The sequence below is a fragment of the Arthrobacter sp. zg-Y1219 genome (assembly GCF_030125545.1).
In the GTDB taxonomy this organism is placed as follows: domain Bacteria; phylum Actinomycetota; class Actinomycetes; order Actinomycetales; family Micrococcaceae; genus Arthrobacter_B.
Map to the genome: position 1 here is coordinate 287,940 of NZ_JASKLY010000003.1, position 54,566 is coordinate 342,505.

Sequence of the window (54,566 nt, forward strand, 5' to 3'; positions counted from 1 at the left end):
CACCGCAAGGATCAGGCCGGCGAAGACCAGCACGATCTGGCGGCGGGAATGCGGAGCCGTCCCTCCGCCGTCCGGCGGGGCCGGAGGCGATCCACTCCGGCCCGCGGCCGAGGATCCTGGCGGGGTTCCGGCCGGCCGTGCTCCTGCCCCGGCCCCGGACGGCGCCCCTGATGCCGGCCCGCCCGGCGGCGGCTTGGCGGCGGTGTCGGGACCGGCCAGCAGATAGGACGACGCCGGCGAGCCCAGGTCCGTGGCAGCTCGGGCTCCGGGGTGGGTGGCGACTGCGCCGTGGGGTGTGAAACTGGCGGCCATCGGGGCCTCCTTGGAAGTTTCCGCCGGATGGTGGCGGTCGGGCTGCAACTTCCATTCGACGCCCACCGTCCTGCCGAGTCAACGGTCCGCGGCGCTGCGAGGGTCCGGCGTTGCTCCCCGGTTGGGACAGGCGCAAACTGGCACTACACGCGGACCGGCCATGCTGTCGAAGCCGCACGGGATCACCTTCGGGGACGCCATGAACCATGCAATAAGTGTCATTTTCCGTGCCATACCGCTTCTGATGGGCGCTGTCTGCCTGTCCTTTGGCCTCTACATCCTGGCCGGGCCTGACAACCCCGATCACTTCGTCGCCGGACACGTCAATGTCGGGCTGACCGCCATCTGTTATGCGCTGTTCACTACGGCAGCCACCATCATTAGGCAGCTCATCAACCGCTATGGGCGCGTGTGGGAGATCATCCTGCCGCTCTCCGGCTACGCGGCTGCTGCCGCCGCCGTCATCTGGGGCATTGTTCTGGCCAACCGGGACAACACCCCGGAGAACCTCACGGCGGGCTTCGTTGTGATCGGCGTCGGCTTCATCGCCGCGTGCGTCAGCACCGTCGCGGCCGCGTCCACAAAATTCACGCTCATCCAGTCAGCACAGTTGCTCGAGCCTCAGGGCGGCCCGCCGGAAGGTGCTCACACCCGCGCCGTCGGCGCCGTGCTGCTCGCAGTTCCGGTTGCGGCCGCCGTCGTCGGCTTCTGCCTTGCGATCGGCCTGTTGGTGCGCGGAGACACTCCCGGATTCGTTGCCGGCCACGTCCTGATCGGCCTGTCGGCGATCTGCACCTCGCTGATCGGCCTGATCGCGAGCATCGTGCGCCAGGTGCGCAACGAATTCAGCGACGGCGAACGTTTGGCCTGGCCCTGGCTGGTCGCTGCCGCCGGCACGGTCAATGTGCTGCTCGGACTATTCGTGCTGTTCAGCTCGCACGAGCCCTACCGGCTGGCCCCGGGATGCGTGCTGATCGGCCTCGGGCTGATCTGCTTCAGCATCCTGTCGAAGGTGCTGTTGCTCGCCCTCGTCTGGCGCCGCACGTTTGCCCTGGCCAATCGCATCCCGCTGATGCCCATCGGAACAGCGCTCACCTGCCTGTTCTTCGCCGCGTTCCTCTCTGAAGCCGAAGGCATAGACCCGGCGTTCTTTGTCCCCGCGCACGTGCTGGTTGGGCTCGGAGCCGTCTGCTTCACGCTCTTCTCCATCGTGTCGATCCTCGAAGCGGGAACGTCGGAATAGCAGAGCAGCTGCCGGGTTAGCGCCACGAACGGATCTGCTCCTCAGCCGGCGAATTCCCAGCCGTCGGCCGGCCGCGGGGCAGACAGCCAGTAGCGTGAACCCTCCGGATTGCGGGACACGATGCCCTCGTCCACCAGGTAGCGGCGAACGGCGGCCGGATCATCCGAATACTCCGCGAGGCGTTCGGTGATACCGCGTTCATTCAGCACCGGAGGAGCGTCGGCAGGTGCCGGGGCGGACTCGAAAACATGCCCGGCGATGTAGTGGAGCAGCTCCAGCCGGTCCGCCTGCCGCCGCGGATACGCGGCGATTTTTCCGTCCGCGAGGAACCTCCGGGCCGAGGTCTCGGGCGGCTCCTTGCCGCTGGCCAGCAGCCGGGCAAACACGCCGCCCGCCGGTTGCACGTCGCAGGCACCCGAGGAGACGAGACCGGCCTTTTGCAGGGCCGCCAGTGATTTGCGTTCCTTGGGTTCCAGAGCCTGTCCGTCCAGCGGAGTTCCGCGCTCGGCCGCCGTGATGATCCGGGCATACAGCCGAAGCCGGCGCTCGTCCGCGAGCGCCGCCGCCACGGCCCGCCACTGTTCCGGCGCCGCCGGCTGCTCCTGGTCCATTTGTCTTCCTTTTCCCCCTGCACCCGGCGCTTCGCAGCTCTGCTGCTGTGCCCGCCGGATGACTTGTCCCCGATAGTTCAGGCCCTTAGCGTGTGAGTACAGTACCCCACCGGCAGCGCCGGTGGCAGGCAGAGGAGAGACGGCGATGTCCCTGGAAGCAGCCTTTCCCGTGCGGGGCTTCGCCGGATGGGCCGTGGAGCAGGCTGCCGGTGCCGTCGCGGATCTGTCCCGGCGGCTCGGCGGGAGCAGCGCTCCGGTGGTCGACGCCGACCTGTCCCTGGCCTGGTTCGCCGGCTCCCTCACCCCGCTGGGCTGGTCAATTCCGCCGCCCTGGGATCCGCTGGCCGGAGATTATCCGTGCACTGACGGCTGGATCCGGCTGCACACCAATGCCCCGCATCACCGGCATGCGGCACTGGCGTCCCTGGGGCTTCCGGTCGATCCGGTGCCGAACCGCGCAACGGTGGCCGCCGCCGTCGTCGGCTGGACCGGAGAAGCGCTGGAAACGGCGGTGGTTTCCGCCGGAGGCTGCGCCGCACAAATGCGCAGTGAAGCGGAGTGGGCAGACCATCCCCAGGGACGCGCAGTGGAGCAGGAACCGCTGATCGCCTGGACCGGGCACGGAACGGCGGCACCGCTCAGCCCGCAGGCGGCACCGGAGCGTCCGCTGGCCGGGGTGCGCGTGCTGGACTTGACCCGCATCATTGCCGGTCCGGTGGCCACGCGGTTCCTGGCAGGGCTGGGCGCTGAAGTGCTGCGCATTGATCCGCCGGGGTGGGCAGAACCGGCGGCCGAGGCGGAACTGACAGTGGGCAAGCGGTGCGCCCGGCTGGACCTGACCTCGGCGGCCGGTGCGCGGCGCATCCGCGACCTCGTGGCCGACGCCGACATCCTGGTCTCCGGCTACCGCGCCGGTGCGCTCGCGGGCCTCGGACTGGATTCCGGGCGGCTGCAGCAGCTCCGTCCCGGGCTGGTGGAGATTTCGCTGAACGCCTACGGATGGTCCGGGCCCTGGGCCCAGCGGCGCGGATTCGATTCCCTCGTGCAGATGAGCACCGGGATAGCGCACACCGGCATGGCGCACTTCGCCGCGGACAGCCCCCGGCCGCTGCCGGTGCAGGCACTGGATCATGCCACCGGCTACCTCACCGCCGCCGCCGCCCTGCAGGCCTGGCTGCGCAGGCTGGACGGCGAGGTGGGCTCGGCCCGGCTGTCGCTGGCGCGCACGGCGGCCGAGCTCCGGCATCTCGCCGACAGGCAGGTGCCCGACAGGCAGGTGTCCGACGGAACGCCCGGGGAGATGCCCGACGGCGGGGCGCCCGCCGGCTCCGGGGCGGCGGCCCGGACCGCTGAGTCCGGGCCTCTGCAGCAGCTGGAGGAGGAAACGTTCTGGGGTCCGGCGCTGCGTTTGGTGCCGCCGGTGCGCTTTGCCGGAGCGGGCCCGCAGCCGCACCTGTCCTGGGACGTGCCCGCCGGACCGCTGGGGTCGGCGGACCCGCACTGGCAGCGGGCAGGCCGCAACGGACTGTGAGCGGTCAGCTGCGGGAGAAGGCGTCCAATTTGGCCTGGACTTCGGCGTCGTGCCGCACCTTGAGCTCATATTCGATGAAGGCATCGATCATCGCCCGGTAGGTTGCCTCCACCACGGTGGGGTCTCCGTCCTGGGCCTGGGCGGTGGCGCGGACATGTTCCAGCACTTCCTCCACCCGTTCCGGCGCCTTGACCTGGGCGTCGCTGTCCTTCAGGGGGCCGGCCAGGCGCACGAGACGCTCACGCCGCCAGATCAGCGCCACAATTTCCTCGTCAATCTCGTCTATGGCGGTGCGGATGTCGTCGAGCTGACAGGTTATGGATCGTTGGTGATCAGGGGTTTCCATGCCAATAGACTAGCGGCCCCGCCGGTGCCTCCGTCTTCCGGGACGGTGAAACCTGCTCCGGAATGCCCGGGAATTCCGGCCGGTGCTGTCCCGCCTGAGTTTTGACGGCCACCAGATCCTGCGGCCAAGGTCATAGGAAGGGCCGGCACCAGCAGCGAGCGCACCACCAGGGTGTCCAGCAGGCTGCGCCCGGGCCGTGCGTTGCACGGATCACCGAAGTAAAACAGGAACTTATTACCCCGTCAGTGGCAGGATCAGAGGGTGAAGCCTTCTCTTTCCGTGATAACCGTTGGCGTACGGGATCTCGAAGTAACCTACGCGTTCTATTCCTCCCGGCTGGGCTGGAAAGCAGCCCAGTATGTGCCCGAAGAAGTGATCTTCTATCAGGTGGGCCCGGGACTGTTGTTGGCCTTCTTCCGCCGCGACCATTTGGCGGCCGAAGCGGGTCCCATGGGCGAGGCGGGCAACGCCCCGATCACGCTGGGACACAACGTGGAATCCGTGGCAGAGGTGGAGGCCGTGCTGGCCGAGGCCGCAGCGGCCGGCGGGTCCATCCTGGCGCCGGGCACCCAGATGAGCTGGGGCGGCTACTCGGGCTACTTCACCGATCCCGACGGCTACCGCTGGGAGGTCTGCCACAACCCCGGGCTGAGCATCGACGAGAACGGCAACGTGACCATCGAAGTGATCTGACCGCGCGTGGCAGGTCCGGCCTGGAACAGTCGGGTGGACGCCCGGCTTAGAACAGGGCCGGCTCGGGAGCCGGCTCCGGTTCCGGAGGAGCCAGCAGGTGCGGCCCGTCGTTTCGGACGCTGCCCACGGCCGGCCCCACTTCGGCCACCGTCCATTGCGCAGCAGCTGCGTGTGCCTCGGCAGTGACACGGTGCACCAGGGCCGCCGAGTCGGACGCCGCGGGATCCAGCCAGGCTGCCATGGCCCGGCGGTTCAGCGGCACGGGCATCCGGTCATGCAACTCCCCCAGCTCGACCAGGACCGCCGGCTGCCCGGACCCTCGGGCTTCAGCCGGGTCCGGGGCCGCGGCGGTGAGGATCGACGTCGACAGCAGCCAGCTCCCCGGCGCCCCCGGAGCTTTCGCCGGGTCCCGCCACCACTCGTACAGGCCGGCGAAAAAGGTCAGCGCGCCGTCGGCCCGGGAGACATACGAGGGCCGCTTGGTCCGGCCGGGACCGGCTTTCCATTCGTAGTAGCCCTGGACCGGAACGGCGCAACGGCGTGCGACGACGGCGTCACGGAAGGTCGGCTTCTCCAGCACCGTTTCGGTGCGGGCATTAAACGCACGCGTTCCGACGGAGGCATCCCGCGCCCAGCCCGGCACCAGTCCCCAGCGCGCCACATGAATCTGGCGCACCGGGCGCCTGCCTTCCGATCCATCTTCCGCCGGAGCGCCGACATACCGTTCCAGCACCACCGGTACGTCCGACGTCGGCGCGACGTTCCAGGATTGGCGCAGCTGAAGGTTCGCGTCGGCTTCCGCCTCGGCTTCCTCCACCAGCTCCGCCGTCGTCTTCGCCATCACATAACGTCCGCACATGGTTCCAGTCTGCCTTGTTGCCTGACGTGCTGCTCGGCTTGTGGCTTGGCTCATGGCTGCCGTCCGCTGCGCGCTGCGCACGTCAGGGACGCAGCAGGGTCTTGATGGTGCGCCGTTCGTCCATGGCTGCATAGCCTTCGGCGGCCTGCTCCAGCGGCAGTTCCAGGGTGAAGGCCTTGGCTCCTTGACCGGGCCGATGGAAGCTCCCGTCCACGATAAGAGCCGGCGCCGAAGCCCGCAGTGCCCTGCTGGACTTTCCCGGCCGCAGCGTGCGAGTCCTGTGCGGTTTGGGTTGGTGGGTCGGTTGGCTTGCCCCGACGAGAGTGCAGATCTGGTGGGTTTGGCCTCACGAGAGTGCAGGTCTGGTGACCTGGGCGCGCTGAAACCCGCCATACCTGCGCACTCGACGGGCCAGACCGCGCTGACACCCGCCATATCTGCGCACTCGGCAAGTGCTTCCCTGCCGTGCCGGGATTCTGCTGCCGTTTTGGGATTCTGCTGCCGTTTTGGGATTCTGCTGCCGTTTTGGGATTCTGCTGCCGTTTTTGGGTTATTGTGGCGCGGCCCCGCGGGCGCCGAAACCCCCAAAAGGCGGGGGGGCTTTGGGGCGGCGGGGCCGCCCCCCCGCCGCCACCAGAATCCCAAAACGGTCGGAGGCGCCCCAAAGCGGACGATTTCGACCTGCCTTACCCAGAGCAGACGACCAGCTTTCACCGACCACACCGGCCAGCACCGGATACCCGGCGTGCCCGAAGCACGGCAATTGCACCGGCGCCGCCGCGGGAATTGAACCGGTGCCGCTACGGTTGTACCGGACAGTCCCTGTTATTCAGCCCGCAATTTGTCAGTACGAAGAGGAGCCTTTCATGGCAGCAACAGCAGAAGCCTTCACCCCCGACGCCGGTTCCATCACTATGTTCTCCACCACGTGGTGCGGCTACTGCCGACGGCTGAAGTCCCAGCTGGACGCCGCCGGAATCGGCTACACCGAGGTCAACATCGAAGACGTGGACGGCACCGCCGAGCTCGTCGCCCAGATCAACGGCGGCAACCAGACCGTTCCCACCGTCATCTTCCCGGACGGTTCCTCGGCCACCAATCCCTCCGCAGCAGAGGTCAAGTCCCGCCTGGGCGTCTAACCCAGACACCCGGTCCTTCCCCCGTACATCAGTCAACTTCACGCCCGGCCGTCCTGCTTCATAGGATGGAACGCGGAACGCCGGACATCGGCATCCGCCCGGACATTCGAGAGGCAGCACACCCATATGGTTCACAAGGTTCAGGCAGTAGTCGTCAAGGAAAAGAACGCCCCGGTCTCGCTCGAGACCATCCTGGTGCCGGATCCCGGCCCCGGCGAGGCGCTCGTGGACATCCTCACCTGCGGTGTCTGCCACACCGACCTGCACTACAAGCAGGGCGCCATCAATGACGACTATCCGTTCCTGCTCGGTCATGAGGCCACCGGCGTCGTGTCCGCCGTCGGCCCCGACGTCACCGAGGTGGCCCCGGGCGACCGCGTGGTCCTGAACTGGCGCGCCGTCTGCGGCGAGTGCCGCGCCTGCCGCAAGGGTGAGCCGCAGTACTGCTTCAACACGCACAATGCCACCCAGAAGATGACCCTGGAGGACGGCACGGAACTGACTGCCGCCCTCGGCATCGGCGCCTTCGCCGAGAAGACCCTGGTTGCCGCCGGCCAGTGCACCAAGGTGGACGACGACGTCGATGCCGCCGCCGTGGGCCTGCTCGGCTGCGGCATCATGGCCGGCATCGGTGCCGCCATCAACACCGGCGAGGTGCAGCGCGGAGAGTCAGTGGCCGTCATCGGCTGCGGCGGCGTGGGCATCGCAGCCGTCGCCGGAGCACAGCTGGCCGGAGCCACCACCATCATCGCGGTGGACATCGACTCCAAGAAGCTGGGACTGGCCAAGGCCCAGGGCGCCACGCACGCGATCAACTCCAAGGACGAGGACCCGGTCGAGGCCATCCGCGCCCTCACCGGAGGCAACGGCGCCGACGTCGTAATTGACGCCGTCGGCCGTCCCGAAACCTACAAGCAGGCCTTCTACGCCCGCGACCTCGCCGGCCGCGTGGTCCTGGTGGGCGTGCCGAATCCGGAGATGAAGATCGAACTTCCGCTCGCTGACGTCTTTGGCCGCGGCGGATCGCTGAAGTCCTCCTGGTACGGCGACTGCCTGCCCTCGCGCGACTTCCCGATGCTCGTGGAGCAGTACAAGCTCGGACGCCTGGACCTGGACGCGTTTGTGTCCGAGCGCATCGGCCTGGGCGACATCGAAGAAGCCTTCACGAAGATGCACGACGGCAAGGTCCTGCGCTCGGTCGTGGTGCTGTAATGAGCGTGCACATCGACAACGTCATCACCTCGGGAACCTTCTCGCTCGACGGCGGCACCTGGGACGTGGACAACAACGTCTGGATCGTCGGCGACGACGCGCAGGTCATCATCATCGACCCGGCCCACGACGTGGACGCCATTGCGGCTGCCGTCGGCGACCGGGAGGTCATGGGCATCCTGCTCACGCACGGCCATGACGACCACATCCGCGCCGTGGACGATGCCCGTGAACTGTTCAGCGCCCCGGTGTTCCTGCACAGCGCGGACCGGATGCTCTGGGATGCGGTGTTCCCGGACGAGGAACCCGACGCCGAGATTGAAGACGGCGACATCTTCGAGGTGGCCGGCATCACCCTGCAGGCGCTGCACACTCCGGGGCACTCCCCCGGTTCCGTGTGCTTCCTCCTGGCCGCCGGTGCGCCCGGTGACGGCGCCCCGGTGGTGTTCAGCGGAGACACCCTGTTTGCCGGCGGTCCCGGTGCCACGGGGCGGTCCTACAGCGACTTCCCGACCATCATCAAGTCCATCCGCGAACGGCTCCTGACCCTGCCGTCGGAAACCCGCGTCCTGACCGGGCACGGGGACTCCACGACCATCGGCGCGGAAGCCCCGCAGCTGGAAGAGTGGATCGCCCGCGGGCACTAACCGCCTGCAGCACCCCGGGTGCCGGTGTTCCCGCTCAGGGAATGCCGGCACCCGGGGTGCATTTTTGTAAGGTGTCCGGTTTTGATCAGTCGTCTTCGATCACGGAGAGGATGTTGCCGGCCGGGTCCCGGAACCAGGCAATCGTGGGTCCGGCCTGCCGGAAAATTCCGTCAGCGTCCACGCCGTCAAAATGGACAAAATCCACGCCCCGGCCGGACAGCTCCCGCACCGCCTCGTCGACATCCGCAACCGGAAAATTCAGGACGGTGTAGGTCGCCGGGGAATGGTTGTCCTTGGGATAAACGAGGATGTTCCGGCTTCCCTCCGGATGCAGGAACAGCATGCCGTCCTCCTCGGACACCGGGATGCCCAGCACCTGCCCGTAAAAGTTCCGGGCGGCGGGAATGTCGTTGACTGAAAATCCGCTGAAGGCACTGCTGTGTTCAAGCATGGTTTCGCCTTTCCGAGGTTCATTTTCCGGCTCCGCCTCTCCGGGGCGTGCCTGCCGATAGCCACGATGGTAGGCCTGCCGGCCCGGGTCTGACAGTGCTCCCGGGCCCCCGCGCAACGCCGGCTCGCCCGGCACCTCGTCTCAGAATCTCTGCGGCGGTTAGGCTGTGGATATGACTGCATGGAGCCGTTACCTGTTCGGGGTCTCGATCATCTTCGGGGTGGGCACGATGATGCTCGCGGAGAAGCTGCCGGAATGGTGGGGGCCGGTGTCGGTCCTCGTCATGGTCCTGGCTGCTTCTGCGTTCCTAACCTGCTCCATTCTGGAGTACCGACGCGGTCGCTCGGAAGCCGGCACTTTGGAGCAGCGGCTCTCCCCGTAGATCCCCTCTTAGGGTCGAGACATGTACCCGGTGTGGTCGCATAGGCTGACTGAATGCAAACTGAAGCGGAGCCGGGGCACCTCGGAATGTCCAGAGTATGCCCACTATGAGAGAGATCGACCAGGAAGTTGATTACGTCCGGTTCGAGCATGTTGCGACGGACGAAATTTGGGCTGAGATCGCGAGTCTCTTTGTCTCGAGCTTCGCGGCCCCTCCCTACAATGAATCGCCAGATGACCTGCAAAGCATTGAGCAATGGGGCCCCGACAAACTTGCTGGTCCTGGTGGGCGACTTGTCGCGGCGAGACACGATGGACACGTGATCGGCTTTGCGTTATCGCAGAGGCTTGACCAGGACAGCTCCTGGCTGCGACGGCTATACGCAATGCTGCCAACGCCAGACGCGGTAATTTCTCCGTCGAGAACCGTTATTGTCCAGGAACTCGCTGTCGACGATAGCTATCGAGGCCGTGGGATAGCCAAACAGTGCATCCGTGAACTCCTCTCGAACCGAACCGAACAGGATGCCGTCCTGGGTGTTTTCGGCCAAGCATCCCAGGTCCGGGAAATTTACGGACACTGGGGTTTTTCGGAGCTCGGTACCTCTCCCATTTACGGCGGAACCGTGACCCTGCATGCCCTGCATCACAAACTTCCCTGGACGGCCTAGTCATTCAGCCGCAACCCGTCCCCGCAAAAGGCCGCTTGGCTTGTCGAGGACGCTCCTCCGGACAGCGGCCACACCCCCTGGTGTAGCGTGGGCAGCTCAGTGGCCAGCAGCTTCGCCGCACGTCAGCTGAGAACGACGGCGATGGAGGGCAGGAAGCAGCTCGGCCAAACGTCGGGGGAAGGTCCGGTTGGACTGTACGGAGTTTCTCCCCAAGCGAGGGGGAACCATGGCACGGATGACACGAGGCAAAACAACATCAGCCGCCACACTGGTGCTGGCAGGCGCGCTGTTGATGACAGGCTGCTCATCAGCTGAATCAGCGGCAGATGAACCGACGGCAACGGCAGCGTCGAAGACGCCGCGCCCCACCCACATCCCCACCCCGACACCCACGGCGAAAGTCCAGCCATCCGATGGTGCCATCTACAGTGAAGTTGTCCTCGGCTCCCTGGAAAACCAGACCGGCAGCGGCAGTTTGGAAAACATTGCCACTGCCGCCCCACGCCTGAAAATCGTTACCTCCTGCGTCGGAACCGGCGACCTCCGCGTCGAAGTCCCGGGCGCCGCGGCTTTTTCCTTCCCCTGCGAGACCGCCGGTATCGATGGCAGCGTAGCCAACGCCTTCCCGGTTACTCAGGTCGCTCAACCTTTCCGGGTGCTCGTCACCGCGAACAATGACCAGACCTGGGGCATGACGGTTCTTGAGGAGCCCGCAATCGGAAACACAGGGCCTTGATTCCGGCCCGGGGCCGCCAGACACTGGAGTCATGGCACTGCAGATCAGTTCCGCATTCTGGAAGTTCATCCCGCAGCTGCGTTTCGAACCCACGCCGCGGCGCATCCGGGCCCAGCTCGGCGACAACACGGTAGTCGATTCCGGCAACGCGTTCCTGGTGTACGAGCCTCGGCGGGTCACCCCGATCTATGCCGTACCCGCGCAGGACATCGCCGCGGACCTGACTGCTGCCCTTCCCGGGGCCGATGATCCGCTGGCCGGCGTACCGCCGGGAGCCCCGATGGATCCGCGCTATCCTTTCGCCGCGCATACGACGCCGGGGCAGCCCCTGGACCTGTGGGCGGGAGCGCACGAGCTGCCCGGCGCCGCGTTCCGGGCCGCCGATCCGGATCTGGCCGGCCACGTCCTGCTGGACTTCTATGCCTTTGACCGGTGGCTGGAAGAGGACCAGGTGATTGAGGGACATCCCCGCGATCCGTTCCACCGGGTGGACGCCCGGGCCTCGTCGCGGGCAGTGCGCGTGCATCTGGGCGGGCAGCTGCTGGCGGAAACCCGGGAACCGCTGTTCGTTTACGAGACCATGCTTCCGGTGCGCACCTATTATCCGCGGGACGACGTGGACTGGGACGCCCTGAGCGCGTCACTGAAACACACCGTCTGCCCGTACAAGGGCACCGCTTCCTATTGGTCGGTCACGGGCCAGCCACAGGGCGCGGACCTGGCCTGGTCCTATGAGAAGGTGCTGCCCGACTCCGCGCAACTGAAGGACCGGGTGTCGTTTTTCGACGAACGAACTGACGTTTACGTGGACGACACCAAACAGGAAATCGATTCCTTCTTCCGGTTCTGAGACGGCTGCTTCATTCCAGCCCCTCAAACACATCACCCAGTACCGCTGCCCCGGGCTGCCGCTGTGGCCAGGCGATGACCAGCGGCTCCACGGAGACGGAACGGGACCAGGCGGCATCCTCTTCCGAGTCCGGGGGTACCCCGGGGGAAACCACGTGCCGCTGGGTCCGGTGCTCCATCAGCCCCGCCACGATCCGGTGCGCCACGCTGCCCACGTCCACTTCCATGCCAATCAGCTCGTCCGGAACCGGATGAATGTCATAGACCCTGTCCTCGTCCCAGGGTTCCAGCCCGCGCCGGACCCGGGCGCGGTTCCAGCGCTCCCAGGTGGAGCGGCGGACGCCGCCGTGCAGCAGGCGCTGCAGCCCCGGCCCGCCGTCGCCGCACAGACGAAAAAACGCGGCATCGGTGGCCGCGCCGACTGCGATGTGGTCCGGATGCCCGGTGAGCCCGTCGGGTCCGAAGGTGGCGACGACGTCGGGCCGCTCCTGCGCCAGGATGCCGCCGATCCGCTCCACCAGTTCCCCGAAGGGAACCCGGCCGACCGCGCCGTCGTCGTAGTCCAGCCATTCGTGGCGGTCCGGCGGCCTGCCGTGGGCCGTCCACGCGGCGTCCATCTCACGCCGACGGATCAGCCCGAGCGGTTCGTTCACCGGCGGATAGGCGGGATCGATCTGCCCGGCGCCGCCGTCGGTCGCGTGGACCAGGATGAAGCGGAACTCCGGATCGTGTTCGTGCAGCGCCACGGTTCCGGCCAGTCCGTACGCGTCGTCATCGGGGTGGGCGACGACGAGGGCCAGGATGTGCGATCCATCCATTCCGGCACCTCCCGGGGAGAGCTGAGGGGTTTTCCGCCACCGGTCCCAGCCTAGGACCTCCGGCGCTACGGTTGGGATGCGATGGAGCTTTTCAATGCCGAGGGATACGAATTTGCGCGGCAGGTGCTGCAGCGCGGCATCGCCGCCGTCTACCTGCTCGCCTTCATCTCGGCCGCCAACCAGTTCCCGGCGCTGCTGGGTGAGCACGGCCTGCTGCCCGCCCCACGGTACCTGGCCCGGATCAAGGGCACCGCCGGACGGGGCATTCCCACCCTCTTCCGCCGGCATTACTCGGACCGGTTCCTGCTTGCCGTTGCCTGGTCCGGCGCCGCCGTCGCCGCCCTGCTGGTCGCCGGCCCTCCCCAGGCCGGTCCGCCCTGGCTGCCGATGGCGGCCTTTCTGCTGATCTGGTTCCTGTATCTGTCGATTGTGAACATCGGCCAGACGTTTTACGCCTTCGGCTGGGAGTCGCTGCTGCTTGAGGCCGGCTTCCTGGCGGCATTCCTGGGCTCCACCGAGACGGCTCCCCCGGTGACCGTGCTCTTCCTCTTCCGCTGGCTGGTGTTCCGACTGGAATTCGGTGCGGGGCTGATCAAGATGCGCGGCGACCGCGTCTGGCGGGATCTCACGGCCCTGTACTACCACCACGAGACCCAGCCGATGCCCAACCCGGCCAGCTGGTACTTCCACCACCTGCCGAAACCGCTGCACAGGGCCGAAGTGCTCGGGAACCATTTTGCCCAGCTGGTGGTGCCGTTCTTCCTGTTCTTCCCGCAGCCGGTCGCCGGGATTGCCGCTGCGGTGGTGATTTTCACGCAGTGCTGGCTGGTGCTCTCCGGAAATTTCGCCTGGCTGAACGTCCTGACCATTTTGATCACATTCAGCGCGGTCGCCGATTCAACTGTGCAGGTGCTGCCCTGGGCCGGCTTTGCAGCGCCGGATCCCGCGGCTACGCCGGTGTGGTTCGCCGTCGTCGTGCTGGCGGTGACGGCACTGATGCTCTACTGGGCCTGGGAGCCGCTGCGGAACCTGTTCAGCAGCAACCAGCTGATGAACGCAAGTTTCAACCGCTGGCATCTGTCCAATGCCTACGGTGCGTTCGGCAGCATCACCCGGTCGCGGAACGAAGTGGTGCTCGAAGGGACGCTGGATGAGCCTGGCCCGGACGCCCGCTGGCTGGAATACGGGTTCAAGGGCAAGCCCGGAAATCCGTCCCGGCGGCCGCGCCAATTCGCGCCGTACCATCTGCGGCTGGACTGGCTGATGTGGTTCCTGGCTTTGGGTGCCGCGGGCGGTTCCTGGTTTCCGGTGCTGCTGCAGAAACTGCTCGAGGGCGACCGCAGGGTCCTGGCCCTGCTGCGCACCGATCCCTTCGACGGAACCCCGCCGCGGTGGATTCGGGCCCGGGTGTACCGGTACCGGTTTTCCACTCCCGCGGAACGCCGGGCCGACGGCGTGTGGTGGGTGCGGGAGCCCGCCGGCTTCCTCACGGACCCGGTCGGCCTGATCGGGCCGTCATCTGATGCGCCGTCATCTGATGCGCCGTGACGGCTTCCGCGCCGGGAGTTTGAAATGGCAGACTGGCCACCAGATCGTGCCGGCGGGACCGGATCACTTCCCGAAACGAGGAGCAACTGACCATGACCCCTGTCGGGAGCCTGCGGTCCCCCTACCCGTCCACCGATTTCGATTCCGTGCAGTCCGTAGACCGCCTCCCCGTGGTGTTCATCCACGGGCTGTGGCTGCATGCCAGCAGCTGGGATCCGTGGCTGGAGCTCTTCCGGGAGCGCGGCTACGAGCCGGTGGCCCCCGGCTGGCCGGGCGAGCCCGAGGCCCTGCCGGCCGCCAACGCGTTTCCCGACCCGATGGCCGGAACCGGAATGCGGGAGGCCCTCACCCACTTTGAGGATGTCATCAGCGGGCTGCCCCGGCCTCCGGTGCTGGTGGGGCACGCCTTCGGCGGGTTGCTGGCGCAGCAGCTGCTCGCCCGGGGATCGGCCGCCGGTGCCGCAGCCATCGCGCCGGCCCAGTTCCGAGGGGTCCGGCGGCTGTCGCCGGGCCAGCTGAGAACCGCGTTGCCGGTGCTGTGGAACCCGCTGAACCGGTACCGCATTCTCCGCCAGTCCCCGCAGCACTTCCGCAAAACCTTCGCCAACGCGGTCTCCGAACGTGAGTCCAATGACCTGCATGCCACCTGCGTGATGCCGGCGCCGGGCCGGCCACTGTTCCAGGCAGCGGCGGCCAACCTCAATCCGCGCACCCCGGTGAGGGTCGACACGGCAGCGGTCCGGGGTCCGCTGCTCCTCGCCGGCGCCGGCGCCGACCGGGTGGTGCCGGCATCGGTGGTCCGGGCGGCCGCGCGGCGCTACCGCTCGGCGGCGTCGCCCACGGAGTACGTGGAGATTGAGGGCAGCGGGCATTCCCTGGTGGTTGACCACGGCTGGCGGATTGTGGCCGAAACGGTGCTGGGCTTCCTGGCCCGGCACGGCCTGACACCGGAGGCGGCGGACCGTTAGCGCCGGGCCGGCCACGCGGACGCCCGTTTAGCTGTTGACGTCCTGCTTGGGAATCACCAGGTGCGTGGCGTGGTCATAGAGGAAGGTCAGCGGTCCGCCGTCGTGCACCACGTCGAGGTTAGCCCCGTCCCGGTGCCCGTCCCTGCCGTAGTTCTCGTCCCAGGAACCGTTCAGTGCCACCTTGAACTCATAGTGGCCGGCGGGAAGTTCTGCCGTGAGCTTCCACAGTTCATCGCTGCGGTCGAAGATAAGCTGCAGCTCGCTTCCAGCCGGGTCCCAGTCCGCTCCGCCCAGGGCTTTGCCCAGGGTTCCGGCGACGACGACGGCGTCCGGCTGTGGGAAGGTGGGCCCGGGCTGCTCTCCGTCCTCGTGGGCACGCGCGCCGTGCTGCTCCTGCGGAATCTCAGGCACCACCACAGCCGCCTCCAGCGCCTCTTCGACGACGGCCTCGGCAGCCGCTGCGGAAGTGTTGGCAACCGGCGGAGCCGTGCCGTCCATGGCGCCGAGCAGGTCGGCGGTTTCCGGGAAATCCTCCAGCGCCTGGCGTCCGGCGGGCGTAATGCTCCAGCCGGCCCTGCCTTCCTTCGTGATCCACCCGGCCTTGACCAGCTTGGTGGTGGCGTTGGACAGCGCGCGTTCTCCACGGGCGGCCCCGCTGGCAAGGGTCTCGGACTCCCGGCCCTCCAGCGGCACCCGGGTCATGGCCGCGGCGAGGACTTCGCCGCGGCTGATGCGCCGCTGGGCGGCGGGATCCTCCGCGGCAAGGACCTCCAGAACGGCCTTCAGCCGCAGGGCGGTGTTTTCAATGGTGTTTTCAATGGTGGTCTTGGCCAATGGTCTTCCTTCGTCCGGCGGTGTGCAGAGCCATCACCAAGCTTACTGATCGACAGCTGAGCTCACCGATCGACGCGCAGGCTGAGGCAGCCGGACTGTATTTTGCCCAGTGGCGCCGCTGCAGTCCAGGGAAGCTGCCAGAGCGTCGAAATCCGCGGAGGCAAGCGGCGCGTAGGCGCCATAGGCCTCAATCAGTGCCGCTTCGACTGTGTCCAGGGAAACACTGCCGGCTCCGGAAATGCTGTTTTTTCGGGAAACACTGCCGGCGTCTTCCGCGGCGCCGGCCGTTTCCGGGTTCCAGTCCAGCCCCAGGGCGGAGTAACAGCTGGTCAGGACCCGGCGCAGCGGTTCGGCGTCCTGCACCACCAGCACCGACGAAAAAAGCCAAGCGCCGGAAACCACCCGCTGGGCGGTGCCCACGAGTTTGAGCTTCCGGCCGGAGTCAGCGGTGCCGTGGACAGTGAACTCCCCCGGACAGTACTCGCCGGGAATTTCCCCCACCGCGGCGTTGACGCCAACCCGGCGCAGGGCCGAGGCAAACAGCTCGCCGAAGGCCGCGAACCGCGCCCGCGAACCCGCCACGGCATCGGTTCCGGGTTCCACATGGTCCACGACCAGGCACCCCTGATGGTAGGCCGCAGCCCGTCCGCCGGCCTTGCGGACCAGCGGCGCAAAGCCCTGCTGCCGGCAGGCCTCCGCGGCGGCGTCGAACCCGGGAAGCCGGGCATCGCGCTGGCCCAGGGCCACCGTGGGCTGCGGGCGGTACAGCCGCAGCGTGGGTCCCAGCGTTCCCGTGCGGGCGGCAGCCAGCATGGCCAGCGCAAAGTCCAGGTCTTCTGCGGCACCCAGGGTGCGGGTTTGGCGTACGACGGCGAGGGGAACCTGGCCGGCGCTGCCGGCGGATGGTCCGCCGGCTGATGCGCGGGGGGCTTCCTGCGGCATCGCGTGCCCTAGGCCTGCGGGCCGAGCCGGCGGACCGTCAGGATCTGCTCGCTGCGGCCGAAGGGGCCTTCGACGTCGTGCAGCACTGAGGAGGTCAGGCCGATTCCGTCGGTGCCGAACGTGACCCGGGTGTCCAGTCCAAGCCATTCGCCCCGGGGCTCGCGGTGGAGGTGGACCTGCAGGTCGACGTTGGGGAACATGTAGCTGTCACCGCCGGGAGGTACCCGTGCCGCAACGCCGTTGGCGACGTCCACGAGACCCACCAGCCGGACGAGGTCGTTGGCCGGAGCGCCTTCCACCATGTCGTACGGGGTCCGCACCCAGACCTGCCCGCGGCCCGGGCGAAGCCCCTCGACCGCGCGGAAGTCCAGCGAGCCGATGAAATCCCCCGGCCACTGCGTCATTCCCCGGGGCTCCGCCAAGCCGTCCGGGCCGGGCATCCGGGTGTCCTCCAGGGCCGCCACTTCCGCCGTGGCCCCCCGGGCCAGCCGCCAGGCCGTGGCCCGCACCGCGGTCCGCCCGCCGGCGATCAGCTCGGCCTCGAGGAGTTCGATGGTGCGGCCCGGGCGCAGGATCTTGGTTCGCACATCGAAAACTCCGCGGGGGATGACCCCGAAAATGTCATAGCTAATTCTGGCCAGGCGCATGTCCTGGCGGGGGCTGCAGTTCTGCAGCGCATGGGCGAGGACACCCGAGACCGGAGCCATGTGCTGCTCATGCTCATTCCACGCACCCTGGGTGTGGATGCTGGATTCAAAACTCTCCTCGCCCAGGGCGCGGTAATACGACTCGGCCACAGAGGTGCCCTCCTTGGAGTTTCCAGGTTTTGGATCTCAGGCTACAGCAGGCCTCTCCGGAACCGTCCGCGGGGCTGCCGACTGGCCGCCGCCGGGCTGCCGGTTGGCTGCCGCCGGACTGCCGAATCGGTCCTAGGCGCGGGCCGGGACAAGATTGGCGAACGGCAATCTGCCGTGCACCCGGCCGAATTCCGCGTGGAACTCGGCGTGGGCAGCATTGACCGTTTCCGCCGGCAACTCCCGCCAGGCCACGAGGAGGTCCTCGGCGTCCGCCAGCTGCCAGATCAACCGGCCGTCCCAGTGTCCCGGCGGCTTTCCGTTGCCAAAGTCCACAAATTCGGAGATCTGGCGGCGGAGCCCGCGGTTGCCCTTGCTGCCGGGGCTGGCCTTGCCGATGAACAGGACGTCCGCGTCGGCGACCCACTCGGCTTCCAGCGCAGCCCGCGGCAGGGACGGTTTCTTCTTCTTGAACGTTCCGGCCGTGCTTTGCGCGAGGAACCGCGGCTCGAAGCCCTCGGGCCGCAACACGGCGAAGATTCCCTGGCGCTGCGGAATTCGGTTGATGTCGAGGTCCGAGATGGGCCGGAATCCGGTGAACCCGTCGTTTATGAGTGATTTCTTGTTCAACGGCATGGATTCCTTGGGTCTTGGCGGCGGGATGGTTGCTGGGCTGTCTCCCGTGGGTGCATTTCGCACCTTCGATGCTACCCGGCCGAGCGTTGCGGCCTTCCATCTGCTGCCGGCTCTGCTGCCCGGCCGGAAGCCCGTCCCCGGGGATTGCCCATCTAGCCGCAGGCTCCGAAACCGCGCAGAATGGGTCCTGCGATCTGCGCTTTCGTGCGCCTCCGGCCGGTGAACCGGCGTGGAGGGCTGGCCGCCGTCTCCTACTCCGAGCGAGGACTTCCATGCAGTACACCCACTTGGGCCGTTCCGGCCTCAGCGTCTCCCGCCTGTGCCTGGGCACCATGAATTTCGGACCCAAAAACGACGAGGCCGACGCGCACGCGATCATGGACTCCGCGCGCGCGTCGGGCCTCAGTTTTTTTGACACCGCCAATGTGTACGGCTGGGGGGAGAACAAGGGCTGGACCGAGGAGATTGTCGGCCGGTGGTTCGCCAGGGGCGGCGGACGGCGGGAGGACACCGTGCTGGCCACCAAGCTGTACGGCTCGATGAGCGAGCGCCCCAACGACACCTTCCTGTCCGCCCTGAACATCCGCCGGGCGCTGGATGCGAGCCTTCAGCGGCTGCAAACTGACTACATCGATCTCTACCAGTTCCACCACATCGACCGGAACACACCGTGGGACGAGATCTGGCAGGCCATGGAAGTGGCGGTGCAGCAGGGCAAAATCATCTACAACGGCAGCTCGAACTTTGCCGGCTGGCACATTGCCCGCGCCCAGGAGGCGGCGCAGCGCCGCAACTTCAACGGCCTGGTCAGTGAGCAGTCCATTTATAACCTGATCAGCCGCACCGTCGAGCTGGAGGTTATTCCCGCCGCGCAACAGTACGGGCTGGGACTGCTGCCCTGGTCGCCGCTGGAGGGCGGTCTGCTGGGAGGTGTGCTGAAGAAGGCGGAGCAGGGCGGACGGCGCACCGAGGGCCGCGCCAAGCAGGCTTTGGAGACGCACCGGGATGCATTGCAGCAGTATGAGGACTTCGCCGATGAGCTGGGCCTGGCCCCGGGCATCCTCGCCCTGGCCTGGCTGCTGCACCAGCCGGCGGTCACCGCACCAATCGTGGGTCCGCGGATCCAGGCGCAGCTCGACGACGCCCTGACGGCGCTGGGGACCGAGCTGGACTCCGGGATCCTCACCCGGCTCGACACCATTTTTCCGGGCCACCGCACCGCGCCGGAGGACTATGCCTGGTAGCCCGCCGGGAGCCCCGCGAGGTCCGGCTCAGTCTTCGGCCGGAAGGACCAGCTGGGGGCCGTTGTTGCGGACAGAGTTCACCTCGGAGGACACCACGCGAGGGGTCAGCACCGGCTCAGGCATGGCGTCCAGCAGCTGTTGGACTTCGGCCGTCTCCGTCAGGCGCGGGTCCAGCCAGTCGGTGTACAAGTCCGGCGGAACGATCAGCGGCGTACGGTCATGGATGTGTCCCAGTGCATCGCTGGCCTCGGTGGTGATGATGGTGAAGCTGACCAGCCATTTGTGTTCATGGTCCTCGGGCAGCGACGGATCGGGCCAGAACTCGTAGAGTCCGGCAAACGCCAGCGGATCCTGCGCCGGCGAATACAGGTACGTGGGAATTTTGGCGGAGCCGGATTTTTCCCATTCGTAGTAGCCGTCCGCCGGAACCAGTGCCCGGCGCTTCACCGCAGCCTTCCGGAATGCCGGCTTCTCCAGCACGGTCTCCCGGCGGGCGTTGATCATCCGTGCACCGATTTTGGCATCCTTGGCCCATACCGGCACCAAACCCCACTTTGCCGTGGCCACCCGGCGGACCGTGTCCCCGCCGCCGTCTTCATGCCCGCCGCCGTGGCCGGCGTCGTCGTCGGCGGGGCGGTGACGGGCGCGCTCGGTGACAATGCGCACGTTGTCGGTGGGGGCCACGTTCCAGGACGGCGCGAGGTCCTCCCCCACCGCCTGGTCAGCATTGAAGGCTGCCACCAGGTCCGATGTTGCCTTGGCCATTACGTAACGTCCACACATCCTCCCATTGTGCCTGCCGGAACGGATTACGCCAGGACATCCGTTGATTCGAATATATGTTCTACTTTTAAGCATGGACCAGGACGCGGCGACACGGCTCGCTGCCCGCTATGCCCGGCGTGCGGAGCCGCTTGAACTTACCCCGGAAGAGCTGGACTTTGAGCACCACCCCGCCACCACTTCGGTGCCGGGGATTCCCGTCTGGGCCTGGATCCGGTTTCCCAGCGCCGCTGAGCGGGTAAAGGGCGAAGCCTGCACCTGGAACGCCAAAGCCGTGCAGGTACTGTGGACCGACGCCGGGATCCGGCGGGCCACCTGGGTCTGGGCATCGGCCGTGAGCAGGCGCTCCAACGGGGCCCGGAAAACCGGACTCGGCGAGCGGACAGGCGATCCTTCCGCCCAGCCTGCTGCCGGAGCGGACGCCGGGCCCGGCCGGCAGGCTCCGTAACGCGTCACGAACTGAAGCTGCGCCGTCCCCGGGACAGAATCGGAATTGTGCTGCAGACTGGGCCTGCGGAGAAAACCTCCAAGCCGCGCCGGCGCCGCTGCTGCGGCTCTTACGTATAGTCAGGGAGCGCACGTGGATATTCTTCTCATCGGCGGAACCGGAGTTATCAGTGCGGCCGTCGCCGAGCAGGCGTGCGAGCTGGGACACCGGGTCACGCTGCTGAACCGCGGGACCTCCGCCACCCGTCCTGTGCCCGCCGGCGTGGAAGTCCTGCACGCCGACATCCGTGATGCGCGGGCCTCGTCAAAGGTCCTGCGGGGCCGCGAGTTCGACGCCGTCGCCGACTTCATCTCGTTTGTTCCCGAACAGCTGGCCGCCGGAATGAAGCTGTTCCGCGGCCGCACCGGCCAGTACGTGTTCATCAGTTCGGCCTCGGCCTATCAAAAGCCGCCTGCCCGGCTGCCGATTCTGGAATCCACTCCCCTGCGCAACCCGTTCTGGCAGTACTCCCGTGACAAAATTGCCTGCGAAGACCTCCTGGTCTCCGCCTACCGGGACGAGGGTTTTCCGGGAACCGTGGTCCGGCCGTCCCACACCTATGACCGCACCATGATTCCCGTGATGGGCGGCTGGACGGACCTGCACCGGATGCGGGCCGGGCTTCCGGTGCTGGTGCACGGGGACGGCACCTCGCTGTGGACGCTGACGCACAGCCGCGATTTCGCGAGGGCCTTCACCGGGCTGCTCGGCCGCGCCGCAGCGGTGGGTGAGAGTTACACCATTACCTCGGATGAGTTCCTGCCCTGGAACGAGGTGTACCGCGTATTGGCAGCAGCCGCGGGCGTGCCCGAACCGCAGCTGGTCCACGTCGCCTCCGAGACCATTGCCGCCCACGACCCGGGCCGCGGACCTGGCCTGCTGGGCGACAAGTCCCACTCCGTCATTTTCGACAACTCAAAGATCAAGTCGCTGGTGCCCGGCTACTCCGCCCGCATCCCTTTCGCGCAGGGTGCGGCCGAAATCCTCAGCTGGTACGACGCCCATCCCGGGGAGCAGCGGATCGACCAGAGCTTCATGGCGCTCTCGGACAGGCTAGCCGCTGCAGCCGCCGGCTAAGCCGCCCAACGTTTCATGAAGGCCGCCATCGCATCCCTGGCCACCTTTCCGCCGGGCCGGTACTCCGCTTTGCCGTTCCCCATGCCCCAGCCGGTGGAGACTCCGCTGGCGGCCAGCCAGGAGATCTGCGTATAGAACTGGTTGGACGTGGCGACGTCGACAAAGGGAGACTTCTTCGGCGCCGTGTACTTCGGTGAACCGGCCAACCGGTAGAGGAAGGCAGCCATTGCGTCACGGCTCACCGGGTCGTGGGGGCGGAACACCACACCGTTCTTCTGCTTCCAGCCCGTGGATATCTTTTTGGCAGCAAGCCAGGAGATTTCCTTGTAGTACGGGTTGGAGGTGGAAACGTCGACAAAGGGCGACTTTTTCGGCGGAGTGTACGCCGGCGACCCCTTCAGCCGGTACATAAAGGCGGCCATTGCCTCCCGGCTGATGGACTGGAGCGGCCGATAGGTCCTGGTGCCGTTTCCCTCTGCCCAGCCGGTGGAAATTCCCTTGTTATACATCCAGTTCATGTCGGCAAGGAACTGCTGTCCGCCCACCAAGTCTGCGAACGGGGAAACCACTGCCGGTTTGGCGGTTTTCGGGTAGCCGGCCAGATTGGACACCACCAGGTGCCAGCCCTTGTACGGCCCGCTTGTCGGCACCACGTAGCCGATACCAGCGTGCGTTTCCCGGGAATCCAGCATGGCCGCACGGTGCGCCGGAGAATTCATCCACCAGTCCACCACCTGTCCAGCGGAAAAATTGAAGGCGATGATCTCACCGTACCAATTGGCGCCCTTGGGAATCAGCGAACTGCCGGCGTCCGCCCGGTGAATTCCGGCCCAGTCGAAGTTCGGATCGGCCGTGGCCACCCTCAGGTGATTCGCCCACCCCTGGGACACATCGGCAATTCCCTGGTTCCAGGTCAGGGCAGGCACTCCGGAAGCCCTGCGCTTGGCGTTCATCAGATCAAACACCTGGCCGGCAAACTTGTCGCTCCGCACCGAGTCGACGGTCGCATCAGGAGCCGACGCATCAGGTGCAGTTGCCGCTCCGGGTTCCATGCCCTCCGGCAGCACTACGGAGCCGGTGCCCAGGGCAGCATCCTCCGCGGCCGCTTTCACTGCCGCTTCGGCAGCCTCCGGGGAAAGCGCTGCGGGGTCGGGCCGAGGGGTGTCAGGCATCACCGGGGGAGTCTCGGGGATCTCCTCAACCGTGGAAACAGCCGGTATCCCCGCGCGCGGATCAGCTGCCGCAGCTGCTCCCGGAATGGAGAGGGAAGCAAGGATAAGGACGCAGGTGGCACGGACGGCAACAGTCCGGCATGCAGTGTTTTTCTTCATGATTGCACGTAGCTTAACCGTATTGGAGCGAATACTCGCTTAGTAACCTGCACCGGGGGCCTAAAAGTCTTTCCGTGCCGCATTTTGTAACCTTTCGACAATTTACGGCTGAGGATTCTGGTCCGGCCTGACCCGCTCCGCACCGCCTGCTAAGCCGAATGACTGCGGCTGTTTCGATGTTCTAGGAGCAGCCGCGCTCCATTAATAATGTGGTTCTCCACCGAACTGCCTGATCCTCGGCCGGTTATTCCAATTCCCGTCCCAGCTTCAGTGGAATCCGAAGTTCAATATTCATGCCCTAAATCGTCGAGGCGTCCGGGACACCGCCTGACCGATTCGGCGTTCATTGCGCCACGCCCGCTGCAGGGCTTTTCGACGGAGGTAACGCACCCGCGGGCGTGTTACCGCCGTCGAATGTTCCGGATTAGGGGAACTTGGTGTCAAAGCGGTGCAGGAATGCCGCCATCGCGTCACGCTTAATGGGCTCAAGCGGACGGAAGGTTCCGTCCGTCCAACCGGTCGAAATTCCCTGGGCTGCGAGCCAGCTGATTTCCTTGTAGTACATATTGCTGACCGGGACATCCTTGAACCGGGAGACCTTCGGCGCCGTGTATTTGGGGCTTCCCGCCAAACGGTACAGGAATGCCGCCATCGCATCACGGTTGATGGCGGATCCCGGCTGATAGGTGTTCCCGTTCCACCCGGTGGCCACTCCGCTCGCCGCCAACCAATGGATTTCCTTATAGAACTGGTTGTTCGTGGCAACATCCCTGAAGCGTGAAACCTTCGGTGCCACATAGGCGGGCTTTTCGGAGACGCGGTACAGGAAGGCAGCCATCGCATCGCGGTTCACATTGTCCAGCGGCCGGTAGGTGCCATCCGGGTACCCGGTGGTGATGCCTTTACCCTTCGCCCAGGCAATGTCCTTGGCAAATTCGCTGTTCGCTGCCACGTCCCGGTACGGCCCCGGGGCCGGAGCGGGAGCCGGGGCGGGCGCCGGTGCCGGAGCCGCGCTGTTGCGGGCGAACGCTGTCAGTCCGGCAGCGTTGCCGTTCCAGACGTTCGAGTCGCCAACAAATGGTCCCGTGCTGCTGTACTGCCACAAGCTGTAAACGTTCCAGCTCGCAGGAAGCGCACCGGCGCCGACGTGGTTGTAGCTGGCGATGTGCAGCGGGTTGTCCCGGAAGGCAGCACTGTTGCCGGTGCAGGTCACCCACCAGTCGGTGGTCGTATAGATCATCGGGGCGCGGCCGGTGCGTGCCTTGACCGTGTTGGAGAAGTCCCGGATCCAGTTGACCATCTGGCTGGCGCTCATGTTGAAGCAGGTGTTGCCCAGGGACGCGTACGGGTTGTACTCGATGTCCAAGAGCGGCGGAAGCGTCATTCCGTCGGCGGACCAGCCGCCGCCGTTGTCCACGAAGTAGTTCGCCTGCACCGCACCGGAAGAGACGTTGGGCAGGGCGAAGTGGTAAGCGCCCCGAACCATGCCCGTACCGTAGGCCCCGCTGTACTGCTGGTTGAAGTTCGGGTTCTTGTACGTGGTTCCCTCGGTGGCCTTGGCGTAGGCAAACCGTGATCCCTGTGCCCAGGCGTGGTTCCAATCGACATTTCCCTGGTGGCTGGACACGTCCATGCCCTGGATGCCCGCCGGCCGCCAGTTTCCCGCCATCGGGTCCGCTGCCGCCTCCGGAGAAGCATCGGGTTCCGCGGCAGCGGTTTCTCCGCCCTCGGGCACAGACTGGGCGTCGGGCGCAACCGTTTCACCCGTCGCGGGAAGCGTGCCGGCTTCGCCAGGCGCCGGTACTTGCGCATCGCCGGAGGCATTGAGCCGGTGCAGGCCCTGCCCCATCGACGCACCGCCCTCGCCGATGATCCGGGCCTGTTCAGCCTCGCTGATGCCGTCGGTGAGATTGTCGGTTCCCGTGGCGGGGACAGCGGCCTGTGCCGGACCTGCCAGACAGGTGATAGACAGCAAAGCTGCCAGCGCTACTGATGTGAGACCAGTGGAAAGCGTCGTGGTTTTCATATATTCCTGGATGACGTCGTGGATTCCTGCGTTTCCGCAGGATGTTAGGAGCCCCATTGGCTTTTCGCACCGCTTTATGCGGGACGAACGGCTTCGGGACCTAACGGCGAACACGGAATAGAGGGTTCCGTGCGCTTCTTACACCGTAAGCCACTACATTTCACAGCATCAGCCCGGCCAGCCAACTCGAGTATTTTGCAGGTAAATCGTTATATACCTGTTTTAGCTGACGCCGGGTCCAAATGCAATGAAAAGCAAGCATAAATTCGTACCTGCGGCTTGCAAGGATCCGCAATGTCCCGTAGTTGCAGGAGCGCCGCAGCCGGAATCCCCAGCCTCTGTACAAGAACTGCCGCCGTTGTTTGGATGGCGGGGCGGGGTTATGGCTTTGCAGGTCCTCACATTGGGAATCCCGACAATCCGGATCCGGACATTCTGGATCCACTGTGGATATCGGCCCGGTCAGTAATCCCGTTCCCAGAGACGAGGATGACTGCGTGCTCAGTATGCTTGCCGGACGCCCGCGGACCTTCGGCGCCAGTGGTCCGCCCCATAATGACGCAGCCGACTATTCTGGGGAGATACCGGGTCATTCTTGCCCGGATCCCTTGGAAATTGGAGCGTCATGGCAACTGAAGTATTGGTAATTATCGGCATGGGCGGAATGGGCCAGGCGGTTCTTCGCCGGTCGGGTGCGGGCCGCAAGGTGCTGCTGGCCGACTTCAACGAGTCACTCCTGGAAACCACGGCCGCAACCGCACTGGGTGACGGGTACGACGTCGTGTCCCAGGCCGTCGATGTCTCCTCCCGCGATTCGGTGGCGGCACTGGCTGCCACCGCCGCGGAACTGGGACATGTGACCCAGGTGGTGCACACCGCCGGCGTTTCCCCGGTGCAGGCTCCGGTGCAGGCGATCTGGAACGTCGACCTGATCGGCGCCGCTCTGGTGCTGGAGGAATTCGAGAAGGTCATTGCCCCGGGTGGTGCCGGAGTCTTCATTTCCAGCATGTCCGCCTACATGTCGGGCGGCCGCATTCCCGCCGATGTCCTCGCCAGCCTGGCCACCGTTCCGGTGGATGATCTGCACCTGATTCCGTTCGTTGCCGGGATCGACAACCCGGGTTACGCCTATCTCGTGGCCAAGCGCGCCAACCAGCTTCGTGTCCAGTCCGCCAGCCTGCGCTGGGGCGCCCGCGGTGCCCGCGTGAACAGCATCAGCCCCGGCGTGATCTCCACTCCGATGGGACAACAGGAGCTCGCCGGTGAATCCGGCGCACACATGCGCGGCATGATCGAAGGATCCGGCACCGGCCGGGTGGGCACCCCCGGTGACATCGCCAACGCCGCGGCGTTCCTGCTCGGGCACGATGCCAGCTTCATCACCGGCGTGGACCTGTTGGTCGACGGCGGCGCTGTGGCAGGCGTGGACACCAACCAGCGGAGCCGCGTGGCCGACTAACTGACCCGGTGGCGGCGCAGCGGCGGGCTAAGCCCCGGCCGCTGCTCCGCCTCCGCTGCGGCCGCCCGTCGTCGTCGTCGTGTTAGCGTCCTCGCATGACCCAGCCCATGCCCGCCGAGAACACCTTTGACCATCTGCGGGACCTGGACGGCGAGCATGCGGGCTACATCCATATGACGGCCGACGGCGGGTTCGTGCCGTTTGATCTGCTGCACCGCCGGCGGGCCGAACCCACGGAGCTGGATCTGGCCGAAAGCCTGCTGGACGAGCTCGGGCTGCGGATGTTGGTCGAGACCTGGTGGTTGGACATCGACGGACAGCAGGTTCGGGTGCTCATCCAGGAAGTGCGCCGGGACCGGGTGCTCGTGGCGCCGGCAGTAGCCGGGGCGATCGCGAAATCCGCTGACATGACCCTGGCGATCGAGATCCCGCTGCCGACCGACCGGTTGCATCAGGGATCATCGCCGCCGGTCCCGTAAGTGCAGAAATACCAAACCTTGCGGGCTGTCATTGCCGGGGCGTCGGCGATGTGGTCGAATCGGGGCAGTGCACTGCGCTTTCTGCCCGCCCCGGGAGGGGGGCTCCAATGAATGGAGACAGCCGTGGACCCGAGCCCGTATTTGGTCCTCCTGCGGGGCATCAACGTCGGCGGTAGGAACAAGGTCCCGATGAAGGCGTTGAAGGGGCATCTCGAGGACTTGGGCTACGAACAGGTGTCCACCTACATTGCCAGTGGCAACGTGCTGCTCACTTCGGCCGATACTCCCGAGGTGCTCGGGCCCCGGATCGAAGCGGCCCTCATCGACAACTTCGCCCTCGACGACGAGCTCATCAAGGTTCTGGTCCTCAGTCCCGGGCAGCTGCGGGCCGTCGTTGAGCAGAAACCCGAGGGGTTCGGTGAGCAGCCAACCAGATACCACTCCGACGCCATCTTCCTGATGGGCATCGATGCCGGAGAGGCCATGACCGCCTTCAACCCGCGGGAAGGCGTCGACGCCGTCTGGCCCGGTGACGGCGTCATCTATTCCCAGCGTCTGAGCGCCGAGCGGACCAAGAGCAGACTCAGTGCCATCACGGCTTCCCCCTTCTACAAGTCGATGACCATCCGCAGCTGGAACACCACGACGAAACTGCGGGGCATGCTTCCGGAGTAACCGGCTGCGGCAAGTGTGGGAAGTGTCTTTCTAGGAGTGCCCGTTTCCGGCAAACTGACCCTTGAGACGCTTGTTCTCCGCGATCCGCTCACGAAGGCCCGCAACAACCTTGGCCAGGAAATCGTCTACGTCGGCCTGCGAATAGCCTTCGCGGAGTCTTGTTGCAGTGAACTTCTGGCTCGTTAGTTGTTCAGGAGTAATAATCGGGTCGCCAACAGAAACGGGTCCGCGCCGAGGATTGCCCCTGGTAAGCCCGAGACTCTCGTTTTCTTCCTGAAGTCGCCGGAGTTCTTGAACTACCCGGTCAAGCAGATCATCAACCTGATCCTGGTCGTAGCCTTCCTTGAATTTGGTAGGCCTGAACCGCGTGAGAACAACCTCTTCAGCGGTGATGGTCCACTTTTTGGCGGACTCGGCGGTCGTGCCCTCCTCGCCGGCCGCCCTCTTGGGCTTGAAGGCTTTGAGCAGCACGAAGACCAGCAGGGCCACTGCAATAAAAGATATCCACAGAGTCACATAGCCGCCGTTTTCGGTGCCGCCGTCAGCCAAGAGTGACAGTCTTTCGAAAACCATGGATTGTCCAACTTTCGTAAGTGCCAGAATGCTTCGAAGTGTTCGCTGTAAGAGCTGAAACGGTGGTTACTGCTTTCAGGGATCTCAATGTAGCTCAACACCCGCACCGGTTGCTGGATCCGGCGGGTCCTCCCCCACCAGCCATCCACCGGCTCCGGTCCAGGGAACCCCGCAGGGTTTCGCTTCCTGCCTTAAATGCGGCTGCCGCCGCCACGGACCCGAAGGCCCGCGACGGCGGCAAAAGAAGAAAACTCAGCGGGAAGTTAGAAGTCCCAGTCGTCGTCTTCCGTGTTCACGGCCTTGCCGATCACGTAGGAGGAACCGGACCCGGAGAAGAAGTCGTGGTTCTCGTCAGCGTTCGGGGAGAGCGCGGACAGGATCGCCGGGTTCACGTCCGTCAGGGCTGACGGGAACATGGCCTCGTAGCCCAGGTTCATCAGCGCCTTGTTGGCGTTGTAGTGCAGGAACTTCTTGACGTCCTCAGCCAGGCCGACGCCGTCGTACAGGTCGTGGGTGTACTGGACTTCGTTTTCGTACAGCTCGAAAAGCAGCTCGTACGTGTAGTCCTTCATTTCCTGCTTGCGTTCCTCGGAAGCGCCTTCCAGGCCCTTCTGGAACTTGTAGCCGATGTAGTAGCCGTGCACGGCCTCGTCACGGATGATCAGGCGGATCAGGTCGGCCGTGTTTGTCAGCTTGGCCCGGGAGGACCAGTACATCGGCAGGTAGAAGCCCGAATAGAAGAGGAAGGACTCCAGCAGGGTGGAGGCCACCTTGCGCTTCAGGGGATCGTCGCCGCGGTAGTAATCGGTGACGATGTGGGCTTTCTTCTGCAGGTTCTCGTTCTCGGTGGACCAGCGGAAAGCCTCGTCGATCTCCTTGGTGGAGGCCAGCGTGGAGAAGATCGAGGAGTAGCTCTTGGCGTGCACCGATTCCATGAACGCGATGTTCGTGTAGACGGCTTCCTCGTGCGGGGTGATCGCATCGGGGATCAGCGAGACGGCGCCGACCGTGGCCTGCACGGTGTCCAGCAGCGTCAGGCCGGTGAACACGCGCATGGTCAGCTGCTGCTCGTCCGGAGTGAGCGTGTTCCAGGACTGGACGTCGTTGGACAGCGGCACCTTTTCCGGCAGCCAGAAGTTGTTGACCAGGCGGTTCCAGACTTCTACGTCCTTGTCGTCCTGGATCTTGTTCCAGTTGATCGCCTCAACGTGGCTGAGCAGCTTCAGCTTCTCGGTCATAAGTAATTCCTTGTCTTGAAAGGGTGCGAGGAGTTATGCAGAAACGACATATTGAAACGTCACAACATGCAGCTGACGCAACCTTCCACCTCAGTGCCCTCGAGCGCGAGCTGGCGCAGGCGGATGTAGTAGATGGTCTTGATGCCCTTGCGCCATGCGTAGATCTGCGCCCGGTTGATGTCGCGCGTGGTGGCGGTGTCCTTGAAGAACAGCGTCAGGGACAGGCCCTGGTCCACGTGCTGGGTGGCAGCGGCGTAGGTGTCGATGATCTTCTCGTAGCCGATTTCGTAGGCATCCTTGTAGTACTCAAGGTTGTCGTTCGTCAGGTACGGCGCCGGGTAGTACACGCGGCCGAGCTTGCCTTCCTTGCGGATCTCGATCTTCGCGGCCACCGGGTGAATCGAGGAGGTGGAGTTGTTGATGTAGGAGATCGAGCCGGTCGGCGGCACCGCCTGCAGGTTCTGGTTGTAGATGCCGTGCTCCATGACGGAAGCCTTCAGCGCCGCCCAGTCAGCCTGGGTGGGGATGTGGATGCCGTCGAACAGCTCGCGGACGCGCTGCGTCTGGGGAACCCATTCCTGATTGACGTACTTGTCGAAGAACTCTCCGGTGGCGTACTTGGACCGGTCGAAGCCGGCGAACCTGCGGCCGGTTTCAATCGAGAGCAGGTTCGACGCACGCACTGCGTGGTAGACCACCGAATAGAAGTAGATGTTCGTGAAGTCGATGCCTTCTTCGGAGCCGTAGTGCACCCGCTCCCGCGCCAGGTAGCCGTGCAGGTTCATCTGGCCCAGGCCGATGGCGTGCGAAGCGTCATTGCCCTTGGCGATGGAGGGCACGGAACCGATGTGGCTCATGTCCGACACCGCGGTCAGCGCGCGGATCGAGGTCTCGATGGTCCGGCCGAAGTCCGGGGAGTCCATCGTCTTGGCGATGTTCAGCGAACCCAGGTTGCAGGAGATGTCCTTGCCGGTTTCGGCGTAGGAGAGGTCATCGTTGTACGTGGTGGGCTCGGAGACCTGAAGGATCTCGGAGCACAGGTTGGACATGATGATCTTGCCCTCGATCGGGTTTTCCCGGTTCACCGTGTCCTCGAACATGATGTACGGGTAGCCGGACTCGAACTGGATCTCGGCGAGGGTCTGGAAGAACTCGCGGGCCTTGATCTTGGTCTTCTTGATCCGCGCGTCGTCCACCATCTCGTAGTACTTCTCGGTGACCGAGATGTCGGAGAACGGCATGCCGTAGACCTTTTCGACGTCGTACGGGGAGAACAGGTACATGTCCTCGTCGCGCTTGGCCAGTTCAAAGGTGATGTCGGGAACGACGACGCCGAGGGAGAGGGTCTTGATGCGGATCTTCTCGTCGGCGTTTTCGCGCTTGGTGTCCAGGAACCGGTTGATGTCCGGGTGGTGGGCGTGCAGGTACACGGCACCGGCACCCTGGCGGGCACCGAGCTGGTTGGCGTAGGAGAAGGAATCCTCAAGAAGCTTCATCACCGGGATGACGCCGGAGGACTGGTTCTCGATCTGCTTGATCGGCGCGCCGACCTCGCGGATGTTCGTCAGCGCAAAGGCAACGCCGCCGCCGCGCTTGGACAGCTGCAGCGCGGAGTTGATGGAACGGCCGATCGACTCCATGTTGTCTTCGATGCGCAGCAGGAAGCAGGAAACGAGCTCGCCGCGCTGGGCCTTGCCGGCGTTCAGGAAGGTGGGGGTGGCCGGCTGGAAGCGGCCGCCGATGATTTCATCCACCATCTGCATGGCCAGCTTCTCGTCGCCGCGGGCCAGGTGCAGGGCAACCATGCACACACGGTCTTCGTAGCGCTCCAGGTACCGCTTGCCGTCAAAGGTCTTCAGCGTGTACGAGGTGTAGAACTTGAACGCGCCGAGGAAGGTCTCGAAGCGGAACTTCTTCTTGTAGGCGCGCTGGTACAGCTCGCGGATGAAGTCCATGGAGTACTGGTCGAGTGTTTCACTCTCGTAGTACTCGTTCTTGACGAGGTATTCCAGCTTCTCTTCCAGGTCATGGAAGAACACGGTGTTGTTGTTGACGTGCTGGAGGAAGTACTGGCGCGCAGCAGCGCGGTCGGCGTCGAACTGGATCTCTCCGTTCTTGCCGTACAGGTTCAGCATGGCGTTGAGCTCGTGGTAGCCCAGGTCCTTGTAGGCCTCCGGCAGCTCCTTGGAGTCCGTCATGCCGGCTTCTGCGACTGATGCGTCCAAAACTCTTCCAATCCTTTGTTAACTTTGGCGACGTCGTCGGACGTGCCCATGAGTTCAAATCTGTATAAAACGGGGACTTTGCATTTCACGGCGATAATGTCTGCCGCGAGGCAGTAGGAGTCCCCGAAGTTGGTGTTGCCGGCGCCGATCACTCCCCGGAGCAGGGAACGGTTGTGCTCGATGTTCAGGAACTTGATGACCTGTTTGGGGACGGCGCCGCGTGCTGCCGCGCCGGGCTGTTCCGCGGTCCCGCCGTAAGTGGGCAGCAACAGTACGTACGGACGCTGGGCCAGCAGTGTGGGTTCGGAGGTATGCAGCGGGATCTTTCCCGCCGGCGTGTCCAGTTTTTCGACAAACCGGCCGGTGTACCCCGATGCCGATGAAAAGAAAATCAGGGGCGCGTCGGTGACGGGCTGCGCGTCTGCTGCGGATTCCGGATCCGGGGTTATCCCGGAGCGGTGTGCTATCCCCAGTGGCATGGTTCCTGCGCTCCTGACGGTGCGGTATTACGGGTGTGGTGCGGTGCTGCGGAAACCTGTTTAGGCGACCGAGGACACCGAAGCCTGCGCAAGCGCGTCGATCTTGTCCGGGCGGAAACCGGACCAGGAATCCTGCTCGGTGACGACGACGGGAGCCTGCATGTAACCCAGCGCGCGGACCCGTTCCAGGGCCTCTGCATCCTGGGACATATCCACGATCTGGTACGTGATGCCCTTCTTGTCCAGCGCCCGGTAAGTAGCGTTGCACTGAACGCAGGAGGGTTTGGTGTAAACCGTAACGGTCATGGTTGGTCTCCCCTTGTGAAGCCTTGAAGTCTGTCCCTTGATACTACATCCAGACACTACATCTAGTGCACAGCCGCAACGGGAACCCCAAGATGATGTATTACAAGTATGTCATTCGGAGATGCCCTCGTCCACAGTTAATGCACAGGGCAGGCCGAAAAATTCCGTGGATTCCCGCAGGTCGAGCCGAGTTCTCCACAGGCTGTGCAGAACGAACACACACCCCGTGAAGGGTCGGCAAGGCCACAATTTCGGAGGCGTGTCGCGAATGCTGGGCGTGTCGCCGCCGCCGGCTGCGCATCGGGTCCGCGCAGACCCGCGGCCCGCCCGCCGCCGTCCTCCAAACCGCCTCCGGAGCACAACCGGATAAAGTGGTCGACGGCGGAATATGAATCCGCCGCGGAAGGCGGCACCAGTGATAAACCCGATCCACCTCAAGACCCTCCTGGAGGTCATCCGGGCAGGCTCCTTCGCGGCCGCGGCCCTCCGGCTGGGCTACACGGCTTCGGCGGTCTCCCAGCAGATGTCAGCCCTGGAGCGGGCCACCGGCGCCCATCTGTTTGAACGCTCCGCCCGCACAGCCGCGCCCACGGAAGCCGCCGTCGTCATGGCCCGGCACGCCGCCAAGGTCCTCACCGACATGGACGCCCTGATGGCGGCCACCGCCCGGGTTGAGGCCGGCACCAGCCAGGAGCTGCGCCTGGGCATCTTTCCCAGCTTGGCCACCTTCGCCCTCCCCCGGCTGGTCGGCTCCCCGGGCTGGCAGGACCTGGGCATCAATCTGAAGATCTCCGTCGCGGAACCGGGCCAGACCATCCAGGGACTGCGCACCGGCGGTGAGCTCGACGTCGCCCTTATCTACCAGGTGGGACAGGGCGGACTGGCCTGGCCGTCCACGATCAGCCGCCAATGGCTGGGCGACGACGACTTCCGGGTTGTCCTCCCCCGATCCTGGGGCATCCGGGAGGCATCGCGGATTTCCGCCGAACAGCTCTCGGACATGCCCTGGATCATGCACCACCCGGGCACTCCGGATGCGCTGGTCATCGAACGGCTGTTCGCCGGCTGCAACCTCCACCCCCGGGTTGCTGCGTACTGTGACGACTTCAATGCGAGCCTGGAAATGGCCTCCGCCGGTGTCGGGGCCGCGCTGGTTCCGGAATTGGCCATGCTCAACCGGCACGACGGCGTCGTCCTCCTGGATGTGCCGGAGATCCGGTTGGCCCGCAGCATTTTCGCCCTGGTCATCAACGAACGGGAGAACCCGCAGGTCCGGCTCTTCCTCGACCAGCTGGCCGAGGTTTTGCGGACCCAGAGCATCGCGCCCCGGACCGCTGCCGTCCCCTGAGCCGGCGGCTCCCTGTGCCGGCCGCTGCGGCACCGCGGCGGCGGTGTGACCGTGGCTACCATAATCGCGTCCGGCCGCACGCTGCGGTAATACTGGGATGATGCCTACTACGACGGATAATCTCTTTCGCAAGACCGGAAGGCTGCTGCGCCCGTCCCTGTCGTCCGTCGCCGGCCAGGTCAGGGGCATGCTGCACTACACGCGCATTCAGTTGGCCGTCAAAGCTGCCCTGGCCGTCGGTATCGCGTGGACGCTGGCCCCCCTCGTGCCCGGCGTCGCTGCCCAGTATCCGTATTACGCACCGCTGGGTGCGCTGGTCAGCATGTATCCGACGGTGTTCGGCTCGGCGAAGGCCGGGTTCCAGACCCTGGTCGGGCTGGTGGTCGGAATGGCACTGGCCCTCATCGCCCTGCTGTTCGGCGGCCCCTCGGTGTGGACCATTGCGCTGATTGTTGGGGTGGGCGTGCTGCTTGCAGGCATCCCCAAGCTCGGTGCGGGGCGGGAGTACCTGCCCATGGCGGCCCTCTTTGTGCTGGTGATGGGCGGAGACGACCCGGACGGTTATTCCACGGGCTACGCGGTGCAAATGCTTGTGGGAGTGGCGGTGGGACTGACCGTGAACGCCGCCATCTTCCCTCCGCTGCACCTCAGCGGCGCAGTCAACGGCTTGAAGTCCCTGCGGCTGTCCCTGGCCCGCCAGCTCAAGGAGATGGGCGCCGCCATCTCCGAAACCTGGCCGCCCGAGCACGAGGCATGGTCCAACCGCCGGACCGAGCTCATCGCATTCAGCAAGGAGGTGCGGGAGTCGGTCCAGCTGGCCGAGACCAGCCACCGCGGCAATCCCCGCCGCCGCCGCCACGGGCGCGACCTCAGCGCGGATTACGAGGCCCTGCGGGCCATGGAACGGGTGACGCTGTATGTGGAGGACATGACCGAGGTCCTCGCCACCGCCATCTGGACCAGTCCGGAAGACATGCCGGTTCCGGCCGAGCTGGCAGAACCGCTCTCCGAGGCCATGACGGCCTGCGGAGAGGCGGTGGAAACCTGGGATGCGGACAGCGAGGAACACACTCAGGCGCGGGACGCCGTCCGGCGGCTGCAGATCGAGATGAACACTGCCGCTTCCCCGGACAGCCCGGTGGACGTGACCGCTTCGCTAGCCATGAGCATGCGCCGGATCCTGCGCACGATCCGGGCGGAAGAGGAGCACCAGTAACTAGCCGGCGGCGGGCAGAATGCCCAGTTCCGTAAGCTGCCGCGCCATCCCCGCGCCGTCGGGCGCATAGATCCACGGAATGTCCGACGGCGCCTCCCCCGCCCGTGAAGTGGAGCGGCCGCCGGCGAGGACGGCCTCACCGGCCGAGAGCTGCCGGATGGCGACGGCCCGCACGTTTTCCGGATGCTGCTTGGCGAAGGCCGCGTAGATGGCTTCGTCGTGCTGCCCGTTGTCGCCGATCAGCAGCCACTTGATGTGCGGAAATTCCTTCGCCAGGCGCTCCAGCTGCGTCTTCTTGTGCTCGGGGCCGCTGCGGAACCAGCGGTCCCGGGTGGGCCCCCAGTCAGTCAGCAGCAGCGGCCCGGCCGGATAGAGGTTGCGGGTGATGAAGCGGGTCAGCGTCGCCGCCACGTTCCAGGCGCCGGTGGACAGGTACAGGACGGGGCTGCCGGGATTCTCCCGGGCCAGGCGGTCCATCATCACGGCCATGCCGGGTGTCGGCGTCCGGGCATGCTCATCCAGCACGAAGGTGTTCCAAGCGGCCAGGAAGGGACGCGGCAGCGCGGTCACCATGACGGTGTCGTCTATGTCTGAGACCACCCCCACGGTAGCAGCGGGATCCACGATGTACACGGGAGCGACGGCGGCCTCGGAGTCTTCCGAGCGGAGCGTGACGGAAGTCCAGCCGGGAGCCAGCTGCGCGGGGATGACCACGTCGACAACACCGCCGCGGTCCGCCGTCACCGAATAGCTGTCGTCACCAATCTCCACGGTCACTTTTGCACTGTTGATGGGCGGGCTCATGAAGTTGCGCCACCCGCGGATGCCGTCCCGGATGACCTGGGCGCCGGCGGAGTTCCCACCGGACACGGCCTGGCCGGGCTTTGCGAGGATCACCCGGCCCAGCACCCGGACCCATTCAGTGGTGCCGTAGCCGGTGAAGGGCAGCATGGTCTGCACTTCACCGCGTTTCCGGGCCCGGCCCTCCCGGTACGTGTGCAGGGAATCTTCAAGCCGCATGCCGATGTGGCTGGCCTGTTCCTTGACGGGTCGGGTCTGGGCGGACGGTGAGTCTGAAGGTGTCGGCAACATGTCTCCAGTGTGTCAGATACACCCGCCGGGACAGCAAAAAGCCGGCAGCACCGTCGGAACGGTGCTGCCGGCTTCTTGCGGCGGTGCTGCTTACAGGCGGTACTGCTTACAGGCGGCGCTGGGCAGTCATGGGGCAGTCGAACGGATCCCGGGCCGAGAGGCCAACCTCGTTGAGGTAACGGACCACAATGCCGTAGGACTGCGTCAGCGTGGTTTCCGTGTAGGGAATCTTGTGCTCGGCACAGTAGTCCTTGACGATCTCCGAGGCGCGGGCCAGGTGCGGCCGGGGCATATTCGGGAACAAATGGTGCTCAATCTGGTAGTTGAGTCCTCCCATGAGCGTGTTCATGCCTGTGCCCTTGATGTTCCGCGAGGTCAGGACCTGGCGGGAGAGGAAGTCCACCTTGGAGTCCTTGGGGATGATCGGCATGCCCTTGTGGTTCGGGGCGAAGGAAGCACCCATGTACACGCCGAAGACGGCGAGCTGGACGCCGATGAAGGCGAAGGCCATTCCGACCGGCAGGAAGAAGAACACCGCTGCGACGTACAGGCCCAGGCGCAGGAACACCATGGACAGCTCGGTGAAGCGGCCCTTGACCTGCTTGTTGGCGAACAGGTGCTTGATGGACGTGGCGTGCAGGTTGATCCCCTCGAGCGTCAGCAGCGGGAAGAACAGCCAGCCCTGGCGGCGGGCAAACCAAGCCATGAAGCCCTTTTGCCGTGCGGCCTGCTCCGGCAGGAACGAGATGGTGTCCATGTCGATGTCCGGATCCTTGCCCACCGTGTTGGGGTTGGCGTGGTGCCGGCTGTGCTTGTTCATCCACCACTGGTAGCTGATGCCGACGACGGCGTTGGCCACGAAGCGTCCGGCGCGGTCGTTCGCGGGTCCGGACTCGAACACCTGGCGGTGCGCGGCCTCATGGGCAATGAACGCCATCTGTGTCAGCAGCACGCCCAGCGCAGCGGCGATCAGCAGTTGGAACCAGCTCTCGCCAATAAGGAAGAACCCGGTTCCGGCGGCAACAAGGCCGGCACAGAGAAAAACAAACGTCGTGATGTAGAAGGAGCGGCGCCGCTTCAGCAGCCCTTCCTCACGAACAGCCTTCAGCAGCCCTGAATAGGTGCTGACGACGGAATTGGTGCGGGTCTTCGGTGCAGCTGGTTGTGCAGTTGTGCTCATGCGGCCCTCGGGGGTTTCTTCGACTTCCCAGCCGACGGTATACGAGCAATGCTGCTCTGCAGATACCCCAGCCTAACCCGGTTGTCTGGAAAAACCATGTGACAGCCCTCCCGCATGCCAGGGCTCCGGCTCTCCCACCGACGTGCTTCCACGTGATCTGCGGCTGATCTGCGGCAAAAGAAGCTACTATCCGGTGCATGTCCCGGCATCCGGAAAACCGGCGGGAAGCACCTAGACGAAGGACCGGCGATGACCCGTTCACGCGGCACGCAGCCAGCCGCTGCCCTTGACCTCAGCGGCCCGCCCGTTCGCGGACTTCCTCTCGGTGCGGGACCGGCTGGACCCGGACCGGATCTTCAGCAACGACTATTTGGACAGGGTGCTGGCGTAACGGCAGGGCGCGCCGCACTGCGCTGTTGGGCCGTCAATCGATAGATTGGGCTCCCATCAACTCGAAGGAATACCGTGACTCCGCCCGCCCGTGACCAGACCGCTGCCCTGCCCCGTGCTCTTCCCCGTTACCGGTATTTGAGTTTCCTTCCGTTTGCCGCGGTTTCGGCGGTCCACATCAGCGCCCGTGCCCTCGGTGCCGATGAGATCGCGGAGCCGACCAAGCTTGCGCTGATGCCCCTGCTGGCCGCCGCTGCATTGTGGGGCGGCCGCGGCTTCCTGCGGGGCACGCCTGCTCTGTTGCTGCTTGCGGCCCTGCTCTTTTCCTGGCTGGGCGACGGTGCCGGCACGTTCTTCCCCTTCGCCCCGGAGCTGCCGGTCATGCTCGGTTCGTTTGGCCTCGCGCATCTCTGCTACATCTGGCTGCTGGGCCGATACACCCCTGTCGGTCCGTTTCCCGGGTGGAGCCTGGCCTATGCGGCGTGGTGGCTGCTGATGCTGCTGGTGCTGTGGCCGACGCTGGGCGGATTGACTCTCGCCGTGGCCGCCTACGGTCTGGTGCTCGCCGGGACCGCGGCAACGGCAGCGCGGTGCCGTCCAATGGTGGCGGTCGGCGGGCTGCTGTTCCTTGCATCCGACACAGTCCTGGCCCTGCGCATTTTCATGCCCGACGCAATGCCGGAGTGGTCCAATCCCCTCGTCATGCTGACCTACTGCGCCGGGCAGGGACTCCTTGTCGCCGGGGTGCTCCGCGGCGCGGTTCCGCGCGGCCCGGCCACCGGCCGCTGACGCCCGCTTATTCGAGGTCTGTCTCGGAGGCTGCGCTGCAGGCGGCACGACCGTGGTGGTGACAATGATGGTATTTGTGGCCGGAGATGAGGTGTTTTCCATATCCATGCGTGCGGCGAAAGCACTATCCCTCCCCGGGTGGAGAATACGAGACCTGACTACGAGGAGTCACTCGTTCCGTTCCAGCCGTCCATAAAGGCCTGCCTGAACGTCCTCGGCCTCTCGTTGGGCTGCTTCATCGGCGGCTGAATGCGGGCGTGTACGGCACCCTGTGGCGCGCCAGACTCCAAAGGAAGTGATGCACGCAGCGGCGGAAGCAGGGCCTCTTCGCGTTTGATAAGCTCGATCGCTGCGGCCACCGGCGTGCTGTGGGTCAGGCTTGCAGAGATTCGATCAAACTCCGCCAGCCCGTAGTCTCCCAGTGGGAAGCTCACAAAAATCTGGTGGTGCATGCCGCCCTCGTGCTTTGTCTCGCCACGGGTCAAAATGAGCTCCGCGCCGCCGCCCGTCACTGTCGCCTTCCCCTTGCTGCCGATAAGGGCATTGACGTGCTCAAGCAAGATTTCAGGGGCTTCGGGATGCAACTCTCGCACCAGCTTGTTCAGAAGGATCCGGTTCTCGTTCACCTTGAAAACGTAGACCTTCCACCAGACACTGACCTCGTTCATGAAAGGCGCTCCCTCTGCAGCTCAACAAGTGCTTCGGCCTCGTAGGCCAGGCGAGTAACTTCACGGACACGATAGTCAACGTCCACTTGGGTGCTTGCGGCCGTCACTTCCGTTGCCGGCTGGATGCCGTAGGCCCCGCCAAGCTGGGCGAGCCGTTCAAAGCTCGCCCGCTCAACTGACTTGATGCGCTCCTGGTTGGCCTGCTCCAGCTTCACCAGTTCCAGGGACTTCATGGCGTCGTTCAGCCGGGTTATGGCCTTGTCGATGCGGGCCAGATTGCCGGAGGTCTTCTTTGCCTGGGCCGAGACTCTTTCTTCGGAGGGCGCCAACCTCTTGCGGATGGCCTCGACCCCTTGCCGCAGGCGCTCTGCGGTGCCGGCCAGCTCGGCAACCTGACGTGACTCTGCAGGATTCGCCTCCCCCGCCGTCAGGAAGTGATCCCGGCGCCGGACAAACCTGGATTCGACGTCTAGCAGATGCAGGACCTGTCCGTTAATCCTCGACGCTTCAGCTCTTGCGACTGCATCCTCTGCCGCCGCTGCCGTACGGACTTCTTCAAGATGCTTCAGCGCCAGATGGGGGTTCGAGCGTGCTTCCTCCCGCTTACGGAACTCTTCACGCTCTGCCTCAACGCGCCTTTTGGCTTCCTGGCGATCCCAGTCATCCTGAATGCGTTGTTCCCGTTCGCGCTCCCGGGCATCACCATCTGACATCAGGTCGTCAAGGCCCATGACTGCTCCCCCATCTCTCGTTCCTGCTGAACAGTACCAACTTACGTCCCGCCTATTGACGTTCGCTCGGGCCGCCGCAGATCAGGCAGAAGTCATGGTTCGCGTCCCCCTCGTCGTCATAAATGCAGTGGTCATTGGGTGACTTGGGGCATGTCCATCCGCCCAGGACCAGCTCTGAGGGGTTTAGGTCGAGGAGCTTTCCGAGCTCGACGCAGACGGCTTCGTCAGCGGCTTCGATGCGGGACTTGAGGTCCTCCGGTGAAGCGACAAGGTCATCATCAACCCGATGAAGAACTCAGGCCGGTCATCGCGCCGTCATTGTGCCGCAGATCCTTCCAGGGCACGAATCAGGGACGGCGCATCATAGGGCCCGTAATGCCGCACGGAACCGATAAAGAAGGTGGGAGTCGACTGCAGGTCCATGAATTCCGCGTCCAGCGCGTCATCTTCGACCCGGTTCGCCACGGGGCCTGACTGCAGATCGCTGCGGAACAATTCGCCGTCGAGCCCCAGTTCCAGGGCGTAGGTTATGAGGTCGTCGGATTCCAGCTGAGCCTGCCGGCGGAACAACAGCCGGCCGTACTCCCTGAAGGATCCCTGCCGGTCCGCAGCCTCGCTGGCGCGTGCCGCCTCCACGGCATGGGGATGCACGCGGGTCAGCGGCAGGTGCCGCCAGACGTAGACCAGCCGCGGACCAAAATGCTCCAGCACCTCGTCAATGGAGCCAGTGGCCCGTGAGCAGAACGGACATTCAAAGTCCCCGTACTCCACCAGCTGGAGCGGTGCATCCGGATTGCCGCGGAAGTGGTCGCGGGCCGGGTCGAAGCCGCGGACCAGGAACCGCCCGACTGTCGACGCCGGTTGCAGCCGGTCGACCAGCCGGAACCACGCCCAGGCGAGCAGGAAGGCCAGAACCGAAGCCGAGAGAACCCCCACCCGGGCTTCGGCCTGGAGCCGTTCATCCTCGACGGCGAGATCCACGATGAACAGGGAAATGGTGAATCCGATGCCGCACAGGGCCGCTCCCCCGCCCACCCGGGCCAGAGTCAGCCCGGGCGCCAGCTGGCCCGCACCGGTCCGGCGCAGCAGCGCAGTGGCAGCAGTGATGCCCAGCGTTTTGCCGACCACCAGCGCGATGATGATTCCCCAGGTCAGCCGGGACTGCCAGGCGGCCGCGAGCGTGGCACCGTCCAGCAGCACGCCGGCGTTGGCCAGGGCAAAAAGCGGCAGGATCAGGAAGGAAACGTACGGGGCGTAGGTGCCCTGGAGCCGTTCGTTGATCGAAATGGACTCCTTCAGGCTCCGGGCAGTCGCGGCTGCATACTCCGGCGTCGGCGACTGCCGGAACGCCCGGGCCAGCTCTTCGGTGCGTTCCACCTGCGGGCGGCGCGGCGGAAAGACCGGGATCATCAGCGCGATGGCAACACCGGCCAGGGTGGCGTGCACCCCGGAGGCGTAGGTGGCGGCCCACGTCAGGAGGCTGAGCACCGTGTAAGCGGGGCCGCGGCCGGTGGGAAGGAACCGGACCAGGGCCACCAGCACCAGCAGGACGACAGCCGTCAGCAGGGGCAGCAGCTCCAATCCGGAGGTGTAGAACACAGCGATGGCTGCCAGCGCGCCGATGTCATCCACCACGGCCAGGGTCAACAGGAACACCCGAAGCCTGCCCGGAAAGCGGGGGCCGACGACAGCCAGTGCCCCCACCAGGAACGCCGTGTCGGTGGAGATCACCGCACCCCACACCGCCGCGTTTTCCCCGGAAGGATTCAGCGCCAGGAAGATCCCCGCTGGCACCAGCAGTCCCGCCAGCGCCGCCGCCACCGGCACCACGGCACGCGAGCGGTCAGTCAGCTCACCGACCGCGAACTCCCGTTTCACCTCCAGTCCGACGGTGAAAAAGAAGAACGCCATCAACGCATCGTTCACGATGTCGTGAAGGGTCATCTCGAGGTCCAGCCCGCCCACCCGCAGATCGACGGCGGTGTCCCAGAACTCGCCGTAGGTCGCCCCGAACGGCAGGTTTGCCCAGAGCAGCGCAAGCACGGTGAAGGCCAGCAAAAGTGCCGCGGAGATCTTTTCCATGTCAGCGCGCGCAGGGCCGGCAGCGAACCCAAATCGGAACCGGCCGGCGGGGTTGGAGCAGTTCAGCCATTCCTGCATTCTGAGGCAGTGCCAGCGCTGCTGGCTAGGGGGAACGGGCCGGCACAGCAAAACACCGGCCCCCGCAAGGGGAACCGGTGTTTCTCATCAATTCATTGGTGGAGCTGAGGGGATTCGAACCCCTGACCCCCTGCATGCCATGCAGGTGCGCTACCAGCTGCGCCACAGCCCCAATTCAGTTGTTTTCCATCATTCATCATCAGTGCTCCCGGAAGAATTCCGGAAGGAAAAGATGAACATAAACCCTGCCTGCGCAGGAGCTTATTGGTGGAGCTGAGGGGATTCGAACCCCTGACCCCCTGCATGCCATGCAGGTGCGCTACCAGCTGCGCCACAGCCCCAATAAACTGTTTCAACTATGCCCGAATCGGCGGATTTTGTATCCCCCGGGCCGAAGCAACTCCTCTACTTTAGTACAGAAATAACCGAGTGCAAAATCGAACTACACGGGTGGAATTCGAGCGGGCCGGAGGATGCCCCCGGCCCGGACCCATCCCTCCAGCGGACTCATCCTTCCAGCGGGCCGCTGGGGAGGGCGTCCAACCCCACATTGTGCTGTGCCAGATTCCAGCGGGCACCGCCGGCCGCTGCATCGCGCTCTTCGAGGATCGACCAGTGGGTATTCGAGACTCCGCTGATGACGGTCCACGATTCCGTGGGCAGGCCCAGCAGGGCGCAGATTCCGGCCCGGATGGCCCCGCCGTGGCTGACCGCCACCAGCGTGGCGCCGGGTTCCATGGCGTCGGCGGCCTCCGTGACGGCCTGCGCCACGCGGCGGCCGACGTCCACACGGCTTTCACCGCCGCCGGCCCGCACATCGCCGTCGCCGGCCGCCCAGCCGGCCTGCTCCTGCGGGAACCGGGCGGCGATGTCAGCGAAATACAGTCCCTCCCATGACCCGGCAAAGGTTTCCCGCAGGCGCGGATCGGTGCTGATCGGTTTCCCGGTGGCCTCCGCCAGTGCCCGGCCGGTGGCCAGGGCCCGGCTGAGGTCCGAGGAGACAATCACATCCGGGTGCAGATGACGCAGCACCGCGGCCGCCGCCACTGCCTGGTGCGCCCCGGACGGATCCAGGGCGATGTCCTGCTGGCCCTGGAACCTTCCGGCGCGGTTCCACTCCGTGCGTCCGTGCCGCCAGAAGACAACACGTTTGCCGGTACGGGCCGGATCCCAGCCAGCGGACATAGTCACAGGCGGCAGGTGCTACTCGGCGTCGGGGGTTGCGGGAGCTGCATCTTTGATCTGCAGGTCGATTGCCGGGCAATCTTTCCACAGGCGTTCCAGGGCGTAGAAGACGCGGTCTTCCTCGTGCTGAACGTGCACCACAACATTGGCGTAGTCGAGCAGGACCCAACGGCCCTCGCTGCGGCCTTCGCGGCGGACCGGCTTGAGGCCCTTCTTCGCCAGCTCCTCCTCGATGCCGTCCACGATGGAGTTGACCTGGCGCTCGTTGGAAGCCGAGGCGATCAGGAACACGTCGGTGATGGCGAGGCGTTCGCTGACGTCAATGGCAACGATGTCGTTTGCCAGCTTGCCGGACGCTGCCTGGGCGGCCACCCGTGCAATGTCGATGGATGATTCGGTGGCGCTCAAAGTGTCTCCTTGTTTAACATCAGCTGCCTTAGCCGCCGACGATTATTGCTACTGAGATGGCCAGGGCAATCACGCCCAGACCACCAATTCCCAACGATACAAAACGCAGTCGCCGGGTACGGCCGAGTCCGGCCGTCATTACGTCCAACGGGTCAAGCCCGAAAGCGCTTCGTGCACCGACGGGCTTGACGCCCTCGGCAGGATCCAGGGGCGCGATGGCCAGGGCATCCGCCCGGGCCAGGATGCGCGAGGGCCGTACGTCGGTGGACCCCGACGGCCGGCGTACCTCAAAGCGTTTGTCGCCGGCGCGGGGAGTTCCCTGCGCCGGTGCGGGGACCTCACGGCCGGCTTGCTTCAAGGTGTTTGAGGTGACGATGGGTATATGGGAGGTGGGCGGACGCCGCATGACAGGGCGGTCAGTGCCTGGTACCCGGTCGAACTCCAAGGGTGTGACCATCGCCAGGTTGTGCGCGGTGGACGGGTCGTTGGACAAGGGCTTGCGCTGCTCGTTTTCCGGCGACAGCCGCTGCATGCTCTGAGTGCGCCGGTTCAGCACCGCGGCACGCTCTGCCAGCGCCTTTTGCTGGGCCAGCAGCTCCAGATCGACGGCCTGCGGGTCCTCTGCCTGGATGGCCTCCATGGCTGCCACCTGGTTGCGGGCCTGCTCGTGCAGCGTTTCCCGGGCCACGAGGGCCTGTTCGACGGTCATGCCGGCAACATCGGAATTCGGATCTTCAACCGTTTCAGCGCCCTTTGCCACGGCAACGACGGGGAGGCCGCGGGCCGGACTTTCCTCCGCACGACGACGCCGGTCACGGCGCCCGCCTTCCCGCACCGGGTGCAGGCTGGCGGGAGGCGCATCCACCGCAGGAGCGCCGGTCGGAGCCGGGTCCTCCGGCGCAGTGCCTCCGCCCGCGGCGCCGGCGGCACGCTGCTGCTGGAGCCTCAGCTGGCGGCGGGTGGGCGGATTCGCGGCGTCGTCGGAACGCGCCTGCTTGTCCGTCAGAGCCTTGTATGCGCTCATGGCCTCGCGGTCCCCGGCCCGCTGCTGGGATTCCCGCTCGCGGGGCCCGGCAGCGGCGTCCGCCGGCACGTCATCCGCGCGGCGGCTGCGGCGCGCTGCGTCTGCGGACTCTGGACCGTTTGTCATTTCCTACCCATCCGGTTTCGTTTGGTTATGCTACGGGTTCTTGCGTGGGGGCTGGGGACTGCTGTGCGTGCTGAAGTTCAGCTTCATAGAGCCCGTGCTTGGCGATGTACTGGACGACGCCGTCCGGCACGAGATACCAGACCGGTTCCCCGTCGGCCACCCGCTCCCGGCAATCAGTGGAGGAGATGGCCATGGCCGGTACCTCCAGCAGGCTGACATCATCGCGGCCCATGTTTTCCAGGACATGTCCGGGACGGGTGACCCCCACAAAGTGGGCCAGCGACCACAGCTCCTGAATGTCTTTCCAGGAGAGGATCTGTGCCATGGCATCGGCGCCGGTGATGAAGAACAGTTCCGCTTCCGGACGTGCTGCCCGCAGGTCACGGAGGGTGTCGATGGTGTAGGTCGGACCCGGGCGGTCAATATCGACGCGGCTGACGGTGAACCGGGGGTTAGACGCCGTCGCAATCACCGTCATCAGGTAACGGTGCTCCGGCGGGCTGACCTCCCGGGCCGACTTGTGCCAGGGCTCCCCCGTCGGCACGAAAACCACCTCGTCCAGGTCGAAGACCGAAGCCACCTCACTGGCGGCCACAAGGTGGCCGTGGTGAATGGGGTCGAAGGTTCCGCCCATCACGCCCAGGCGCAGCGGCCGGGCGTGCGGCTGAGGCTGTGCCGCCGACAAGTTGGTTTCTCCTGATTCCACGGAGGAATCAGCCCTCGATGCCCTGGCCGTGGTCGTGCTTATTGGGGAACTGGCGCTGCGGGTCGACATACTCCGGCGTCGCCTCGTGGCGGTGGCCCAGGCTCTGGAAGGAGACGGTGGCAAGCATCAGGGCCAGCAGGGCACCCATGATGATGACGGCGTACATGATCGGAGGCATCGGAATCGACACGTGTGCCTCGGCCGTCTCACTGGCAGCAAGTACAGCACTGGAAAGCTGGATCAGCATGGATCTCCCCTAGAGAGCTATGAGTTATTAACCCGCCGGCATGGCTGACGGAGTCGTGGTTTCCTTCAAGTCTACGCGTAAGCGCAGAGGGGCTGAACCCGCGCACCCGGGAGTGCCGCGGACCCATCCCCGTGGCCGCCTCAGATGCGGATCTGCCCGTCACCCTGAACGATCCATTTGGTGGTGGTCAGCTCCCGCAGCCCCATGGGGCCGCGGGCGTGCATCTTCTGGGTGGAGATTCCCACCTCGGCCCCCAGCCCCAGCTCGCCGCCGTCGGTAAACCGGGTGGACGCGTTCACGATGACGGCTGCCGAGTCGATCTCGGCGATGAAGCGTTCCGCATTGGCCAGGTCGTTGGTGATGATCGCCTCGGTGTGCCCGGTGGTCCAGCGGCGGATGTGGTCCAGCGCCTCGTCCAAGTCATCGACCATCGCCACGGCCAGGTCCAGGTCCATGTACTCGCGTCCCCAGTCCTCGTCCCCGGCGGCCTGCGCCTCGACTCCGGCGGGAAGGGCGGCCAGCACCCGCTCATCGGCGTGCAGGCGTACCCCGGCCGCGGCCAAGGCGGCCAGGACGTCGGCGGTGGCCTCCGCGTCGCGGTGCACCAGCAGGGTTTCCACCGTGTTGCAGACGCTGGGCCGCTGGGTCTTGGCATTCAGGAGGATGTCCACCGCCATCTCCACCGGCGCGCTGCTGTCCAGATAGATATGGACGTTGCCTTCGCCTGTTTCGATCACCGGAACGGCGGCATTGGCCACCACTGTCTGGATCAGGTCCCGGCCGCCGCGCGGAATGAGGACATCCACCTTGCCGCGGGCCTTCATCAGCGCGTTGGCGCCGGCGCGGCCGTACGCGTCCACCCCCTGCACGGCGTCGGCGGGCAGCCCGACGGCGTCCAGGGAATCCCGGATGATGTCCACCAGGACGGCATTGGTCTGCGCCGCGGCACTGCCGCCGCGCAGGAGCACGGCGTTGCCGCTTTTCAGGGCGAGACCGGCAATATCGACAGTGACGTTGGGCCGGGCTTCATAGATGGCTGCCACCACGCCCATGGGCACGTGCACCTGGCGCAGGCGCAGGCCGTTGGGCAGGGTCTGGCCGCGAGCAACGGAGCCCACCGGATCGGGCAGGCCGGCCAGCATTTCCAGCGCTGCTGCCAGCGCGTCAATCCGTTCCGGTGTCAGGGTGAGGCGGTCCAGCAGCGCCGCGGAGGTTCCTTTCTCCCGGCCCGCGGCAGTGTCTTTGGCGTTGGCCGTCAGGATCAGGTCCCGCTTGGCCACGATGTTCCTGCCGATTTCCAGCAGTCCGCGGTCCTTCCATGCCCGGTTGGCGCGGGCCAGGATCCGGGAAGCGGTCCGGGCGCGGTCGGCGGCGGTGTGCACACCGGCTTCGGCTTCCGCCGCCGCGGTGTCGGCCGGGGCGGCTGATGTGTCGGTAACTGATGTCTTCACGGCGCTCATGCTCCCAGTGTATTGAGGGTCTGCGGGGTTGCAACGGAGGAACCCGCAGCGGCAGCGGACGCGGCGGAGGCCTGCCCGCCGTCCTGCAGGACCACCAGGTCGTTGACGTGCACCACTGCCCGTTCATAGGCGCGGCCCAGTTCCTTGGACAGCTCACGGGTGGACCGGCCGAGCATCTGCGGCAGTTCGTCCGACCCGTAGTTGGTCAGCCCGTGGGCAATGACAGCTCCGTTGGTGCCGGCAACGGCGACCGGATCCCCGGGCTCGAAATGGCCCTCCACGGACACGATGCCCGCCGGCAGCAGTGAGCGGCGGCGGTCCGCAACCGCCCTGGCAGCGCCGTCGTCGACCACGAGTGTGCCTTGGAGCCGGGCCACGTGCGCCAGCCACAGCAGGCGCATGGACTGGCGGCGGCCGCGGCCGGTGAACCAGGTTCCCACGTCCTCCCCCGCCAATGCTGCGGCGGCGTTCGCCGTGGACGTCACCAGGGCGGGGATGCCGGATTCGGCGGCGATGGTGGCGGCCTCGACCTTGGTGGCCATGCCCCCGGTGCCCACGCCGGCCCGGCCCACCTTGCCGATGCGCACGTCCTCGAGGTCCTTCTGTCCGGTCACTTCCGGGATGCGGACGGCGCCCTCCGAGGGCGGACCGTCGTACAGGGCGTCGACGTCGGAGAGCAGGATCAGCGCGTCGGCCTTCACCAGGTGCGCCACCAGCGCGGCCAGGCGGTCGTTGTCGCCGAAGCGGATTTCGTGGCTGGCCACCGTGTCGTTTTCGTTCACGATGGGCACGACGCCGAAGTTCAGCAGCCGCTCCATGGCCCGGTGGGCGTTGGCGTGGTGGGTGCGGCGCATCAGGTCTTCGATGGTGAGCAGGACCTGGCTGACCGTGACGCCGTGTTTGCCGAAGGCTTCGGTGTACCTGGCCATCAGGAGGCCCTGCCCCACTGAGGCTGCGGCCTGCTGGGAGGAAAGCTGGGTGGGGCGCTTGGACAGCCCCAGGGGTGCCAGGCCGGCGGAAATCGCGCCGGAGGACACCAGGATAATTTCGGTGCCCTGCGCGTGGCGGGCGGCGAGGACATCCGACAGGCCGGTCAGGGCCTCGTCGGAGATGCCTCCGGCCACTGAGGTTAGGGAAGAGGATCCCACTTTGACGACGATCCGCTGTGCGCGGGCAAGGCCGGAGCGTGAGCGGAGCGCCCGCTTGGGCGCGGGGACAGGGCGGGGGGATGCTGTGTTTTTTTCAGTCATGTCCCCACCACCCTATGCGTATCCCCGCACCCGGGCGGGTTGTGTTAAGCCGCTATTCGCCGTCTTTGGGTGCTGCCGGCGGATTGTGCTTATAGTTCACGGATTCAGTCCAGATTCCGGCCCGACGTTCCGTTTCCAGCTCTGCGCGGGCTGCGGCGCGGGCGTCCCGGCGCTTCTGGTGGTCCTCGCGCTTTTCCTCACGGGTGGGGCGGGAGAAGTCTTCGATCCGGATATCCGAGCCGCGCGGCGAAGCGGCCAGCAGTTCGGCGCCGCCGATCATGGTCGGCTCCCAGTCGAAGACGACGCCGTCGCCCTCACCGATCACCACGGCGTCACCGGCATGGGCACCGGCCTTGAAGAGCTTGTCTTCAATGCCGAGCTTGGCCAGGCGGTCGGCCAGGTAGCCCACGGCCTCGTCGTTGGTGAAGTCGGTCTGGGCAACCCAGCGCACCGGCTTGTCGCCCAGGACGCGGAACAGCGGTTCCATGTTGCGCTCTTCGCGGCGAATGGTGAAGCCGCCCTTGTGGTCGGCGTTGCGGACGCGCAGCGTCGGGGTCTTGACCCGCGGCGGTGCGGCCTTCACTGCGGTGCGGGCATCGCGGACAATCTCGGCCATGGCGTATCCCAGGGCCTTCAGTCCTTCGTGGCTGGACGCGGAAACCTCGAAGACGCGGTAGCCGCGCTTCTCCAGCTCCGGGCGGACAAATTCGGCCATGTCACGGCCGTCGGGGACGTCCACCTTGTTCAGGGCCACCAGGCGCGGCCGCTTGTTCAGCGGCACCACGTCGCCGTCAGTGCCGGCGAAGCTCATGTCAACGGTGTACTTGTCGAGCTCTTTTTCAATGATGTCGAGGTCACCCAGCGGATCGCGCTCGGTCTCCAGGGCGGCGCAGTCCAGCACGTGCACCAGGGCGGCGCAGCGCTCCACATGGCGCAGGAAGTTGTGGCCCAGGCCCTTGCCCTCGGAGGCGCCTTCGATGAGGCCCGGAACGTCGGCAACGGTGAAGCGGACGTCGCCGGCTTCCACCACGCCCAGGTTCGGGATCAGGGTGGTGAAGGGGTAATCGGCGATCTTCGGCCGGGCCGCGGACATGGCGGCGATCAGCGAGGACTTGCCGGCGGACGGGAAGCCCACCAGGGCAATGTCGGCGATGGATTTGAGTTCCAGGACGATGTCCCGCTCGTCCCCGGGCACGCCCAGCAGGGCAAAGCCGGGAGCCTTGCGCTTCTGGGATGACAGCGAGGAGTTACCCAGGCCGCCCTGGCCGCCGGCGGCCGCAATGTACTCGGCTCCTTCGCCGACGAGGTCGGCAAGAACTTCGCCGTCCTTGTTCTTGACCACGGTGCCGTCCGGAACCGGCAGGATCAGCGTTTCGCCGGTCTTGCCGTTGCGCCAGTCGCCCATGCCGTTGCCGCCGTTGGTGGCGTGGCGGTGCGGGACGTGGTGGTAGTCGAGCAGGGTGGTTGCGCTGGAGTCAACGCGGAGGATGACGTCGCCGCCGTCGCCGCCGTTGCCGCCGTCGGGACCGCCCAGGGGCTTGAACTTCTCACGCTTTACGGACACGCAACCATGGCCGCCTGTACCGCCCGAAACATGCAGTACTACACGGTCTACAAAGCTGGCCATGGTTCTCCTTCAGGGAATTTTTTGTTCATGCCGATTCTACTCGGCTTAAAAGACGACGGGGCGGGCCATCAAGGCCCGCCCCGTCGGAAAAGCTATTTGCCGGTGATTACTCGGCGGCTGCAGCAGCCACGATGTTCACGACGCGGCGGCCGCGACGGCTGCCGAATTCAACTGCGCCCGCTTCGAGAGCGAACAGGGTGTCGTCGCCTCCGCGGCCAACGCCCTCACCCGGATGGAAGTGGGTGCCACGCTGGCGGACGATGATTTCGCCTGCCTTGACAACCTGGCCGCCGAAACGCTTTACGCCGAGGTACTGGGCGTTGGAGTCGCGACCGTTGCGAGTGGAACTCGCACCTTTCTTATGTGCCATTTTCTACTGCCTGCCTTTGCTAACTGATTATGAAACTCAGGGGGCGGGATGCTTCCCGCGTTCCCGGCTCCTGATGGAGCCGGCACGAGAATCAGGAGTTGATGGACGTAACCTTGACCTTGGTGAGCGAGGAGCGGTAGCCCTGACGCTTCTTGTAACCGGTCTTGTTCTTGAACTTCTGGATGACAATCTTCGGACCCCGAAAATTCTCAACGATCTCTGCCGTCACGGTGACCTTAGCCAGGTCCTGTGCGGAAGAGGTGACCTGGTCGCCATCAACCAATAGCAGGGCGGGCAGCTCAAAGGTGCTGCCGGCTCCACCGGGGACGCGGTCCAGGGTTACGAGGTCTCCGACGGAAACCTTTTCTTGGCGGCCGCCAGCGCGGACAATCGCGTACACCACTTGGGAACTCACTTCTCTCGACGTTTAATACTTGGATGCGCATTTAGCTGGGCTGGATATGTGCCCGCCTTGCGCCATGCAGTCACGCCCTGTATCCGATAAACGGTTGGAAGGCGTTCGCACCGAAGTTCAAGGTTACGCTACGTAACCGACAACCCGCAAATGCTGGGTTTCCCGGGGCGGACACCCCTTTCGGGGCGTTACTGCTCTCGCTCTACTTTATAGCATTTCCGGCGGCTTCGTGGCCTCCCGGCAGAAGAGGAGGCGGCCACCCCCTGTTGCGGGGATGGCCGCCTCCTCTTTTAGCACTGCTGAGCGGGCTTCCGAGCCGGTTAGAGCTCCGAAGCCGGGACGCCGACGCCCAGGATCACAGGCGCACTGCCGGCGGACTCACGACGCTTCTCCTGCTTCTGGGCAGCTGCCGGCGCCGCCGCGTGGCGGACGGCCACCGGCGCAGCCGCAGGCTCGGTACCGCCGGTCTGGATGGCATCCGCTCCCGCTGCTCCCTGCGGGCTGCCGGCGGCACGGCGGCGGCGCGGCGTCCGAACCGGAGCTGCGGCAGCCTGCCGGTCAGCCACCGGCGCGGCGGACCCTACCGGTGCGGCAGCCGGCGGCTGGACGGCTGCCGGGGCTTCCGGGGCTTCCGCGGCCGGTTCCGGGCTGCTGTGGGCCGGCGCGGCCTGCAGCGGTGCTGCCTGCACGTTCCGGGCAGCGGCGCTGCTTCGCCGTGAACGACGGGGTGCCGTGCGGGCAGCCTGCGGCTCATTCCGCGCGTCGGCGGACCGAACCGGCTCCTGCCGGGCTTCCGGTGCATTCCGGCCTTCCGGTGCGGCGGCTGCGGCCACCTCGTTGAAGGCCTCGGTCAGGCTTTCCAGGGTGAAGCGGGACTCCTCCTGCGCCGGCGCGCGGCGGTCCCGGCGCGGAACCACGACGGTTTCGCCCTGGATCTGCAGCACGGTGCCCGCATCGGTTGCACCATCTTCGGCGGCCGGTGCTGCCGACGGCGCTTCGGCGGCCGAAACCTCCGATGCCGGCTTGGAACCGCCGGGAGCCCGTTCGCCCGCCTCGACGGCGTCGTGGGCGGCAGCCGTTGCGGCCGCTATGGTCGCCAGCGCCGCACGTGCCGCCTCGGCCTTGGCCTTGGCCTGCCGCTCGGCGTCGGCGTTGCCCGCTTCCTCGGTTTTTGCGGGCTCCTCGGCAGCCGCCGCAACAGCCTGCTGCGGGGCACCCTGGCCCCGGCTGCGGTTGCGCTTGCGGTCGCCGCGGGACTGCTTTTCCTGCCTCAGGTGCTGCTGGTGATTCTCCTCAGACACCGCATGCGCCACCACGCCGTTCCCGGTGCTGCCGTTGTGGCTGGTGCTGCGGCGGTGCTCCACCGGAACCTCATGGGTGATGACGCCGCGGCCGGCACAGGCCTCGCACTCCTCCCCGAAGACTTCGAGCAGTCCGGTGCCCATCCGCTTGCGGGTCATCTGGACCAGGCCCAGGGACGTTACTTCGGCAACCTGGTGCTTGGTCCGGTCGCGGCCCAGGCACTCAACCAGGCGGCGCAGGACCAGGTCCCGGTTGGCTTCAAGGACCATGTCGATGAAGTCGATGACGATGATGCCGCCAATGTCGCGCAGCCGCAGCTGGCGGACAACTTCCTCGGCTGCCTCAAGGTTGTTCTTGGTGACGGTTTCTTCGAGGTTGCCGCCGCTGCCGGTGAACTTGCCGGTGTTGACGTCCACCACCGTCATGGCTTCGGTGCGGTCGATGACCAGCGAACCGCCCGAGGGCAGGAAGACCTTGCGGTCCAGTGCCTTGGCGATCTGCTCGTCGATGCGGCTCTCAGCGAAGATGTCTTCGTCCTTGGTCCACTTCTCCAGGCGGCCCACCAGGTCGGGCGCCACGTAGGTGACATAGGCCTCAATGGTGTCCCAGGCCTCTTCGCCCGAAACGATCAGCTTGGAGAAGTCCTCGTTGAAGACGTCCCGGACCACCTTGATGGTCAGGTCCGGTTCGCCGTAGAGAAGCTCAGGCGCCAGGGTCTTGGTGGACTTCGCCTTGGCATCAATGGTTTCCCACTGCGCCCGGAGCCGGTTGATGTCATTCATCAGCTCCTCTTCGGACGCGCCTTCGGCGGCCGTGCGCACAATCACGCCGGCATCCTGGGGCAGGTGGTCCTTGAGGATCTTCTTCAGCCGGTTGCGCTCGACGTCGGGCAGCTTGCGGGAGATGCCCGTCATGGAACCGCCCGGAACGTAGACCAAGTAGCGTCCCGGCAGCGAGATCTGACTGGTCAGGCGCGCGCCCTTGTGGCCCACCGGATCCTTGGTGACCTGCACGAGAACAGAGTCGCCGGATTTCAGCGCCAGTTCGATGCGGCGCGGCTGGCCGTCGAGGCCGGCGGCGTCCCAGTTGACCTCACCGGCATACAGCACGGCATTGCGGCCGCGTCCAATGTCGACGAAGGCAGCTTCCATGCTCGGCAGCACGTTCTGGACCTTGCCGACATACACGTTGCCAATCAGGGAGTCCTGCTGGGTGTTGGAGACGAAGTGCTCGGCGAGGACACCGTCTTCCAGCACACCGATCTGGATCCTGTCGTCACGCTGGCGGACGATCATCTGCCGGTCGACGGACTCGCGCCGGGCCAGGAACTCGGCCTCGGTGATGACATGGCGGCGGCGGCCGGACTCGCGGGACTCGCGGCGGCGCTGCTTCTTGGCTTCAAGGCGCGTGGAACCCTTGACGCTGGTGACGCGGTCCGAGACGGGTGCTTCAGCGTGCGCACGCGGCGCACGGACGCGGGTCACCGTGTTGGGCGGATCGTCGTCGGCTCCGCCGGTCAGCTCAAGGTCTGCATCGCCGCGGCGGCGACGGCGGCGACGGCGTGAGGTCACGCCCTCGGCGGTGTCCGGTCCGGCTGCGGCTTCCTCGGGGGCAGCCTCCTGCTCGGAGTCCGCGCCGGCCGCATTCGGGGATTCGCTGCGGGTGCGGTTGCGCCCGCGGCGGCTGCGGCGCCGGCTGCGGTTTGCGTCTTCGGTGGAATCCTCGTCCTCTTCGGCGTCCTCGCCGGCCTCCGGCACGGGAACGGCACGGACCGAGGTCAGATCCGGTGCGTGGAAGAGCGGCAGCGCCGGAATGGCAAAGGGGTTCAGGCTGGAAAGCTCCTCGGCTTCCTCTGCTTCCTCCGCCACCGGCGCCGGCGCTGCGGGCGTGTCTTCCTTTGCGGAGACGTCCGCGGCGGCGTTCTCGGCCGGGGCCGATGCCTCCGGTGCCTTTTCCGCTGCTGCCTTGGCCGGGCGGCGGCGGGTGCGCGTCTTCGGTGCAGCCTTGGTTTCGGCTGCTTCCGGGGCGGCAGCTGCTTCCGGCGCGTCAGCGACGGCCGCTTCGGCCGGAACAGCTGCGGTTTCGGAAACCGAAGCGGCCTCCGGAGTTTCGGCCTCCGGCGCTTCCGCTGCCTTCTTGGCAGGGGCACGACGACGGCGGACGGCCTTCACCGGTGCCGCTTCGGCAGGGGTCTCGTTCTCTGAAGCCGGGGCTTCAGCAGGGGCTTCAGCAGGGGCTTCAGCAGGGGCTTCCTCGGCTGCCGGGGACA

The 54,566-nt window shown here is 65.9% G+C and carries 57 protein-coding genes, 2 tRNA genes and 1 pseudogene (2 of these 60 cut by a window edge); 22 read left to right on the top strand and 38 right to left on the bottom strand.

What is annotated here, in order from left to right:
- Positions 1-312, bottom strand: partial view of an MDR family MFS transporter gene (locus QNO00_RS02475; RefSeq protein ID WP_284023506.1) — the 5' end (the start) only. Its footprint begins 1,458 nt before the window's first position; 312 of the gene's 1,770 nt are visible here — the first part of the coding sequence; the start codon lies at positions 310-312; its stop codon lies off the left edge, out of view.
- A gap of 160 nt (positions 313-472) precedes the next feature.
- Between QNO00_RS02475 and QNO00_RS02480 the strand changes: the two genes are divergently transcribed.
- Positions 473-1,555 (top strand): DUF2776 family protein, encoded by a 1,083-nt coding sequence (locus QNO00_RS02480; protein WP_284023507.1) that lies wholly within the window; start codon positions 473-475, stop codon positions 1,553-1,555.
- Between the two features lie 41 nt (positions 1,556-1,596).
- Here the strand turns inward: QNO00_RS02480 and QNO00_RS02485 are convergent, their stop codons facing one another.
- A complete protein-coding gene (locus QNO00_RS02485) occupies positions 1,597-2,166 on the bottom strand; it encodes a DUF2087 domain-containing protein (protein ID WP_229965478.1) in 570 nt (189 codons plus the stop codon).
- Between the two features lie 145 nt (positions 2,167-2,311).
- Here QNO00_RS02485 and QNO00_RS02490 point away from each other — a divergent pair, with 145 nt between their 5' ends.
- A complete protein-coding gene (locus QNO00_RS02490) occupies positions 2,312-3,697 on the top strand; it encodes a CoA transferase (RefSeq protein ID WP_284023508.1) in 1,386 nt (461 codons plus the stop codon).
- A 4-nt stretch (positions 3,698-3,701) separates the two neighbouring features.
- Here QNO00_RS02490 and QNO00_RS02495 read toward each other — a convergent pair whose 3' ends face one another.
- Positions 3,702-4,043: a chorismate mutase gene (locus QNO00_RS02495; protein ID WP_229965476.1), complete on the bottom strand. Its 342-nt coding sequence runs from the start codon at positions 4,041-4,043 to the stop codon at positions 3,702-3,704.
- Positions 4,044-4,304: 261 nt separating this feature from the next.
- Between QNO00_RS02495 and QNO00_RS02500 the strand changes: the two genes are divergently transcribed.
- On the top strand, positions 4,305-4,736 hold the full coding sequence (locus QNO00_RS02500; RefSeq protein WP_229965474.1) for a VOC family protein: 432 nt from the start codon (positions 4,305-4,307) through the stop codon (positions 4,734-4,736).
- 46 nt (positions 4,737-4,782) lie between these two features.
- Here QNO00_RS02500 and QNO00_RS02505 read toward each other — a convergent pair whose 3' ends face one another.
- A complete protein-coding gene (locus QNO00_RS02505; protein ID WP_284023509.1) occupies positions 4,783-5,595 on the bottom strand; it encodes an SOS response-associated peptidase in 813 nt (270 codons plus the stop codon).
- A gap of 82 nt (positions 5,596-5,677) precedes the next feature.
- The gene (locus QNO00_RS02510) at positions 5,678-5,809 is read right to left on the bottom strand and encodes a hypothetical protein (RefSeq protein ID WP_284023553.1); all 132 of its coding nucleotides are present in this window, start codon (positions 5,807-5,809) and stop codon (positions 5,678-5,680) included.
- Between the two features lie 652 nt (positions 5,810-6,461).
- Between QNO00_RS02510 and QNO00_RS02515 the strand changes: the two genes are divergently transcribed.
- The 3 genes from QNO00_RS02515 (at position 6,462) to QNO00_RS02525 (ending at position 8,593) form a co-directional block, all read left to right on the top strand.
- A complete protein-coding gene (locus QNO00_RS02515) occupies positions 6,462-6,734 on the top strand; it encodes a mycoredoxin (RefSeq protein ID WP_229965471.1) in 273 nt (90 codons plus the stop codon).
- Positions 6,735-6,860: 126 nt separating this feature from the next.
- Positions 6,861-7,946, top strand: coding sequence for an S-(hydroxymethyl)mycothiol dehydrogenase (locus QNO00_RS02520; RefSeq protein ID WP_284023510.1), 1,086 nt, complete (start codon positions 6,861-6,863; stop codon positions 7,944-7,946).
- Positions 7,946-8,593 carry an MBL fold metallo-hydrolase gene (locus tag QNO00_RS02525; protein WP_229965469.1) on the top strand — a complete coding sequence of 216 codons (648 nt, stop codon included), beginning with the start codon at positions 7,946-7,948 and terminating at the stop codon, positions 8,591-8,593. Before QNO00_RS02520 ends, QNO00_RS02525 begins: the two co-directional genes overlap by 1 nt.
- A gap of 85 nt (positions 8,594-8,678) precedes the next feature.
- Here the strand turns inward: QNO00_RS02525 and QNO00_RS02530 are convergent, their stop codons facing one another.
- Positions 8,679-9,044: a VOC family protein gene (locus QNO00_RS02530; RefSeq protein WP_229965468.1), complete on the bottom strand. Its 366-nt coding sequence runs from the start codon at positions 9,042-9,044 to the stop codon at positions 8,679-8,681.
- Positions 9,045-9,216: 172 nt separating this feature from the next.
- Here QNO00_RS02530 and QNO00_RS02535 point away from each other — a divergent pair, with 172 nt between their 5' ends.
- The 4 genes from QNO00_RS02535 (at position 9,217) to QNO00_RS02550 (ending at position 11,682) form a co-directional block, all read left to right on the top strand.
- A complete protein-coding gene (locus QNO00_RS02535) occupies positions 9,217-9,426 on the top strand; it encodes a hypothetical protein (protein WP_229965466.1) in 210 nt (69 codons plus the stop codon).
- 106 nt (positions 9,427-9,532) lie between these two features.
- Positions 9,533-10,096, top strand: a complete 564-nt coding sequence (locus QNO00_RS02540) for a GNAT family N-acetyltransferase (protein WP_284023511.1) — start codon at positions 9,533-9,535, stop codon at positions 10,094-10,096.
- 226 nt (positions 10,097-10,322) lie between these two features.
- Entirely contained in the window at positions 10,323-10,832 is a 510-nt protein-coding gene (locus tag QNO00_RS02545) for a hypothetical protein (RefSeq protein WP_284023512.1), read from the top strand.
- Positions 10,833-10,863: 31 nt separating this feature from the next.
- The gene (locus QNO00_RS02550) at positions 10,864-11,682 is read left to right on the top strand and encodes a DUF427 domain-containing protein (RefSeq protein ID WP_284023513.1); all 819 of its coding nucleotides are present in this window, start codon (positions 10,864-10,866) and stop codon (positions 11,680-11,682) included.
- 10 nt (positions 11,683-11,692) lie between these two features.
- On the opposite strand, the gene QNO00_RS02555 is transcribed toward QNO00_RS02550, so the two are convergent.
- A complete protein-coding gene (locus QNO00_RS02555) occupies positions 11,693-12,499 on the bottom strand; it encodes a PIG-L deacetylase family protein (RefSeq protein ID WP_229965461.1) in 807 nt (268 codons plus the stop codon).
- Positions 12,500-12,580: 81 nt separating this feature from the next.
- Here QNO00_RS02555 and QNO00_RS02560 point away from each other — a divergent pair, with 81 nt between their 5' ends.
- Together QNO00_RS02560 and QNO00_RS02565 are read left to right on the top strand one after the other, a co-directional pair.
- Positions 12,581-14,047, top strand: a complete 1,467-nt coding sequence (locus QNO00_RS02560) for a lipase maturation factor family protein (RefSeq protein WP_284023514.1) — start codon at positions 12,581-12,583, stop codon at positions 14,045-14,047.
- Between the two features lie 92 nt (positions 14,048-14,139).
- Positions 14,140-15,015, top strand: a complete 876-nt coding sequence (locus QNO00_RS02565; protein WP_284023515.1) for an alpha/beta hydrolase — start codon at positions 14,140-14,142, stop codon at positions 15,013-15,015.
- 27 nt (positions 15,016-15,042) lie between these two features.
- Here QNO00_RS02565 and QNO00_RS02570 read toward each other — a convergent pair whose 3' ends face one another.
- From QNO00_RS02570 to QNO00_RS02585, 4 genes are all read right to left on the bottom strand, one after another.
- Positions 15,043-15,849, bottom strand: a complete 807-nt coding sequence (locus QNO00_RS02570) for a pullulanase X25 domain-containing protein (RefSeq protein WP_229965458.1) — start codon at positions 15,847-15,849, stop codon at positions 15,043-15,045.
- Between the two features lie 42 nt (positions 15,850-15,891).
- Complete coding sequence (locus QNO00_RS02575) at positions 15,892-16,791, bottom strand: lipoate--protein ligase family protein (protein ID WP_284023516.1); 900 nt, start codon at positions 16,789-16,791, stop codon at positions 15,892-15,894.
- Positions 16,792-16,799: 8 nt separating this feature from the next.
- On the bottom strand, positions 16,800-17,588 hold the full coding sequence (locus QNO00_RS02580; RefSeq protein WP_284023517.1) for a thioesterase family protein: 789 nt from the start codon (positions 17,586-17,588) through the stop codon (positions 16,800-16,802).
- Between the two features lie 132 nt (positions 17,589-17,720).
- Positions 17,721-18,221: a hypothetical protein gene (locus QNO00_RS02585; RefSeq protein WP_284023518.1), complete on the bottom strand. Its 501-nt coding sequence runs from the start codon at positions 18,219-18,221 to the stop codon at positions 17,721-17,723.
- Positions 18,222-18,493: 272 nt separating this feature from the next.
- Here QNO00_RS02585 and QNO00_RS02590 point away from each other — a divergent pair, with 272 nt between their 5' ends.
- The gene (locus QNO00_RS02590) at positions 18,494-19,465 is read left to right on the top strand and encodes an aldo/keto reductase (RefSeq protein ID WP_284023519.1); all 972 of its coding nucleotides are present in this window, start codon (positions 18,494-18,496) and stop codon (positions 19,463-19,465) included.
- A 27-nt stretch (positions 19,466-19,492) separates the two neighbouring features.
- Here QNO00_RS02590 and QNO00_RS02595 read toward each other — a convergent pair whose 3' ends face one another.
- Positions 19,493-20,323, bottom strand: coding sequence for an SOS response-associated peptidase (locus QNO00_RS02595; RefSeq protein ID WP_502862999.1), 831 nt, complete (start codon positions 20,321-20,323; stop codon positions 19,493-19,495).
- On the opposite strand from QNO00_RS02595, the gene QNO00_RS02600 reads away from it, so the two are divergent.
- The gene (locus QNO00_RS02600; RefSeq protein WP_284023521.1) at positions 20,322-20,696 is read left to right on the top strand and encodes a hypothetical protein; all 375 of its coding nucleotides are present in this window, start codon (positions 20,322-20,324) and stop codon (positions 20,694-20,696) included. The two genes, QNO00_RS02595 and QNO00_RS02600, sit on opposite strands and share 2 nt — an antisense overlap.
- Before the next feature lie 132 nt (positions 20,697-20,828).
- Positions 20,829-21,812, top strand: coding sequence for an NAD-dependent epimerase/dehydratase family protein (locus tag QNO00_RS02605; RefSeq protein WP_229965451.1), 984 nt, complete (start codon positions 20,829-20,831; stop codon positions 21,810-21,812).
- Here the strand turns inward: QNO00_RS02605 and QNO00_RS02610 are convergent.
- Complete coding sequence (locus QNO00_RS02610; protein WP_284023522.1) at positions 21,809-23,143, bottom strand: CAP and S-layer homology domain-containing protein; 1,335 nt, start codon at positions 23,141-23,143, stop codon at positions 21,809-21,811. The two genes, QNO00_RS02605 and QNO00_RS02610, sit on opposite strands and share 4 nt — an antisense overlap.
- A 424-nt stretch (positions 23,144-23,567) precedes the next feature.
- Complete coding sequence (locus QNO00_RS02615; protein ID WP_284023523.1) at positions 23,568-25,118, bottom strand: GH25 family lysozyme; 1,551 nt, start codon at positions 25,116-25,118, stop codon at positions 23,568-23,570.
- A 676-nt stretch (positions 25,119-25,794) separates the two neighbouring features.
- Between QNO00_RS02615 and QNO00_RS02620 the strand changes: the two genes are divergently transcribed.
- The 3 genes from QNO00_RS02620 (at position 25,795) to QNO00_RS02630 (ending at position 27,782) form a co-directional block, all read left to right on the top strand.
- Complete coding sequence (locus QNO00_RS02620; protein WP_284023524.1) at positions 25,795-26,628, top strand: SDR family oxidoreductase; 834 nt, start codon at positions 25,795-25,797, stop codon at positions 26,626-26,628.
- A gap of 95 nt (positions 26,629-26,723) precedes the next feature.
- Positions 26,724-27,107 carry a serine/threonine protein phosphatase gene (locus tag QNO00_RS02625; RefSeq protein ID WP_284023525.1) on the top strand — a complete coding sequence of 128 codons (384 nt, stop codon included), beginning with the start codon at positions 26,724-26,726 and terminating at the stop codon, positions 27,105-27,107.
- 123 nt (positions 27,108-27,230) lie between these two features.
- Positions 27,231-27,782: a DUF1697 domain-containing protein gene (locus tag QNO00_RS02630; RefSeq protein ID WP_229965446.1), complete on the top strand. Its 552-nt coding sequence runs from the start codon at positions 27,231-27,233 to the stop codon at positions 27,780-27,782.
- Between the two features lie 30 nt (positions 27,783-27,812).
- On the opposite strand, the gene QNO00_RS02635 is transcribed toward QNO00_RS02630, so the two are convergent.
- From QNO00_RS02635 to nrdH, 6 genes and pseudogenes are all read right to left on the bottom strand, one after another.
- A complete protein-coding gene (locus tag QNO00_RS02635) occupies positions 27,813-27,986 on the bottom strand; it encodes a DivIVA domain-containing protein (protein ID WP_284023551.1) in 174 nt (57 codons plus the stop codon).
- 51 nt (positions 27,987-28,037) lie between these two features.
- A pseudogene (locus tag QNO00_RS02640) lies at positions 28,038-28,175 on the bottom strand (DivIVA domain-containing protein); the annotation flags it as partial.
- 443 nt (positions 28,176-28,618) lie between these two features.
- Entirely contained in the window at positions 28,619-29,593 is a 975-nt protein-coding gene (gene nrdF / locus QNO00_RS02645) for a class 1b ribonucleoside-diphosphate reductase subunit beta (protein WP_229965445.1), read from the bottom strand.
- 59 nt (positions 29,594-29,652) lie between these two features.
- Positions 29,653-31,791, bottom strand: a complete 2,139-nt coding sequence (gene nrdE / locus QNO00_RS02650; RefSeq protein WP_229965444.1) for a class 1b ribonucleoside-diphosphate reductase subunit alpha — start codon at positions 31,789-31,791, stop codon at positions 29,653-29,655.
- On the bottom strand, positions 31,788-32,297 hold the full coding sequence (gene nrdI, locus QNO00_RS02655; RefSeq protein WP_284023526.1) for a class Ib ribonucleoside-diphosphate reductase assembly flavoprotein NrdI: 510 nt from the start codon (positions 32,295-32,297) through the stop codon (positions 31,788-31,790). Before nrdI ends, nrdE begins: the two co-directional genes overlap by 4 nt.
- Positions 32,298-32,357: 60 nt before the next feature.
- Positions 32,358-32,603, bottom strand: a complete 246-nt coding sequence (nrdH, locus tag QNO00_RS02660) for a glutaredoxin-like protein NrdH (RefSeq protein WP_229965442.1) — start codon at positions 32,601-32,603, stop codon at positions 32,358-32,360.
- Positions 32,604-33,018: 415 nt separating this feature from the next.
- Here nrdH and QNO00_RS02665 point away from each other — a divergent pair, with 415 nt between their 5' ends.
- A complete protein-coding gene (locus QNO00_RS02665) occupies positions 33,019-33,951 on the top strand; it encodes a LysR family transcriptional regulator (protein ID WP_284023527.1) in 933 nt (310 codons plus the stop codon).
- Between the two features lie 100 nt (positions 33,952-34,051).
- Entirely contained in the window at positions 34,052-35,167 is a 1,116-nt protein-coding gene (locus QNO00_RS02670) for an FUSC family protein (protein ID WP_284023528.1), read from the top strand.
- Here QNO00_RS02670 and QNO00_RS02675 read toward each other — a convergent pair whose 3' ends face one another.
- Entirely contained in the window at positions 35,168-36,259 is a 1,092-nt protein-coding gene (locus tag QNO00_RS02675) for an App1 family protein phosphatidate phosphatase (RefSeq protein WP_229965439.1), read from the bottom strand.
- Positions 36,260-36,365: 106 nt separating this feature from the next.
- Positions 36,366-37,439: a fatty acid desaturase family protein gene (locus QNO00_RS02680; protein ID WP_229965438.1), complete on the bottom strand. Its 1,074-nt coding sequence runs from the start codon at positions 37,437-37,439 to the stop codon at positions 36,366-36,368.
- 286 nt (positions 37,440-37,725) lie between these two features.
- Between QNO00_RS02680 and QNO00_RS17290 the strand changes: the two genes are divergently transcribed.
- Positions 37,726-37,830, top strand: coding sequence for a D-arabinono-1,4-lactone oxidase (locus QNO00_RS17290; protein WP_349643463.1), 105 nt, complete (start codon positions 37,726-37,728; stop codon positions 37,828-37,830).
- A gap of 74 nt (positions 37,831-37,904) precedes the next feature.
- Positions 37,905-38,618: a lysoplasmalogenase family protein gene (locus QNO00_RS02685; protein ID WP_284023529.1), complete on the top strand. Its 714-nt coding sequence runs from the start codon at positions 37,905-37,907 to the stop codon at positions 38,616-38,618.
- Positions 38,619-38,776: 158 nt separating this feature from the next.
- Here the strand turns inward: QNO00_RS02685 and QNO00_RS02690 are convergent, their stop codons facing one another.
- From QNO00_RS02690 to QNO00_RS02765, 16 genes are all read right to left on the bottom strand, one after another.
- The gene (locus QNO00_RS02690) at positions 38,777-39,286 is read right to left on the bottom strand and encodes a hypothetical protein (protein ID WP_284023530.1); all 510 of its coding nucleotides are present in this window, start codon (positions 39,284-39,286) and stop codon (positions 38,777-38,779) included.
- Positions 39,283-40,017 (bottom strand): hypothetical protein, encoded by a 735-nt coding sequence (locus QNO00_RS02695; RefSeq protein WP_284023531.1) that lies wholly within the window; start codon positions 40,015-40,017, stop codon positions 39,283-39,285. The genes QNO00_RS02690 and QNO00_RS02695 overlap by 4 nt, the downstream gene beginning before the upstream one ends.
- A 315-nt stretch (positions 40,018-40,332) precedes the next feature.
- Complete coding sequence (nhaA, locus tag QNO00_RS02700; protein ID WP_284023532.1) at positions 40,333-42,099, bottom strand: Na+/H+ antiporter NhaA; 1,767 nt, start codon at positions 42,097-42,099, stop codon at positions 40,333-40,335.
- 174 nt (positions 42,100-42,273) lie between these two features.
- A tRNA-Ala gene (locus tag QNO00_RS02705) sits at positions 42,274-42,349 on the bottom strand.
- Positions 42,350-42,442: 93 nt separating this feature from the next.
- Positions 42,443-42,518 (bottom strand) — tRNA-Ala (locus tag QNO00_RS02710).
- Positions 42,519-42,684: 166 nt separating this feature from the next.
- Positions 42,685-43,362 carry a histidine phosphatase family protein gene (locus QNO00_RS02715; protein WP_229965775.1) on the bottom strand — a complete coding sequence of 226 codons (678 nt, stop codon included), beginning with the start codon at positions 43,360-43,362 and terminating at the stop codon, positions 42,685-42,687.
- An 18-nt stretch (positions 43,363-43,380) separates the two neighbouring features.
- Positions 43,381-43,770: a ribosome silencing factor gene (gene rsfS / locus QNO00_RS02720; protein WP_229965433.1), complete on the bottom strand. Its 390-nt coding sequence runs from the start codon at positions 43,768-43,770 to the stop codon at positions 43,381-43,383.
- Positions 43,771-43,798: 28 nt separating this feature from the next.
- Positions 43,799-44,920 (bottom strand): hypothetical protein, encoded by a 1,122-nt coding sequence (locus QNO00_RS02725; RefSeq protein WP_284023533.1) that lies wholly within the window; start codon positions 44,918-44,920, stop codon positions 43,799-43,801.
- 25 nt (positions 44,921-44,945) lie between these two features.
- Positions 44,946-45,605, bottom strand: coding sequence for a nicotinate-nucleotide adenylyltransferase (gene nadD / locus QNO00_RS02730; RefSeq protein WP_284023534.1), 660 nt, complete (start codon positions 45,603-45,605; stop codon positions 44,946-44,948).
- Between the two features lie 28 nt (positions 45,606-45,633).
- Positions 45,634-45,873, bottom strand: coding sequence for a hypothetical protein (locus tag QNO00_RS02735; protein ID WP_229965431.1), 240 nt, complete (start codon positions 45,871-45,873; stop codon positions 45,634-45,636).
- Positions 45,874-46,013: 140 nt separating this feature from the next.
- Positions 46,014-47,333 (bottom strand): glutamate-5-semialdehyde dehydrogenase, encoded by a 1,320-nt coding sequence (locus QNO00_RS02740; RefSeq protein WP_229965430.1) that lies wholly within the window; start codon positions 47,331-47,333, stop codon positions 46,014-46,016.
- Positions 47,330-48,583 (bottom strand): glutamate 5-kinase, encoded by a 1,254-nt coding sequence (proB, locus tag QNO00_RS02745; RefSeq protein ID WP_229965429.1) that lies wholly within the window; start codon positions 48,581-48,583, stop codon positions 47,330-47,332. Before proB ends, QNO00_RS02740 begins: the two co-directional genes overlap by 4 nt.
- 52 nt (positions 48,584-48,635) lie before the next feature.
- Positions 48,636-50,210 carry a GTPase ObgE gene (gene obgE, locus QNO00_RS02750; protein ID WP_229965428.1) on the bottom strand — a complete coding sequence of 525 codons (1,575 nt, stop codon included), beginning with the start codon at positions 50,208-50,210 and terminating at the stop codon, positions 48,636-48,638.
- Positions 50,211-50,316: 106 nt separating this feature from the next.
- Positions 50,317-50,580, bottom strand: a complete 264-nt coding sequence (gene rpmA / locus QNO00_RS02755; protein WP_104053918.1) for a 50S ribosomal protein L27 — start codon at positions 50,578-50,580, stop codon at positions 50,317-50,319.
- Positions 50,581-50,671: 91 nt separating this feature from the next.
- A complete protein-coding gene (rplU, locus tag QNO00_RS02760) occupies positions 50,672-50,983 on the bottom strand; it encodes a 50S ribosomal protein L21 (RefSeq protein ID WP_104053917.1) in 312 nt (103 codons plus the stop codon).
- Positions 50,984-51,315: 332 nt separating this feature from the next.
- A protein-coding gene (locus QNO00_RS02765) for an Rne/Rng family ribonuclease (RefSeq protein WP_284023536.1) crosses the window boundary here: on the bottom strand, positions 51,316-54,566 show its 3' portion. 373 nt of this gene lie beyond the right edge of the window; 3,251 of the gene's 3,624 nt are visible here — the last part of the coding sequence; the start codon falls outside the window, past its right edge — the gene reads right to left on this strand; it ends in the stop codon at positions 51,316-51,318.

What these genes read in the sequence shown, in the direction of transcription:
- QNO00_RS02480 (WP_284023507.1), top strand. Translation starts at nt 473, where the DNA reads ATGCTGTCGAAGCCGCACGGGATCACCTTCGGGGACGCCATGAACCAT.
- QNO00_RS02485 (WP_229965478.1), bottom strand. Translation starts at nt 2,166, where the DNA reads ATGGACCAGGAGCAGCCGGCGGCGCCGGAACAGTGGCGGGCCGTGGCG.
- QNO00_RS02490 (WP_284023508.1), top strand. Translation starts at nt 2,312, where the DNA reads ATGTCCCTGGAAGCAGCCTTTCCCGTGCGGGGCTTCGCCGGATGGGCC.
- QNO00_RS02495 (WP_229965476.1), bottom strand. Translation starts at nt 4,043, where the DNA reads ATGGAAACCCCTGATCACCAACGATCCATAACCTGTCAGCTCGACGAC.
- QNO00_RS02505 (WP_284023509.1), bottom strand. Translation starts at nt 5,595, where the DNA reads ATGTGCGGACGTTATGTGATGGCGAAGACGACGGCGGAGCTGGTGGAG.
- QNO00_RS02515 (WP_229965471.1), top strand. Translation starts at nt 6,462, where the DNA reads ATGGCAGCAACAGCAGAAGCCTTCACCCCCGACGCCGGTTCCATCACT.
- QNO00_RS02520 (WP_284023510.1), top strand. Translation starts at nt 6,861, where the DNA reads ATGGTTCACAAGGTTCAGGCAGTAGTCGTCAAGGAAAAGAACGCCCCG.
- QNO00_RS02525 (WP_229965469.1), top strand. Translation starts at nt 7,946, where the DNA reads ATGAGCGTGCACATCGACAACGTCATCACCTCGGGAACCTTCTCGCTC.
- QNO00_RS02530 (WP_229965468.1), bottom strand. Translation starts at nt 9,044, where the DNA reads ATGCTTGAACACAGCAGTGCCTTCAGCGGATTTTCAGTCAACGACATT.
- QNO00_RS02535 (WP_229965466.1), top strand. Translation starts at nt 9,217, where the DNA reads ATGACTGCATGGAGCCGTTACCTGTTCGGGGTCTCGATCATCTTCGGG.
- QNO00_RS02540 (WP_284023511.1), top strand. Translation starts at nt 9,533, where the DNA reads ATGAGAGAGATCGACCAGGAAGTTGATTACGTCCGGTTCGAGCATGTT.
- QNO00_RS02545 (WP_284023512.1), top strand. Translation starts at nt 10,323, where the DNA reads ATGGCACGGATGACACGAGGCAAAACAACATCAGCCGCCACACTGGTG.
- QNO00_RS02550 (WP_284023513.1), top strand. Translation starts at nt 10,864, where the DNA reads ATGGCACTGCAGATCAGTTCCGCATTCTGGAAGTTCATCCCGCAGCTG.
- QNO00_RS02555 (WP_229965461.1), bottom strand. Translation starts at nt 12,499, where the DNA reads ATGGATGGATCGCACATCCTGGCCCTCGTCGTCGCCCACCCCGATGAC.
- QNO00_RS02560 (WP_284023514.1), top strand. Translation starts at nt 12,581, where the DNA reads ATGGAGCTTTTCAATGCCGAGGGATACGAATTTGCGCGGCAGGTGCTG.
- QNO00_RS02565 (WP_284023515.1), top strand. Translation starts at nt 14,140, where the DNA reads ATGACCCCTGTCGGGAGCCTGCGGTCCCCCTACCCGTCCACCGATTTC.
- QNO00_RS02575 (WP_284023516.1), bottom strand. Translation starts at nt 16,791, where the DNA reads ATGCCGCAGGAAGCCCCCCGCGCATCAGCCGGCGGACCATCCGCCGGC.
- QNO00_RS02585 (WP_284023518.1), bottom strand. Translation starts at nt 18,221, where the DNA reads ATGCCGTTGAACAAGAAATCACTCATAAACGACGGGTTCACCGGATTC.
- QNO00_RS02590 (WP_284023519.1), top strand. Translation starts at nt 18,494, where the DNA reads ATGCAGTACACCCACTTGGGCCGTTCCGGCCTCAGCGTCTCCCGCCTG.
- QNO00_RS02600 (WP_284023521.1), top strand. Translation starts at nt 20,322, where the DNA reads ATGGACCAGGACGCGGCGACACGGCTCGCTGCCCGCTATGCCCGGCGT.
- QNO00_RS02595 (WP_502862999.1), bottom strand. Translation starts at nt 20,323, where the DNA reads ATGCTTAAAAGTAGAACATATATTCGAATCAACGGATGTCCTGGCGTA.
- QNO00_RS02610 (WP_284023522.1), bottom strand. Translation starts at nt 23,143, where the DNA reads ATGAAGAAAAACACTGCATGCCGGACTGTTGCCGTCCGTGCCACCTGC.
- QNO00_RS02620 (WP_284023524.1), top strand. Translation starts at nt 25,795, where the DNA reads ATGGCAACTGAAGTATTGGTAATTATCGGCATGGGCGGAATGGGCCAG.
- QNO00_RS02625 (WP_284023525.1), top strand. Translation starts at nt 26,724, where the DNA reads ATGACCCAGCCCATGCCCGCCGAGAACACCTTTGACCATCTGCGGGAC.
- nrdF (WP_229965445.1), bottom strand. Translation starts at nt 29,593, where the DNA reads ATGACCGAGAAGCTGAAGCTGCTCAGCCACGTTGAGGCGATCAACTGG.
- nrdE (WP_229965444.1), bottom strand. Translation starts at nt 31,791, where the DNA reads ATGACGGACTCCAAGGAGCTGCCGGAGGCCTACAAGGACCTGGGCTAC.
- nrdI (WP_284023526.1), bottom strand. Translation starts at nt 32,297, where the DNA reads ATGCCACTGGGGATAGCACACCGCTCCGGGATAACCCCGGATCCGGAA.
- nrdH (WP_229965442.1), bottom strand. Translation starts at nt 32,603, where the DNA reads ATGACCGTTACGGTTTACACCAAACCCTCCTGCGTTCAGTGCAACGCT.
- QNO00_RS02670 (WP_284023528.1), top strand. Translation starts at nt 34,052, where the DNA reads ATGCCTACTACGACGGATAATCTCTTTCGCAAGACCGGAAGGCTGCTG.
- QNO00_RS02675 (WP_229965439.1), bottom strand. Translation starts at nt 36,259, where the DNA reads ATGTTGCCGACACCTTCAGACTCACCGTCCGCCCAGACCCGACCCGTC.
- QNO00_RS02680 (WP_229965438.1), bottom strand. Translation starts at nt 37,439, where the DNA reads ATGAGCACAACTGCACAACCAGCTGCACCGAAGACCCGCACCAATTCC.
- QNO00_RS02690 (WP_284023530.1), bottom strand. Translation starts at nt 39,286, where the DNA reads ATGAACGAGGTCAGTGTCTGGTGGAAGGTCTACGTTTTCAAGGTGAAC.
- QNO00_RS02695 (WP_284023531.1), bottom strand. Translation starts at nt 40,017, where the DNA reads ATGGGCCTTGACGACCTGATGTCAGATGGTGATGCCCGGGAGCGCGAA.
- nhaA (WP_284023532.1), bottom strand. Translation starts at nt 42,099, where the DNA reads ATGGAAAAGATCTCCGCGGCACTTTTGCTGGCCTTCACCGTGCTTGCG.
- QNO00_RS02715 (WP_229965775.1), bottom strand. Translation starts at nt 43,362, where the DNA reads ATGTCCGCTGGCTGGGATCCGGCCCGTACCGGCAAACGTGTTGTCTTC.
- QNO00_RS02725 (WP_284023533.1), bottom strand. Translation starts at nt 44,920, where the DNA reads ATGACAAACGGTCCAGAGTCCGCAGACGCAGCGCGCCGCAGCCGCCGC.
- QNO00_RS02735 (WP_229965431.1), bottom strand. Translation starts at nt 45,873, where the DNA reads ATGCTGATCCAGCTTTCCAGTGCTGTACTTGCTGCCAGTGAGACGGCC.
- QNO00_RS02740 (WP_229965430.1), bottom strand. Translation starts at nt 47,333, where the DNA reads ATGAGCGCCGTGAAGACATCAGTTACCGACACATCAGCCGCCCCGGCC.
- proB (WP_229965429.1), bottom strand. Translation starts at nt 48,583, where the DNA reads ATGACTGAAAAAAACACAGCATCCCCCCGCCCTGTCCCCGCGCCCAAG.
- obgE (WP_229965428.1), bottom strand. Translation starts at nt 50,210, where the DNA reads ATGGCCAGCTTTGTAGACCGTGTAGTACTGCATGTTTCGGGCGGTACA.
- rpmA (WP_104053918.1), bottom strand. Translation starts at nt 50,580, where the DNA reads ATGGCACATAAGAAAGGTGCGAGTTCCACTCGCAACGGTCGCGACTCC.